The 56,655-nt window shown below is 60.6% G+C and carries 49 protein-coding genes, 1 riboswitch and 1 other annotated feature (1 of these 51 only partly in view); of the genes, 18 read left to right on the top strand and 31 right to left on the bottom strand.

What is annotated here, in order from left to right; all coding sequences use genetic code 11:
• From H7C18_RS21930 to crcB, 3 genes are all read right to left on the bottom strand, one after another.
• Positions 1–211, bottom strand: the 5' portion of a protein-coding gene (locus H7C18_RS21930; protein ID WP_185131249.1) for a GntR family transcriptional regulator. Its footprint begins 215 nt before the window's first position; the window shows 211 of its 426 coding nt (coding positions 1–211); it begins with the start codon at positions 209–211; its stop codon lies beyond the left edge, outside the window.
• Between the two features lie 139 nt (positions 212–350).
• Positions 351–716, bottom strand: coding sequence for a fluoride efflux transporter FluC (locus H7C18_RS21925; RefSeq protein WP_185131248.1), 366 nt, complete (start codon positions 714–716; stop codon positions 351–353).
• A 4-nt stretch (positions 717–720) separates the two neighbouring features.
• The gene (crcB, locus tag H7C18_RS21920) at positions 721–1,158 is read right to left on the bottom strand and encodes a fluoride efflux transporter CrcB (protein WP_238357871.1); all 438 of its coding nucleotides are present in this window, start codon (positions 1,156–1,158) and stop codon (positions 721–723) included.
• A gap of 32 nt (positions 1,159–1,190) precedes the next feature.
• A riboswitch (Fluoride riboswitch) is annotated at positions 1,191–1,250 on the bottom strand.
• Positions 1,251–1,390: 140 nt separating this feature from the next.
• Here crcB and H7C18_RS21915 point away from each other — a divergent pair.
• The 4 genes from H7C18_RS21915 to H7C18_RS21900 all read left to right on the top strand — a co-directional run bounded on the left by H7C18_RS21915 (position 1,391) and on the right by H7C18_RS21900 (position 6,541).
• Entirely contained in the window at positions 1,391–1,936 is a 546-nt protein-coding gene (locus tag H7C18_RS21915) for a phosphatidylglycerophosphatase A family protein (RefSeq protein ID WP_185131247.1), read from the top strand.
• 115 nt (positions 1,937–2,051) lie between these two features.
• Positions 2,052–2,723, top strand: a complete 672-nt coding sequence (locus H7C18_RS21910) for a YitT family protein (RefSeq protein WP_185131246.1) — start codon at positions 2,052–2,054, stop codon at positions 2,721–2,723.
• 106 nt (positions 2,724–2,829) lie between these two features.
• The gene (locus tag H7C18_RS21905; RefSeq protein ID WP_185131245.1) at positions 2,830–6,126 is read left to right on the top strand and encodes a DEAD/DEAH box helicase; all 3,297 of its coding nucleotides are present in this window, start codon (positions 2,830–2,832) and stop codon (positions 6,124–6,126) included.
• Entirely contained in the window at positions 6,035–6,541 is a 507-nt protein-coding gene (locus H7C18_RS21900; protein ID WP_185131244.1) for a substrate-binding domain-containing protein, read from the top strand. The genes H7C18_RS21905 and H7C18_RS21900 overlap by 92 nt, the downstream gene beginning before the upstream one ends.
• Here H7C18_RS21900 and H7C18_RS21895 read toward each other — a convergent pair.
• The 3 genes from H7C18_RS21895 to H7C18_RS21885 form a co-directional block, all read right to left on the bottom strand.
• Positions 6,528–8,051, bottom strand: coding sequence for an outer membrane protein assembly factor BamB family protein (locus H7C18_RS21895; protein WP_185131243.1), 1,524 nt, complete (start codon positions 8,049–8,051; stop codon positions 6,528–6,530). The genes H7C18_RS21900 and H7C18_RS21895 overlap by 14 nt on opposite strands.
• A 171-nt stretch (positions 8,052–8,222) precedes the next feature.
• Positions 8,223–8,693, bottom strand: a complete 471-nt coding sequence (locus tag H7C18_RS21890; RefSeq protein WP_185131242.1) for a glutathione peroxidase — start codon at positions 8,691–8,693, stop codon at positions 8,223–8,225.
• 138 nt (positions 8,694–8,831) lie between these two features.
• Positions 8,832–10,016 (bottom strand): MFS transporter, encoded by a 1,185-nt coding sequence (locus tag H7C18_RS21885; protein WP_185131241.1) that lies wholly within the window; start codon positions 10,014–10,016, stop codon positions 8,832–8,834.
• Between the two features lie 142 nt (positions 10,017–10,158).
• On the opposite strand from H7C18_RS21885, the gene H7C18_RS21880 reads away from it, so the two are divergent.
• Positions 10,159–10,500 (top strand): winged helix-turn-helix transcriptional regulator, encoded by a 342-nt coding sequence (locus H7C18_RS21880; protein WP_185131240.1) that lies wholly within the window; start codon positions 10,159–10,161, stop codon positions 10,498–10,500.
• A 93-nt stretch (positions 10,501–10,593) separates the two neighbouring features.
• Here H7C18_RS21880 and fabF read toward each other — a convergent pair whose 3' ends face one another.
• Positions 10,594–11,832, bottom strand: a complete 1,239-nt coding sequence (gene fabF, locus H7C18_RS21875; protein ID WP_185131239.1) for a beta-ketoacyl-ACP synthase II — start codon at positions 11,830–11,832, stop codon at positions 10,594–10,596.
• Positions 11,833–11,969: 137 nt separating this feature from the next.
• Between fabF and H7C18_RS21870 the strand changes: the two genes are divergently transcribed.
• The 3 genes from H7C18_RS21870 (at position 11,970) to H7C18_RS21860 (ending at position 14,533) form a co-directional block, all read left to right on the top strand.
• Positions 11,970–12,821: a helix-turn-helix transcriptional regulator gene (locus H7C18_RS21870; protein WP_185131238.1), complete on the top strand. Its 852-nt coding sequence runs from the start codon at positions 11,970–11,972 to the stop codon at positions 12,819–12,821.
• Between the two features lie 126 nt (positions 12,822–12,947).
• The gene (locus H7C18_RS21865) at positions 12,948–13,295 is read left to right on the top strand and encodes a YciI family protein (protein WP_185131237.1); all 348 of its coding nucleotides are present in this window, start codon (positions 12,948–12,950) and stop codon (positions 13,293–13,295) included.
• A complete protein-coding gene (locus tag H7C18_RS21860) occupies positions 13,292–14,533 on the top strand; it encodes an RNA polymerase sigma factor (protein WP_202887236.1) in 1,242 nt (413 codons plus the stop codon). The genes H7C18_RS21865 and H7C18_RS21860 overlap by 4 nt, the downstream gene beginning before the upstream one ends.
• A 689-nt stretch (positions 14,534–15,222) precedes the next feature.
• On the opposite strand, the gene H7C18_RS21855 is transcribed toward H7C18_RS21860, so the two are convergent.
• Entirely contained in the window at positions 15,223–16,155 is a 933-nt protein-coding gene (locus H7C18_RS21855; RefSeq protein WP_185131236.1) for a manganese-dependent inorganic pyrophosphatase, read from the bottom strand.
• A gap of 78 nt (positions 16,156–16,233) precedes the next feature.
• Positions 16,234–17,190: a M15 family metallopeptidase gene (locus H7C18_RS21850; protein ID WP_202887234.1), complete on the bottom strand. Its 957-nt coding sequence runs from the start codon at positions 17,188–17,190 to the stop codon at positions 16,234–16,236.
• A gap of 206 nt (positions 17,191–17,396) precedes the next feature.
• Here H7C18_RS21850 and H7C18_RS21845 point away from each other — a divergent pair, with 206 nt between their 5' ends.
• On the top strand, positions 17,397–18,575 hold the full coding sequence (locus H7C18_RS21845) for an MFS transporter (protein ID WP_185131235.1): 1,179 nt from the start codon (positions 17,397–17,399) through the stop codon (positions 18,573–18,575).
• Between the two features lie 112 nt (positions 18,576–18,687).
• On the opposite strand, the gene H7C18_RS21840 is transcribed toward H7C18_RS21845, so the two are convergent.
• Positions 18,688–19,269, bottom strand: coding sequence for a P-loop nucleotide/nucleoside kinase family protein (locus H7C18_RS21840; protein WP_185131234.1), 582 nt, complete (start codon positions 19,267–19,269; stop codon positions 18,688–18,690).
• Between the two features lie 97 nt (positions 19,270–19,366).
• On the opposite strand from H7C18_RS21840, the gene H7C18_RS21835 reads away from it, so the two are divergent.
• The 3 genes from H7C18_RS21835 to H7C18_RS21825 all read left to right on the top strand — a co-directional run bounded on the left by H7C18_RS21835 (position 19,367) and on the right by H7C18_RS21825 (position 20,872).
• On the top strand, positions 19,367–19,741 hold the full coding sequence (locus tag H7C18_RS21835) for a hypothetical protein (protein WP_238357870.1): 375 nt from the start codon (positions 19,367–19,369) through the stop codon (positions 19,739–19,741).
• A 182-nt stretch (positions 19,742–19,923) separates the two neighbouring features.
• On the top strand, positions 19,924–20,310 hold the full coding sequence (locus H7C18_RS21830; RefSeq protein ID WP_185131233.1) for a c-type cytochrome: 387 nt from the start codon (positions 19,924–19,926) through the stop codon (positions 20,308–20,310).
• 154 nt (positions 20,311–20,464) lie between these two features.
• The gene (locus H7C18_RS21825; RefSeq protein WP_185131232.1) at positions 20,465–20,872 is read left to right on the top strand and encodes a FixH family protein; all 408 of its coding nucleotides are present in this window, start codon (positions 20,465–20,467) and stop codon (positions 20,870–20,872) included.
• Between the two features lie 18 nt (positions 20,873–20,890).
• Here the strand turns inward: H7C18_RS21825 and H7C18_RS21820 are convergent, their stop codons facing one another.
• The 5 genes from H7C18_RS21820 to H7C18_RS21800 form a co-directional block, all read right to left on the bottom strand.
• Positions 20,891–21,577, bottom strand: a complete 687-nt coding sequence (locus H7C18_RS21820) for a sulfite exporter TauE/SafE family protein (RefSeq protein ID WP_185131231.1) — start codon at positions 21,575–21,577, stop codon at positions 20,891–20,893.
• Positions 21,561–23,783: a heavy metal translocating P-type ATPase gene (locus tag H7C18_RS21815; protein WP_238357869.1), complete on the bottom strand. Its 2,223-nt coding sequence runs from the start codon at positions 23,781–23,783 to the stop codon at positions 21,561–21,563. Before H7C18_RS21815 ends, H7C18_RS21820 begins: the two co-directional genes overlap by 17 nt.
• 89 nt (positions 23,784–23,872) lie before the next feature.
• The gene (locus H7C18_RS21810; protein WP_185131393.1) at positions 23,873–25,057 is read right to left on the bottom strand and encodes a pyridoxal phosphate-dependent aminotransferase; all 1,185 of its coding nucleotides are present in this window, start codon (positions 25,055–25,057) and stop codon (positions 23,873–23,875) included.
• A gap of 60 nt (positions 25,058–25,117) precedes the next feature.
• Positions 25,118–25,363: a binding site (T-box leader), on the bottom strand.
• 69 nt (positions 25,364–25,432) lie between these two features.
• Entirely contained in the window at positions 25,433–26,236 is an 804-nt protein-coding gene (locus H7C18_RS21805; protein WP_185131230.1) for a polysaccharide deacetylase family protein, read from the bottom strand.
• A 120-nt stretch (positions 26,237–26,356) separates the two neighbouring features.
• The gene (locus H7C18_RS21800) at positions 26,357–27,580 is read right to left on the bottom strand and encodes a D-alanyl-D-alanine carboxypeptidase family protein (RefSeq protein ID WP_185131229.1); all 1,224 of its coding nucleotides are present in this window, start codon (positions 27,578–27,580) and stop codon (positions 26,357–26,359) included.
• Between the two features lie 119 nt (positions 27,581–27,699).
• Here H7C18_RS21800 and H7C18_RS21795 point away from each other — a divergent pair, with 119 nt between their 5' ends.
• Complete coding sequence (locus H7C18_RS21795) at positions 27,700–27,972, top strand: hypothetical protein (RefSeq protein ID WP_185131228.1); 273 nt, start codon at positions 27,700–27,702, stop codon at positions 27,970–27,972.
• A 74-nt stretch (positions 27,973–28,046) separates the two neighbouring features.
• Here H7C18_RS21795 and H7C18_RS21790 read toward each other — a convergent pair whose 3' ends face one another.
• From H7C18_RS21790 to H7C18_RS21775, 4 genes are all read right to left on the bottom strand, one after another.
• Complete coding sequence (locus tag H7C18_RS21790) at positions 28,047–28,874, bottom strand: sugar phosphate isomerase/epimerase family protein (protein WP_185131227.1); 828 nt, start codon at positions 28,872–28,874, stop codon at positions 28,047–28,049.
• Between the two features lie 127 nt (positions 28,875–29,001).
• A complete protein-coding gene (locus H7C18_RS21785; RefSeq protein ID WP_185131226.1) occupies positions 29,002–30,504 on the bottom strand; it encodes an MDR family MFS transporter in 1,503 nt (500 codons plus the stop codon).
• A gap of 124 nt (positions 30,505–30,628) precedes the next feature.
• The gene (locus H7C18_RS21780) at positions 30,629–31,249 is read right to left on the bottom strand and encodes a TetR/AcrR family transcriptional regulator (protein WP_185131225.1); all 621 of its coding nucleotides are present in this window, start codon (positions 31,247–31,249) and stop codon (positions 30,629–30,631) included.
• Between the two features lie 22 nt (positions 31,250–31,271).
• Entirely contained in the window at positions 31,272–31,916 is a 645-nt protein-coding gene (locus H7C18_RS21775) for a hypothetical protein (RefSeq protein ID WP_185131224.1), read from the bottom strand.
• A 210-nt stretch (positions 31,917–32,126) separates the two neighbouring features.
• On the opposite strand from H7C18_RS21775, the gene H7C18_RS21770 reads away from it, so the two are divergent.
• The 4 genes from H7C18_RS21770 (at position 32,127) to H7C18_RS21755 (ending at position 36,265) form a co-directional block, all read left to right on the top strand.
• Positions 32,127–33,659, top strand: coding sequence for a spore germination protein (locus H7C18_RS21770; RefSeq protein WP_185131223.1), 1,533 nt, complete (start codon positions 32,127–32,129; stop codon positions 33,657–33,659).
• The gene (locus H7C18_RS21765; RefSeq protein WP_185131222.1) at positions 33,649–34,833 is read left to right on the top strand and encodes a Ger(x)C family spore germination protein; all 1,185 of its coding nucleotides are present in this window, start codon (positions 33,649–33,651) and stop codon (positions 34,831–34,833) included. The genes H7C18_RS21770 and H7C18_RS21765 overlap by 11 nt, the downstream gene beginning before the upstream one ends.
• A gap of 16 nt (positions 34,834–34,849) precedes the next feature.
• Positions 34,850–35,062: a hypothetical protein gene (locus H7C18_RS21760; protein ID WP_185131221.1), complete on the top strand. Its 213-nt coding sequence runs from the start codon at positions 34,850–34,852 to the stop codon at positions 35,060–35,062.
• A gap of 75 nt (positions 35,063–35,137) precedes the next feature.
• Positions 35,138–36,265, top strand: a complete 1,128-nt coding sequence (locus tag H7C18_RS21755; RefSeq protein WP_185131220.1) for a GerAB/ArcD/ProY family transporter — start codon at positions 35,138–35,140, stop codon at positions 36,263–36,265.
• A gap of 167 nt (positions 36,266–36,432) precedes the next feature.
• Here H7C18_RS21755 and H7C18_RS21750 read toward each other — a convergent pair whose 3' ends face one another.
• Both H7C18_RS21750 and H7C18_RS21745 read right to left on the bottom strand, forming a co-directional pair.
• Positions 36,433–36,819: a helix-turn-helix domain-containing protein gene (locus H7C18_RS21750; RefSeq protein ID WP_185131219.1), complete on the bottom strand. Its 387-nt coding sequence runs from the start codon at positions 36,817–36,819 to the stop codon at positions 36,433–36,435.
• 68 nt (positions 36,820–36,887) lie between these two features.
• Positions 36,888–39,551 carry a hypothetical protein gene (locus H7C18_RS21745; RefSeq protein ID WP_185131218.1) on the bottom strand — a complete coding sequence of 888 codons (2,664 nt, stop codon included), beginning with the start codon at positions 39,549–39,551 and terminating at the stop codon, positions 36,888–36,890.
• A 140-nt stretch (positions 39,552–39,691) separates the two neighbouring features.
• On the opposite strand from H7C18_RS21745, the gene H7C18_RS21740 reads away from it, so the two are divergent.
• Positions 39,692–40,558 carry a helix-turn-helix transcriptional regulator gene (locus tag H7C18_RS21740; protein WP_185131217.1) on the top strand — a complete coding sequence of 289 codons (867 nt, stop codon included), beginning with the start codon at positions 39,692–39,694 and terminating at the stop codon, positions 40,556–40,558.
• A gap of 104 nt (positions 40,559–40,662) precedes the next feature.
• Here the strand turns inward: H7C18_RS21740 and H7C18_RS21735 are convergent, their stop codons facing one another.
• From H7C18_RS21735 to H7C18_RS21690, 10 genes are all read right to left on the bottom strand, one after another.
• Positions 40,663–41,550 (bottom strand): carbohydrate ABC transporter permease, encoded by an 888-nt coding sequence (locus H7C18_RS21735; protein ID WP_185131216.1) that lies wholly within the window; start codon positions 41,548–41,550, stop codon positions 40,663–40,665.
• 18 nt (positions 41,551–41,568) lie between these two features.
• Positions 41,569–42,468, bottom strand: a complete 900-nt coding sequence (locus H7C18_RS21730) for an ABC transporter permease (protein WP_185131215.1) — start codon at positions 42,466–42,468, stop codon at positions 41,569–41,571.
• 74 nt (positions 42,469–42,542) lie between these two features.
• Positions 42,543–44,309 (bottom strand): extracellular solute-binding protein, encoded by a 1,767-nt coding sequence (locus tag H7C18_RS21725; RefSeq protein ID WP_185131214.1) that lies wholly within the window; start codon positions 44,307–44,309, stop codon positions 42,543–42,545.
• Between the two features lie 160 nt (positions 44,310–44,469).
• Positions 44,470–45,840 carry a helix-turn-helix domain-containing protein gene (locus H7C18_RS21720; RefSeq protein ID WP_185131213.1) on the bottom strand — a complete coding sequence of 457 codons (1,371 nt, stop codon included), beginning with the start codon at positions 45,838–45,840 and terminating at the stop codon, positions 44,470–44,472.
• Complete coding sequence (locus tag H7C18_RS21715) at positions 45,837–47,591, bottom strand: cache domain-containing sensor histidine kinase (RefSeq protein WP_185131212.1); 1,755 nt, start codon at positions 47,589–47,591, stop codon at positions 45,837–45,839. The genes H7C18_RS21720 and H7C18_RS21715 overlap by 4 nt, the downstream gene beginning before the upstream one ends.
• Positions 47,592–47,701: 110 nt before the next feature.
• Positions 47,702–48,517 carry a sugar phosphate isomerase/epimerase family protein gene (locus H7C18_RS21710; protein ID WP_185131211.1) on the bottom strand — a complete coding sequence of 272 codons (816 nt, stop codon included), beginning with the start codon at positions 48,515–48,517 and terminating at the stop codon, positions 47,702–47,704.
• Positions 48,514–49,560: a Gfo/Idh/MocA family protein gene (locus tag H7C18_RS21705; protein WP_185131210.1), complete on the bottom strand. Its 1,047-nt coding sequence runs from the start codon at positions 49,558–49,560 to the stop codon at positions 48,514–48,516. The genes H7C18_RS21710 and H7C18_RS21705 overlap by 4 nt, the downstream gene beginning before the upstream one ends.
• A 32-nt stretch (positions 49,561–49,592) precedes the next feature.
• Positions 49,593–50,495 carry a sugar phosphate isomerase/epimerase family protein gene (locus tag H7C18_RS21700; protein ID WP_185131209.1) on the bottom strand — a complete coding sequence of 301 codons (903 nt, stop codon included), beginning with the start codon at positions 50,493–50,495 and terminating at the stop codon, positions 49,593–49,595.
• Between the two features lie 174 nt (positions 50,496–50,669).
• Entirely contained in the window at positions 50,670–55,457 is a 4,788-nt protein-coding gene (locus H7C18_RS21695) for a fibronectin type III domain-containing protein (protein ID WP_185131208.1), read from the bottom strand.
• 18 nt (positions 55,458–55,475) lie between these two features.
• Positions 55,476–56,655 (bottom strand): S-layer homology domain-containing protein (locus tag H7C18_RS21690; RefSeq protein WP_185131207.1); only part of this gene is annotated, 1,180 nt, incomplete at its 5' end.

The following is a 56,655-nucleotide window of genomic DNA, read 5'->3' as shown; positions in this document are numbered from 1 at the left end:
TCAACCGTTGTTCCTCCATTTCTTTATAAGCTCGCTGCGCCGTATTGGGATTGATTTTCAGCGCCGCAGCCGCTTCTCTCCGGGACGGGATCGTTTGTCCCGGCAGCAGCCGGCCGGTCGCAATTCTCTCCTTGAAGTGCCGAATGACCTGCAAATAGACCGGATCGCGGCCGTTGAAGACGATCTCCGTCCATCCGTCGCTCGTTCCCATGGGTTCCGATCGCATCCTTTCCAAGTGTATGTACTAAGTGGTTCATACACCATGAGCGTATTATGCCCTTCACACACTTGATTTGTCAAGACATGGAATACAGACGGAGAGCTCCCGCGCCCCTCTCCGCCTCATCCCCTTACCCTCGCACCAGCGTCCCGATGTAGTCTCCGGCGAAGGCAAGCGCGATCCCCAGCACGTAGCTGGACGTCGCATAGAGGGCGAGCACTCGCCCTTCCCTCTTTTTCATCAGCTGCACGATCTCCACGTTCAGGGTGGAAAAGGTCGTATACGCCCCCATAAAACCGGTCCCCGCGAACAAATAGAACGGTTCGCTCGCGCCTGATCCCAGAAGGATTCCGAGCAGGAAGGAGCCGGACAAGTTGATGAACAGCGTCGCACGCGGAAGCAGCGACGGGAATTTTCGGACGCCCCAGGTACTGAGACCGTAGCGCGCCAACGCGCCGAGAATGCCGCCTAACGCCACCCAGATCCAATGAGCCATGAAGTCAACTCGCCCTCCTTTCCCGCTGCCGGACTTGAGCCTGGTACAGTTCGTAGCCGGCCCATGCGAGCGCGAAGCCGCCGATCACGCTCAGCATCATATAAAGAGCCGCCATCCCCCACAGCCCGTCCCGCACCAATCCGACCGTCTCCACGCTGAATGTGGAGAACGTCGTAAAAGCGCCGATCAGCCCCGTGCCGATTCCCGTCCGCAGCCATGCGGGCAGTCTTTTTTGCGCGGCGGCCCAACTGGAGAACCAGCCGAGCGCCAGACAGCCCGCGAAGTTGATCCCTAACGTGCCCAGCGGAAAAGACGACATCCACCATCCGCCGACATAGCGTCCTATTCCGTAACGAAGCAAGGCGCCGATCGCGCCGAAAAATCCTACGGCAGCCGCGTTCATTCCGATCCCTCCCGACAAGTTGTCCGCCTGCGAGGCCAAAAAAATAGACTCCTACCAACGATAACGCTCATACGCTGGTAGGAGTCATTAGCCCGAAGGCAGTTATGGCGAACTCCATCGCCTATTCGACTTCTGCTATTTTACTCCACGGCGGGACCGGCGTCAATGGCATTCCCGCCGCCTCCGCTGCGGGCAAATTGACAAGGGGGATGGCCATCCCTTATATTTCAGGGGGACTCACGTCCCGTTCGATTCCAAGGAGGTTTGAACCATGGCTCCGTTCGTCTTCAGCTCCGAATTGAAGCAAGCTACCCTGCAAGCCCTGCAAGATCGCGGCGTAACTCTTGAAGATATCGCCCAGTTGACGCTGTTCCTGCAGAAACCTTACGTTCCCAATCTGGATCTGGAACGCTGCGTTCACAACGTGGAGCAAGTTCTCGAGAAGCGGGAAGTGCAGAACGCGATTCTTACGGGAATCGAACTGGACCTGCTTGCGGAGAGAAAGCAGCTCGCATCCCCGCTGCAGCAGATCATCGAGAAAGACGAGAGCCTGTACGGCATCGACGAAATATTGGCGCTGTCGATCCTGAACTTGTACGGAAGCATCAGTTATACGAATTACGGATATATCGACAAGCTCAAGCACGGCATCTTGCAGCACTTGAACGACAAGTCGACCGGAAAAGTCCATACGTTCCTGGACGATCTCGTCGGCGCCGTCGCGGCAGCCGCCGCGGGGCGGATCGCCCACCGGTACCGGAGCGAAGAAGAAGCGCAGCAGTTGAGCGCCGGGGAAACCGGCAGCCAAGCCGATTGACTCGCCGCTAGAGCCCGGGCTTTTTCGGCGGCCATCCATTTTGGACATTCCCGGTCATAACTCCCGCTCCGCCGCATACATTGGATACAAGCCACGGGCGATGGAGTTCGCCTTCATGCCGCAAGGCCGATACTCCCGCCAGCCGACCACGGTTGGCGGGAGTTCGTTTGATCGGGATTTCGAGGTGATGGCCATTTATCGGAAACTCGCCGCCGTTCTGCTCGGGTCCTTATCGCTCGCGATGGGGATTCATCTCTTTCTGGTGCCCAATCGGCTTCTGGACGGCGGTTTCATCGGGATCGCGCTCATTCTGAACTACTTGTGGGGCTGGAAAATCGGCTGGACCGCGTTCGCCCTGAGCATACCGATTTACGTGTATGCGTGGTTTTGCCGGCGGACGTATTTTTTCAACAGCATGCTCGGGATGAGCGTCTCGTTCTTCCTGATCGACTGGATGCACCGGTTCCTGCCGACATACGGAGCGGCTCTGCCGCTTAGCCCGTTAACCGGATCGTTCGTCGGCGGCGCGCTTGTGGGGACCGGCGCGGGAATGATGCTCCGCTATCACGTCAGCGCCGAAGGAACCGACCTGTTCGGCCTGCTCGTGTCCGAGAAGCTGTCGGTCAACGTCGGCGTCGTCATCTACGCGCTCGACCTGCTGATCGTGCTGTCCGGCGCTTTCGTCGTCCGGGACGAGCCCGTGACGCTCTCGCTGATCATGATTTTGGCGGCGGCGACCGTCACGACCCTGTTTACGCTCCGCCGTCCGGATTCGCTTGCGAACTGACGTTCCTTTCGGTTACGATATTCTTGAATGACAAGCATCGGCCAGGCAACGCCGATCCGGGCAAAAAACCGAAATAAACCGAAATGACGCAGGGGAGGCGCGCACGATGCAATGGACGCTGGGTAAGATCAAGACGCTGTGCGGCCGCATCGCTTACGAGCGGGGGCTGGCCTACTACCGGGCGAACAAGGTCGCCTTCACCCGCTATGACAAGGCGTCGTCCGCCTGCGAAGCGATCGTCTCCGGCAAGACCGAGTATCGCGTGACCGTCGCGGCCGCTTCCGGGGACGAGACGAGCGCCTCCTGCTCCTGCCCTTCCCTTCGCTCTTACGATTCCTATTGTTCGCATATCGCAGCCGTATTGCTGAACTTGCTCGATGTCCAGCGGTTCGGCAGCTCGCTGATCCGTTACGCCGACCCGGCTTTGCGGGAGCGGCCCGATGATCGGGATACCGGGGAGCTTGCCATGACCGACGAGCTGCTCGGTTGGTTCGGATCGGCGCCGACGGACGAGCCGCTTCGCTCTCCAGCGCTCTTCGACGCAAGAGAACCGTTGCGCGCGGAATGGCTCTGCCAGGCGGTCGTGTACGGACCGCAGAAATACAAAATGTGCATCGGCGTCAAGCTCGGAACGGAACGGCTCGATTCCGTCCCCCGCATGGCCGAGTGGCTGGAGCGGGCGTCCCGCGGCGAGGCGTATCCCGTATCCGACAGCTTCTCGTACGACCCGCGGCGTCAAGGCCTTCCGCCCGAGGACGAAGCCATCCTGCGGCTGCTGTCGGAGATCGCGCGCAGCGAGCGGATGTTCCGGGAGGCGTCCTCCCTCGTTCCGTCCCCGCGCGATACGGCAGGCAGCGACCGGCTCCTGCTCGTTCCGCCCGACGGCTGGCGGCAGCTGGCTCCGCTGCTGGCCGAGGCTGCCGCCGTCAAGCTTGCCCACGGCGGCCGCGTCTTCGCCGGCTTCCGGCTGTCGGACGAAGCCGTTCCGCTGCACTTCGACCTGGACCGGGACGGGACGGAAGGGTATCGGCTGGACGTTCGCGGACTTTCCGCTTTTACCGTTCTGGAGGAATACGGGGCGGCGCTTTGGGAGGACAAGCTGCTGGAGGTGCCGGAAGCGGCTTCGAAACGGATCGCGGAGCTGAAGCGAAGGCTGCCGCCGGAAGGAGATTCGCATATCCGGCTGTCCGAATGGCAGCTCGTCGCCTTCGCCGAGCAGGCCGTTCCTTCTTTGCGGAAGCTGGGCACGGTCCGCATCGCCGAGTCCGTCGCCGAACGGATGATCAAGACGCCATTGAAGGCCAAGCTTTACTTGGACCGGGTCAAAGACCGGCTGCTCGCGGCGCTCGAGTTCCAATACGGCGACATCTTCGTCAATCCGCTCGAGAGCGCGGACCGCCATCGCGGCGCCGACCGCATCCTGATGCGGGACGGAGAGCGCGAACAGCTCATACTCGAGCTGATGGAACGGGGCCATCCGGGCCGAACCGAGAGCGGCTACTTCTGGCATCACGAGGAGGACGAGTTCGAGTTCCTGCATCGAGTCGTTCCCGAGCTGGAGAAGCTGCTGGAGGTGCACGCCACATCCGCCGTCAAGGAACGGCTCTTCGTCCCGGAGTCGCTCCCTACGATCCGCATCGAGTGGGATCAGCGTACGGACTGGCTTGACTTTCGCTTCGAGCTGATCGGGATTCCGGAGAAGGAGATTCGCGGCATCGTCAAGGCTATCGCGGACAAGCGCAAATATTACAAGCTTCCGCAGGGGGCGCTGATGCCGCTGGACGGCGAAGAGCTCACAGAGCTCGTTCGGCTGACGAACGAGCTGGGGGTGCGCGGGGAAGCCGGACTGCTGACGGCGGGACGCCTTCCGCTGATTCGTGCGCTGCCTCTGCTTGATGAGCAGGAGCGGACGGACATTGTCAAGCTGGGTCCTGCGCTGCGGCAGCTTCTGGACCGGCTGCGCAACCCCGACCGTTCGGACGAACCCGTTCCGGCCGAATGGGACCGTGTGCTGCGCGATTACCAGAAATACGGCTACCGCTGGATGAAGACGCTGGCCCGTTACGGCTTCGGAGGCATTCTGGCGGACGAGATGGGGCTCGGCAAAACGGTGCAGACGATCGCCTTCCTCGTCTCCGTCCTGCCGCAAATCCGCGAGGCTCGGCAGCCGGCGCTAATCGTGGCGCCCGCTTCGCTGCTGTACAACTGGCTCGGCGAACTCCGGCGCTTCGCCCCGCGGCTTCGCGCCGCCGTCATCGCCGGTACCGCGGCGCAGCGCCGGCTGGCGCTGGCCGATGCCGGGTCGCTGGATACCGTCATCGTGTCCTATCCTTCGCTGCGCCAGGACAATGCTCTGTATGCGGAGCGTACGTTCCATACGCTTATTCTCGACGAGGCGCAGACGATCAAGAACTTCGCCACCCGCACCGCCCGCGCGGTCAAGGCGATCCCGGCCCGGCACCGCTTCGCGCTGACCGGCACGCCGATCGAGAACTCGCTGGACGAGCTGCGGTCGATCTTCGAGGCGGTATTCCCGGGACTGCTACCGGGCCGCAGAGCGTTCGCCGAATGGCCGCGCGAGACGGTGGCGAAGCGGATACGCCCGTTCTTGCTGCGACGGCGAAAGGCCGACGTGCTGACGGAGCTGCCGGACAAGATCGAGACCGTGCTGCCGTCCGAGCTTTTTCCGGAACAGAAGAAGCTGTATGCCGCCCATCTGGCGATGCTTCGCCAAGAGACGCTGAAGCATCTGAACGACGAGGACGGCTTGCGCAAGAATCGGCTGCGCATCCTTGCCGGCCTCACCCGGCTGCGCCAGATCTGCTGCCATCCCGGCTTGTTCGTGGAAGGCTACCAAGGCGGCTCGGCCAAGTTCGAGCAGCTCCTGCAGACGGTCGAGGAAGGCCGGAACGCGGGCAGACGCATGCTCGTCTTCTCCCAGTTCACCTCGATGCTGGATCGAATCGGCCGCGAGCTGGGCGTTCGCGGCGTTCCTTTCTTCTACCTGGACGGAAGCACGCCTGCGCTCGAACGGGTGGAGATGAGCGGCCGTTTCAACGACGGAGAGCGGGACGTCTTCCTGATCTCCTTGAAAGCCGGAGGTACGGGCCTCAACCTGACCGGCGCCGACACCGTCATTCTGTACGATCTGTGGTGGAACCCGGCCGTCGAGCGTCAGGCCGCGGACAGGGCCCACCGGATCGGCCAGCGCAACGTCGTGCAGGTCATCCGTCTGGTCGCCCGCGGCACCTTGGAGGAGAAGATGGACGAGCTGCACCGGCGCAAGCTGGACCTGGTCGGCGAGATCGTCGATGCCGGCCACGATGGCCCCGCTTCCTGGACCGAAGCCGACATTCGCGAGCTTCTGTCGCTTCCGGATTACGTCCACGAGCCTCTTCTATAAGTTAAATCGTCTGGCCGAACGCGGGGAGATTCGCGCGGACGATCTTCGTGGACACCGGCTGCTCGTCACTTCGGCGTCTTGCCCTTACCGGCGCAAGCTCGAGCTGGAGCTGCAGGAGTCCGGCGGAAGCGCCGTCTCCATGATGGAGATCGGCAGCATGACCGCCCTCCCTTTGTATGTCGCGGCCGGGCTCGGTGTCGCGCTGGCGCCGCTGGTCGCCCTGGACGCCCTGCCTTCGGGAACGGCGGCCCGGCCGTTTCTCGGAAACGCGTCGTCGATCGCTTGCGGCTTCCTCTACAAGGCGGAAGCCTACCCGCTCGCTTCGGCCGGCGGCAAGCTGCTCGCCTTTTTGCGAAGCCATCTGCTTTCGAATGCTCCGCTGCCGTTCGGCCCGGAGCGGCTCACTCCAGCTTGAAGCCGTACAGATAACCGCCGCGCGAAGCGACCACGATGCGGTTGCCGAACACCGCCGGCGTCGACTCGATGTTCGCTCCGACCGAGACGCTTCCCAGCGTCGTTCCGGTCGCTCCGGACAGAAGCGATACCGTACCCGACGAGTCGGCCTGCACCAGGTAAGCGCGGCCGTCTTTATCGTAGACGTCGACCGGCGACGACCAGGCGTAATGCTTCATCGGCTGCCGCCAGATTTCGTCTCCGGTCCGTTTGTCCAGCGCGATCGTCAATCCGCCGCCGAAGCTGCCGTAGCGGGCGAGCGTAAAGACGACGCGATCGCCGATCGCCCCTTTGCCCAGCACCGGCGTTGCCAGCAGCCCCCCGTTCACCGCATGATCGCCTCGCTGCGTATAGCATAGGTATTTTTTCTCCCATACCGTCCTGCCCGTCGTTCCGTCGATCTTGCGCAGAATCGCAAAGCCTCGATCTCCTTGCTTGTCGACTTCGGTTCCGGTATACAAATACGGCTTGCCGTCTTCCGCGCCGACGACGATCGTCGCGTCCGTATCGTCGGTCGCCGGCAGCGCCCACGCCGGCTTGCCGGTCCGCAAATTCAGCGCCTGCAGGCTCCCCCCGTTATCGGCGAAAAACGCCAGCTCTCCGACCGCCGCCACCGAATTCTCGATTCCTTGATATTTGTTGCCGGAGACGGCGTACTTGTACTTGCTCACTTCCGGGCGAATCGATAGCGTGCCCTTGCTCCGGTCGTACCGGGTGTTCAGCTTGACGTCGTAAAACAACCCGTTCTCGCCGCCGACGATGAGCGAGTCGGTCTCCCGGTTGAACAGCGCCGAGCCGTCGAACGCTCCCCAGCCCCGCTTGGCGTAGGAGTCGAGACCGTTCGCGGAGTAGAGCTTCTTCCCGTCGATCAGGCTGTACAGGCCGAAGCCGATCGTTCCTTTCTCGGGAATGCCCTCGCCTACGTATAACAGCGGATAGCCCCGGGCGTCGACAGACACGCTTCCTTTGATCGGATTGCCGATCCGGATCGGCGGACGGCTCTCTTCTCCCGACTCCAGGTCCATAAAGTAGACGTATCCGTCCAGCGACGCGTAGATGACTTCGGTAAACCCCGGCTCGTTCCGGAATTTCGCCTTTACGTTCATCGTGCGGAGCACGTCGGGCGGCCATTGGACGATCGCCGGCTGTCCCGTCCAGCCCGCTCCTCCGCCCCAGCTGCTGGCTTTCGTCTTGAGGGCCCACGCCTTCGCCGGACGGAACGCTTTCATGGCGACGGTTCCGTAAGCCGGGGAAGCGCGGTCCGCCGAACCCCGGAACGTCAGCACGCCCGGCACCTCGGTATAGACGGCCGGGAACGACTGCGGCGGAGGCTGCCGGTTCCATTTGAACGAGATCAGGTTCTCCGCGTCCGCCGCTCCCGGCAGCCCCGCTTCCCAAGCGACGGCAAGCAGCAGCGCAAGCGGAAGCGCCCGCCCGAATCTTTTGTTGCGGCGATGCTTGTTCTCTCTCATCCCTCTTCCGTTCCTCTCCTTCGTCGGCTGATCGGACCAACGAGTAGATTGTAAGGGGGATTCGCCGCAAAGCCTGTCATTCGGTCGGCGCGATTCCCGGCATCGTTTGTCTAACGCAAACCAAAAACAGCCTCCCGCTCGGGAAGGCTGTCGTACTCTCTCGGCTTATGGTTACAGCAAGGCGGCGATTCGGTCCTCGATCTCGGCCGGCGTTACCTGCGGATCGATCCGCTCCGCTACATTGCCGTTCTTGTCGACGAGAAACTTCGCGAAATTCCATTTGATGTCGTACTGTTCGGACGGCCCCCGGCTCGTCAAATACTGGAACAGCGGATGCGCGTTCTCTCCGATCACTTCCGTCTTCGCGAAGAGCGGGAACGTCACGCCGTAGTTCACTTTGCAAAATTGCTCGATCTCCGCTTCGCTGCCCGGCTCCTGTTCCTTGAACTGGTTGCTCGGAAAGCCGAGGATGACGAAGCCGCGGTCCTTGTAAGTCTCATATAGCTTCTGAAGCCCTTCGTATTGCGGAGTCAGGCCGCATTGGCTCGCCGTGTTGACGATGAGCAGCACTTTCCCGCGGTATTCCTCCAGCGACTTCTCCTCGCCGCGAATCGTATTCGCTTTGTAATCGTAAACGGACATTGTGGCTCCTCCTTCGGCTTGTCCGGCGGGCGTATCGGCATTGGGCGCGTCAGACCGCCGGCAGTTGGATTCGGGGCGATCCGCTGTCATCCGCGAAAATGTCCCCGAATCCAACTTTAGGCAATCTGCGGCGCGCTGTCAAATCGCCTCGCCGGTCCGAGCCGTCCGAAGCCGCATTCTCCTCCCCGCAGCGAAAGATGCGGCGGCGGCGACCAGGCCGGCAAGAGCGATCGCGGCGGCGATCCATGGATGGTAGCGGACGGTGCCGGCGCTTTGCAGAAGCGCTCCGCCCCCGCTCGCCCCGAGCGCGACGCCCAGGTGAAGCATCGACGTGTTGAAGCCGAGCACGATGTTGGCCGATTGCGGCGCCTGCTGGATCAGATACGTCAGCACCGCCGGAATGGTCAGCGACATGACGCCGTTCCAGACGGCAAGCGTCGCCCAGCCGAGAGGCCGGGAGCCGGACAATGCTGGCAGCAGGATCAGCGCCGCCGCGATCGCGGCGAGGCCGAGCACGACGATCCGCTTGCTACCGCTTTTGTCCGTAGCGACACCTCCAAGCCGCGAGCCGATCATTCCGAACAAGCCGAAGACGAGGAGCAAGGCGCTTACGCTGCTCTCGCGGCTGTGAAGCACATCCTGCAAGTAGGGAACCTGATAGGAGTTCATCAACGATGCGCTGGTCGTGAACAGCCCGGACAGCAAGAACCCGGAGACGATGACGGGATTGCGAAGAACGCGGAACTGTTCGGTAAAGCGGACGGGCGCGTCTCCTTTCAGCTTCGGCAGCCAAAGGCGAATGCCCGCCATGATCAGCAGCGTAAGAATGCAGAGCCAGATGAAGATCGTCCGCCAATTGCCCCAATTGGCGAACAGGACGCCGGCCGGAATTCCGAGCACCGTCGCGGCGCTCATGCCGAGCGTCACCATGCCGACCGCACGCCCCCTCTTCTCCGGCGGAACGAGTTCCGCGGCGGCGCCGAAGGCGATTACCGAGAAGATGCCGGAGCTTACGCCGAGCACGACGCGGCCCGCGACGACGATCGCATAATCGTCGGCCGCCACCGATACGGCGCAGCCGAGCGCGAACAGCGCAAGCGATCCGATGAGCAAGGCGTTGCGGCTGAGCCTGGACGTCGCGGCAATGATAACCGGCGTTCCGATTGCATAAGCGAGAGAGTAAGCGGCGATCAGCTGTCCGGCTGCGCCGACCGTCACGTTCAAATCTTCGGCGATACGATCCAGAATGCCGGCAACGACCAATTCCGCCGTCCCGACGACGAATGCGCCCGCCGTAAGCAAATAGAGAATCCCATTTTTCATAACAACAACTTCCCTTCCGTGTCTTGACGCGCGTCTTGATTGCCATTATAGGGACTTCACTTTATAATTGTAAGAAGGCAATTGAGATTGACATTATCCTGATGAATGGACCTACTTACATTTATAAAGTGAGGTGCGCGTTATGAATGAGGCTTATGAGCTGGAAGGAGAAGAGTTTACGGGTTCGCAGCCGCTCATTTGCGAAGGATTGCAGCTGCTCGGGGCAAAATGGTCGATTCTGGTCATCTCGGAGCTGTCCAAAGGACCGAAGCGCTTCAAGCAGCTGCTGCGCGACGTCGCCATCGTGAAGACGCAGTCGCTGACCGACACGCTGCGCCATCTGGAGAAGGCCGGCGTCGTCCGCCGGACGGTATTCCCCACCGTTCCCGTAACGGTCGAATACGCGCTCACGGAGAAAGGCGAAGATTTTCGAACCGTCCTGGACGAGATGGAGAAATGGACGCTTCGCTGGAAACGTTCCTAAATCCAAAGTCTCCCGAGCCGATAAAACAAAAGCCGGCCCCTTTTTGTTAAAGAGGGGACCGGCTATTTCGCTTGGCGCAACCGATTTTTCGAATTAATCGGCCATCCGCCGCAGCACGATGACCGCGTTATGTCCGCCGAAGCCGAACGAGTTGGACATCGCCACCTCCAGCTTGGCCTCGCGCGCCTCGTTCGGCACGTAATCCAGATCGCACTCGGGATCCGGGAACTCCTGATTGATCGTCGGCGGAATGACGCCTTCCCGCAAGCTTTTGACGAGCGCGATCGCCTCCGCGCCGCCGGCCGCGCCCAGCATGTGCCCGGTCATCGATTTGTTCGCCGTCACCGGAACGTTCGCCGCGCTTGGTCCGAACAGCCGCTTGATCGCCAGCGTCTCCGACAAGTCGCCCACGTCCGTTCCCGTCGCATGCGCGCTGATCACGTCCACGTCGCCCGGTTCCAGGTTCGCTTCCCGAAGCGCCGCTCTCATGGCGAGGTAAGCGCCGGTGCCTTCCGGATGAGTCGCCACCATATGATAAGCGTCCGAGCTGGCGCCATAGCCGATCGCTTCCGCGTAGATCCGGGCGTTCCGGCGCCTCGCATGGGAGAGCGACTCCAGCACGACGACGCCGGCTCCTTCGGCCATGACGAAGCCGCTGCGCTGCGCGTCGAACGGCCGGCTCGCCTTCTCCGGCTCGTCATTGCGGTTCGCCAGCGATGTTGCGTTGGCGAAGCTGGCGAGCGAGATTTCCGTGATCGCCGCTTCCGCCCCGCCCGCGATGACGACATCGGCAAGACCGAGGCGAATGAGCCGGCTGGCTTCGCCGATCGACGTGTTGCCGATCGAACAGGCGGTCACCGGCGACATCGTCGGCCCGAGCGCGCCGAACCGGATGCTGATCGTGGCCGAAGCCATGTTGGCGATCATCATCGGCACGAGCGTCGGACTTACCCGGTCCGGTCCGCGCTCCCGTAGCACCCCGTCCTGGTCGAGCAGCGTCTGCAGGCCGCCGATGCCGGAGCCGACGTAGACGCCGAAGCGCTCCTTGTCGAGCTTGTCCGGGCGCAGCCCCGCGTCTTCCATCGCCTGCTCCGCGGCGGCGACCGCAAACTGCGTGAAACGGTCCATCCGGCGCGCGTCCTTGCGGCCGAACCTTCCTTCCGCGTCGAAGTCCCGGACGAGCCCGGCGATCTTCACTTTAAACCTCGATGTATCAAACGTATCGATGAGGGAAACGCCCGATTCTCCGCTTCTCAGCCTCCGCCAAAAAGCTTCGACCTCGTTCCCGAGCGGAGATACGATTCCCATTCCCGTAATGACGGCTCTTTCCATATGCGTTCCTCCTTGCTTTCTTCATAAGATCAAGCTTTGAACACTTGTATCCTGACACGAATCATATCCTATTACAAGTTTTCAATTATCATAGTATAATAAATACCTGAATCCAGATGATCGGAGGAGCATGCTTCATGAACCGCCAAGCGAGACTGCAGGCGCTGTCCGCCTTCCTCAAAAACCAGCGCGCCAAGCTGCGCCCCGCCGATGCCGGTTTGCCGGACGGAGGCCGCCGGCGAACGCCCGGCCTTCGCCGCGAGGAGATCGCGCAGTTGGCCGGCGTCAGCACCACCTGGTACACGTGGCTGGAACAAGGCCGCGACATCCAGGTGTCCGCCTCCGTGCTGGACAGCGTGGCAAGCGCGCTGCGCCTTACCGTCGACGAGCGAAAATATGTATTCTCGCTGGCGATGGATACGGGAAGCGGCGCGGCAATCGCTCGCGAGGAACCGCTTCAGATCAGTCCGTCTCTGCAGTTGATTTTACGGGAATTGCGCTCCTGTCCGACCATCATCTCCGACCGGAGATACCAGATCGTCGGTTGGAACGAAGCGGCGGCGCAGGTGTTCGTCGACTTCGACCGGGTGCCCGCGGAGGAACGGAACATGATTCGGCTGCTGTTCACGCGCAAGGAGCTTCGGCGGCTGGCCGTCAATTGGGAGCATTTCGTCGGCGGGTTTCTGGCCATCTTCCGGGCGTATTATGGCCAGTACGTGGAGGACGAATGGTACGATCGCTTCCTGGACGAGATGCGGGAGCTTCACCCCGACTTCGGGCGTCTTTGGGAGCAGAGCCGCGTCAGTTCGGCGCCCGAGCTTCTTATCGAGTTCCGCCATTCCAAGGCGGGCAAGATGCAGTTTCACCTCGCGTCTCTGCAGGTTCAAGGGGAAAGCGACTTGCGGTGCAGCATTTACACGCCGGCGCCCGATTCGCCCACCGCGGCCAAAGTGCTGCGGCTGGTCGACGCCGGGGACAGAGAATCGTAGCCGCCGGCTTCGATCTCGGTTCCGCGAATTTTTTTGATGCAGCTTGTCGAAATGAATGCGGTAGGAACGTCATGAGGGTAAGCGGAAAAACAACGCCCTCCGCCAAAATCGAGAGGAGATGGCAACATGCACTACACTTTGCTGTTTTATGAAAGCCCGGAGGAGTTTGCCCGACGCACCGATCCCGAGCAACGCGAGGCCTATCTGGCCGGATGGACCCACTATGTGCGCGCCTTGCGCGAAGCCGGCATCGTCGTCGCCAGCGCAGGGCTTTATCCGCCGGAAACGGCCGCGAGCCTGAAACGCGTCAAGGGAGAAACGCTCGTGCAGGATGGACCGATCACTTCGGCGAAAGAGCAGCTTGGCGGGTTGTTCGTCATCGACGTGCCGGATCAGGATACCGCCTTGGAGTGGGCATCGCGCGGACCGACCGACGCGGTGGAGGTTCGGCAGAATCTGCCGCCTACCAAATGATAGACGTTCATCGCGCCATCGAACAGGCGGCTCGGGATAGCTACGGTCGCCTGATCGCTTTTCTGGCCGTTCGCCGGGGCGACGTGGCGGCGTTCGAGGATGCGCTATCCGATGCCTTCGTCTCCGCCCTGGAGACATGGCCTCTCACCGGGGTGCCGAACAAGCCCGAGGCCTGGCTGCTGACGGCGGCCCGCCGGCGGCTCATCGACGGCGACCGCCGGGCGCGGGTGCGCGCCGATGCCGCACCCGCCCTGCTTGCATTGGCGGAGGAGGCGCAACAAGCGGTCTCCTCCGGCTTCGAGTTCCCGGACGAGCGTCTTCAAATGCTGTTCCTGTGCGCCCACCCCTCGATCGACCCGGCCATCCATACGCCGCTGATGCTGCAGACCGTGCTCGGCATCGATGCCGCGCGCATCGCGTCCGCATTCCTCGTCAAGCCTTCCGCGATGGGACAGCGCCTCTCCCGGGCCAAGGCCAAAATCCGCGGCGAACGCCTCACGTTCGAGATGCCAGGCGCCGACGAGCTGCCGCAGCGCCTGGATCCCGTGCTCGAGGCCATCTATGCCGCATACGGCAGCGGCTGGGACGATGCAGCCGGCGCCGACCCTCGCCGCAACGGGTTGACCGAGGAAGCGATCTGCCTGGCCCGGCTGCTCGCGCGGTCGCTGCCCGAAGAACCGGAACCTCACGGATTGCTGGCGCTCCTGCTTCACTGCGAAGCCCGGCGCGCGGCGCGGCGAGACCGGTCGGGCGAATATGTCCCGCTCTCCGAGCAAGATCCCGCTCTCTGGTCGAGACCTCTGATCGAGGAGGCGGAACAACACCTGCGCCTCGCCGCGCAAGCCGGCCGGATCGGGCGCTTTCAGCTCGAAGCGGCCATTCAGTCCGCTCACGCTCAGCGGATTCAAGGCTTTGACACCGAATGGGAAGCGATCGCCCTTCTGTACGAAGGCCTGGTGCATCTTGCGCCGACAATCGGGACGTTGGTCGGCCGCGCCGCAGCCGTCGCCGAAGCCCGCGGCCCCGAGGCGGGTCTCGCTCTGCTCGAAGAGATTCCAACCGATTCCGTTAAAAGCTACCAGCCTTACTGGGCGGTCGCCGCACATTTTCAGAGCCTAGCGAACAGACTTGAAGAAGCCAGAGAGGCATACGGCCTCGCCATCGGACTTTGCGCCGATCCCGCCGTCAAAAAGTTTCTCATCCGGCAATCCCGTCAGCTTGGCGAAGATTGGTTCTGACCTTCAGCAGTTTCTCCATGTCGCCTCTACCGGCGACGCGAACCGGAAAACCTCCCTTCATTCGCCGGAGGTTCCCCCATATTCGTTCACGGGACGGAAAATCTCCCTACAATTCGGCCCTTTGCGTACATTCTCAGCATTCAAAGGCCATGAAAGGGAGATTTTCCGCTCCAATCTTGAAAAGGAGCGTCTAGGAGGCAAATGTAAGGAGATTTCCCCTCTCGTCTCACTTCCGCTATGTCTTATCGGCTTTACGCCGTTATCCCATTTGCTCAGAAGACTCAACTTTCCGCGGCGTCTCAACCATGTATGCGTCACCCTCGTTTGTCACCTATCGCTTCGAAATCCCCTTCGATCAGGAAAAAACCGTGCTCCTCCGACTGAGCGACCACTACAAGATCCCAGAAACTGGCTTCTATGATAAACAACTCTTCTTCCGGCTTAAGGACAAGGAAAAATGCCAACCCAACTGTTAGCGGGTCCTGAACAAGCGGGATTTCGACGGAAACGAAAAAATGCAAGCAACAACGAGACACTGAGCCTGTACGAGCGGGATTTCGACGGAAACGGAAAAATGCAGCTACAACGAAGCACTGAACCTGAGCGAGCGGGATTTCGACGCCAGAAGACGCAAAAAAAGCGAAAGCGCAGGACCCGCCTGGCTTTCGCTTTTTTAGTAGAGAGCGATCTTATTGCTTGTTGAACGTATCGGTCAGAACCGGAACGATCTGCGCCTTGCGGGAGACGACGCCTTTGAGCAGCGCTTTATTGTTCTCCAGCTTGACGTTGTAGGCTTGTTCGACGACGTTTGCGGCCTTGCCAAGGGCAATGCCGACGGAGTCGTTGTTCAGGATGTCCGTCACGACGAACAGGAACAGGTCGAGGCCTTTGGAAGCGACGATGGCGCTCAGCTTGTCTTCCAGCTCGGCTTGGCGGGACAACACGTCGTTTACGTCGACCGCGTTGACTTGGGCGATCTCGACTTTGGCGCTGCCCATCGAGAATTCCTTGGCGTCCAGCTTGATCAGCTCGTCGATCGACTTGTCCAGCAGATTGGCGCCGGCTTTGAGCATGTCCAGACCGTAGCTGTCGGCATCGACGCCGGCGATCTGGGCCAGCTCGCGCGCAGCGGCTACGTCTTCCGGCGTGCAGGTCGGCGATTTGAACAGCAGGGAGTCGGAGATGATGGCGGACAGCATCAGGCCGGCGATCTCCTTGGAAATGTCGACGCCGTTCTCTTTATACAGCTTTTTCAGGATCGTTGCGGTGCAGCCGACCGGCTCCGCGCGATAGTAAAGCGGGCCGCTCGTCTCGAAGTTGGCGATCCGATGGTGGTCGATGACTTCGATGACGCGAACTTGATCGATGTCGCCGGCGCTTTGCTGGCGTTCGTTATGGTCGACGAGAATGACTTCCTTCGCTTCGTTCGCGACCGTCTCGACGAGACGGGGAGCGGCGGCGCCGAACTTGTCGAGCGCGAATTGGGTTTCGGCGTTGACTGCGCCGAGGCGGACGGCTTCGACCTCTTGGCCGAGCTTCGTCTTCAGGTCTGCGTAGGCGATCGCGGAGCAGATCGTATCCGTGTCCGGATTTTTATGGCCGAAAATCAGTACTTTTCCCATGTTCATACTCCTTCTTTTTCATTTGGCGTTAAAATTATACCTTAGCCTTCGGAAGACAAGCAAGCGAAATCGGGCGTTCTATTCAATGTCGAAGTCGAAATAGGTGTCCGGAAAAGGCTCCTTCTTCAGCGTATAATGCCACCATTCCTTATTCAGGGATAGAAATCCGCGCTTCTCCATGGCCGTCTTGAGCCGGTTCCGGTTGGCCGATTGCTCCTTCGTAATCTGTTCCGTGCCGTGGGAAGAGATCGGACTGAACAGGTCGTATGGACTCCCCATGTCCACGTCCTCCCCCGTTGCCTTGTCGACGATCGTCAAATCGACGGTGCTCCCTCGGGAATGGCCGGATTTATGAGCGAGGTAGCCCAGCTTGAACGCATCCTTCTTGTTCACGTCCGGGTAAAAATCCTCTTTCATCTTCGTATCCTTGGCGTCTGCGGCCCAAGCGACAAATTCGGCGACCGCTTTTCGCGGCCGGTACGCGTCATAAATTTTGAGCGCATATCCGTCCTTCCCCAAGTCCTCGTTCACTTGCTTCAAGGCTTCCGCCGCCTCCTTCGTCAGAATGGCCAGCGGGGCCAAATAGCCGTCGATCGGCTTGCCGACGAAATTGTAGTCGGTCGAATAGCGAATATCGAGCTTCAAGCCGGGGATCGCTTCATCCGCATACACGAACCCTTTGGGCAGCCCGTTCCGCCTGTGGGCGGGAATCGGCGTCTCCCGGCGCGGATCCGTCGCGTTCGAACCCGATATATCGGCGTAAACGCCCGTTGGCTCCGGCGATTCCGTTGCGTCCTCGGACGCGCCCTCTGCCGACGGTCTCGGCGAATGGATCGAAGGACCTCCGCTCTCGAAGCTTCCGGAAGCCGTCGGCCGGGCCGCTGCGCTTGGTGCCGGGATTGCTTCGGCCGAAGAGCCTGCTTCGTTCCCGTTCTCCCGGCCGGACGCGGCGGAACAGGCGCTCGATACAATTAATGTCATTAACAATCCGACAATACCCGCGTACTTTCGCCGCTTTTTCGCCTTTTTCTCCATTCCGCGTCCCCCATTGCGCGCCGATGCGTACGGCCTTCGGTTCTCCCTATTCTTTTTTCGCCGTTTCTCGACATTCCCCTTCTCTTGCGTGACTCCGAATGTTTTTTGAGCGCCTGTCGAAACGAGGGCGTCTCGCGCGTCATAGGGACAGAAGGGGCCGAAAGCGCCTTTTCCAAAATCCGTGTTCGAAGGAGATCGTTCACCCTATGCAAAAAGTTGTCGCGCTTCTGTTTCTGATCATGTTCGCCATTGGAACGGACGCCTTTCTCATCTCGCCGCTGCTGCCGACGCTCCAAAGCTTATTCGGCGTCCCGACCCGATTCTCAGGCTGGATGATGGGTTCCTATGCATTGGGCTACGCCCTCTTCGCTTTGGTTGCGGGACCGCTGTCGGACGGACGGGACCGGAAGCGGGTGATGCTGGCCGGGATGCTCGGCTTCTCCGTCGCTACGTTCGCCTGCGGGTTTGCCTCCGGCTTCTGGTCCATGTTCCTCTTTCGCTTCCTGGCCGGCGTCTGCGCTTCGTTTACCGCTCCTCAGGTGTGGGCCGCCATCCCGACGCTTTTTCCCGGACCGAGGGCGGCCCGGGCGCTTGGCATCGCGTTTGCGGGGCTCGCCGCCGCCCAAGTGCTGGGCGTGCCGATCGGCAGCCGTCTCGCCACCGGCCATTGGTCCCATTCCTTCTTTGCAGTCGGCGGATTCTCGCTCGTTCTCGCCCTCTCGATTCCTCTGATCCTGCCGGCGATGAAGCCTCGCGCACCGCAGCCGGCTTCGTCTTCCGTTTGGAGACGGTACGGCCCGCTCATCCGCAGCGGGAGCGCGAGAGCCGCCTATCTCGCCTATTTCTTGCTGCAAGTCGGTAACTTCGCTTCGTTTTCCTTCGTCGGGAAGTGGCTGACCGAACGCTTCTCGCTCTCGCTCGATCAAGTCGGCAACCTGATGATCTTCCTCGGAATCGGGACGCTCGTCGGAAGCCTGAGCAGCGCTTCCGTCTTTTGCGCCTTTCCCCGCGTCCGAACGTTGACGTTTGGCGGTTTGCTGCTCGCCTTTCTTTTTGTCTTGCTGCCGAGCCTTCCTTCCGTGACGGCCATCGCGCTCGTTTATTTGCTGATCTCCTTCCTGTTCTATCTGATCGCGCCGCCGATCATGGAGTCGCTCATCTCGCTCCATCCGGACATTCGCGGCACCATCACCAGCTCGGCGCAGGCGACGATGTACGCGGCCATCACGCTCGGCTCCTGGGCAGCAGGCCTGCTGTTCGCCCATTTCCGCGGCTTCGGCGCCGTCGCCTTGCTGTCGGCGGGATGCTTAGCCGCGTCGCTCGCCATCTTTATCGCAAGCGGCGTTGTCGCTCCGAAGAGGAGTGCCGAGAAGAAATCGGCTTAATCGAGCGAACGCCACGGTTTCCCGCAATAAAAACGGAATCCGGTCAACGCGCCCGTCCTCTCGCGAACCCGGATTCCACCTATTTAATGCCATGAATTAATGGCATTAACCTTTAATCGATCCACCGTATAACTTCATTCAATCGTTGTTCGGTTAGTGGAAGCGAGTTGTCGAAATCGAGGATGTTCCCGTCCGGGAGCGGCCAGGCGATGGGCGTCGGCGCGAGCCCTTTCCGGAACGTCTCCCAGTGATCCAGCTTCCAACGGTCGAGACCGGATCCTCTCTGCTCGATCCGCGCGCGGTACAGCGTCTCGTCCGCCAAATAGACGCGAATCGCCTTTACGTTCTCTTGTCCGATCGCGTTGCCGCCCCGCCCCAGCTCCCCGGCTATCCAATCCGGGTCGGCGATCTCGCGGGTGAACGGACCGACGATGCAGACGTCCGTGCCCAGCGATACGTTCTCCAGCGCCGCATCCATTGTGATCCGGTAGCCGAGATCCCGGCACAGCCGTTTGTAGTCGGCGGAATCGCGGTCGAGCGGGTCGAGCCCGGCTGCGCGCATAAGCGCTTCCGCCGCCGGCCGAAGCAGCGTGTCCATGTCGAGGAACGCCGCACTGCGCCGCGCGGCAATTTGTTTGGCCAGCGTCGTTTTGCCCGCTCCCGCGCCGCCTACGAAAAAAATCATCTTCCCCATTCGAACGCCCCCGTCTTTTTCCCGAATGATCGCATCTATCCTAGAAATCCGCTACAATAGAGCCATTCTCAACAATCGATAAAGGAAGTCGGAACGAATGGCCTTCGGCATTACAAGAAAAGAACTCGAACGCTGGAAACGATCGGTCGCGAACGGCCGATTGAGCTATCTGACTCACTATTGGCTCGACCCTCGCTTTCCCGGCATGACGACGGTGACCAAGGTCGGCTGCGCCGACTTGAACCGGCTTGTCCGCTGGTGCCGGAAGCACGGCTTGAACCCGGACTATATCCATCGCCGCGGCGAATTTCCCCATTTCGACTTGATCGGGGAGAAGCAGCGAAGCATTCTGCTGGACGAAGGACAATACGACCAACTCCGGCGTTTCCGTCTGCTGGATGGGGAAGACGCCGCGAATCTCTCCTCTTTTATGCTATCCCAATCTGCGTCCGCTTGCCAGATTCCGGAATGACACGAATCGGCCCAATTGATGGCAATTCGGTGAACACGCTTCCTTGGAGTGCCCCGGATTCCCCTTTCGGATCATGACGGGCGGCCGAATCTCATGTTAAAATGAGGAAATGCGAAAGAAATAGAAAAATGGGAAATGCTATGGGGAAGGACCCCGCCCGAGCCGAAGGAGGAAATTCGTCTATGCGCAAATGGTTGCTGCCCGTCCTTATTACCGCTTGCTGCGCGTATGCCGCCGTCATGATGATGGTGTCGCTTCAGCAGGATGAAAGTCCGGCCGAGCCGCCCCCGTCGAGTTCGTCGGCATCCGCTTCTCCTTCCGCCGCGCCCGCGACGACGGTGGACGAAGCGGCCGCGACGGCCATTTACAAGAGCAGCTGCCTGTCCTGCCACGGGGATCAGCTGCAGGGGCAGATCGGTCCGAATCTGACCAAGGTCGGATCGGCCATGACCGCGGACCAGATTCGCACGCAGATCGAGAACGGCGGAGGCGGCATGCCCGGCTTCAAGGGCACGCTGACGGACGACCAGGTCAATACGCTCACCGCTTGGCTTTCCGCCAAGAAGTAACGAAATCCCGCCCATTGCCGCTTCCGCGGTCCGTTCGGACCCGGAGCGGCTTTTCTTTTTCGGGCTCGAAGCCGCCGCGCGATTCGTCATGAGATACAAGGGTTTCCGAATAGGCTGATGATGGAGGCACATCTAGGGAGAGAAGGTGCGGCGCATGAAAAAACGGCTGGCCTGGATCGGAGCGGCGCTGGCCCTGTTCGCGATCGTACTCTGGCTGTTCAATCGGCCGCAAGCCGCTTACGGCATGACGGCGTTCGAGGGAGACGGCCTTCGCGTCCAGATCGCGGATTCTTCCGACGCGGCCAAAGTCATGGAAGAGACGTCGTTCACGGTGTCGGTGAACGACAAAGCCGGCAAGCCGGTATCCGGCGCCAAAATGAACATCATTCTGTCGATGCCGAACATGTTCTGCGGCGAATATGAGGCGACGATCACGGAAACCTCGCCCGGCGTATATCGGGCAGTGGGCGTTCCGACCATGCGGGGCAAGTGGCAGGCGAAGCTGACGCTTTCGGAGAACGGACACAAAAGCGTCGTCGCTCACCTGTTCAAAGTCGTTTGATGCGTAGACTTTACCGCTTCACCAGAGCCATGGGTGAATCGACGGGACGATGCCGTTGGCGCTCAATCCTTTCATGATCGACAGCACCCCCATCGTCACCGCAAGGACGAAGCTGGCGCGGCGCAGTCCGCGCCGCCAGCTTTTGCCGAGCCGTCCGGCGAACACCCCGACGAGTATGAGGGCGGGCACCGTACAGATACCGAACACAAGCAGCAGCAAAAAACCGCTCAGCCACGAACCGCTGGAGGCTGCCTGCATCTGCATGGCGTACGTCAGGCCGCACGGAATGAAGCCGAGCGCCAGTCCCGTCGCGAACATCGCCGTCCGCTCGTGGCGCCGGCGCAAGCCGGACAAGCGCTTCTCCACCCAGGGGATGCGCAGCGGGCTCAAGCGCTGGGTCGGCAGCGTATATTTCCCCAGCGCCCACATCAGCAGGAACATCCCGCCGACGAAGCAGGCGATGCCCTGCAACCCGACCAGTCCGCCCGCATAGTTGAGGAATGAGCCGACGCCGCCCATGAAGCCGCCGACCAGCGCGTACGTGACGTTCTTGCCGGCGGTATAGGCAAGCACCGGCTTGTGCGGCGCCGCCGGTTCCTGCAGCGCGAACGACGACACGATGCCGCCGCACATGACGATGCAGTGAGGAGCGCCGGCGAGCCCGGCCAACGCCGCCAACAGGAGCGAGTCAGGAGACAGCGTCATCGGACGGCTCCTTCCTTCCGCCGAGTTGGCCCATAAGCCGCAGCGAATTGCCGACGACGAGCAGCGAGCTGAGCGCCATGAGCAGACAGGCGGCCTTCGGGTCAAGCAGCCCGGCTGCGGCGAGCGGGATCGAGACGGCGTTGTAGAGGAACGAGAACCCGAGATTCTGGCGGATGTTGCGCATCGTCGCGCGGCTGAGCGCAACGGCTTCGGCCGCGCGCGTCAAACGCCCGTCCGTCAGAATGACGTCGCCCGCCTGCATCGCCGCGTCCGTCCCCGAATCCATCACGAGCCCGACGTCCGCCGCGGCCAGCGCGGCGGCGTCGTTGACTCCGTCGCCGATCATCGCCACCTTGCGCCCTTCCGCCTGAAGGCTGCGCACAAGCTCCAGCTTCTGCTCGGGCATCAGGTTCGCCCGTACGATCCCGATGCCGGCCGCCGCCGCCGTTCGGGCGGCCGCTCCCCCTTCGTCCCCGGTAACCATCATCACGTCCCCGTATGTCCGAAGCCGTCCGACCGCGCGCGCCGATTCGGGCTTCAGCCGATCTTCCAATACAAGCTCGCCGATCCAGAAGCCGTCCCGCGCCAACTGCAGGCGCGTACGGCCGTCCGCGGTCTCCGCTCGCCGCTCCCAGGGACCCGGCCGCACACCGGCCGACCGAAGCCAAGCCGCGCTGCCGAGGGCGATCCGCCTTCCTTCCACCGTTCCCGCGACTCCCTGCCCGATTCGCTCGACGGTATCCGCCGCTTCGGGCACGATCAGCCCCCGCTTCCCGGCGGCGGCGACGATCGCTTTGGCGAGCGGATGCTCGGACTTCTTTTCCAGCGCGGCGGCCCAGCGGAGCGCGTAATTTTCCGGCAGACCGGCCGTCTCGATCGCCTGCAAGCTCGGCTTGCCCTCGGTCAGCGTCCCGGTTTTGTCGAGCAGAAAGCGGTCGATCCGAGGAAGCCCTTCGATAAACCGGCCTTCCTTGAACAGAATGCCTCGGCGCGCGGAGACGGCCGACGCGATCAGAATCGAGATCGGCGCAGCAAGCCCGAGCGCGCACGGGCAGGAGACAAGCAGCACCGCCATGGCATAGCGCGTCGCCTGGCCGTAATCGCCCGGCGCGAATCGCCACGCCCAAAGCGCGTATGTAGCCGCCGCGCAGCCGATCATCAGCGGCACGAGCAGCGCCGAGATCCGGTCCACGCGGCGCTGGATCGCCGGCTTGGCGTGCTGCGCCTGCTCGACCAGCCGGATCATCCCGGCCAGACGAGAGTCGGCCGCCTTCGCCGTTACGCGTACCCGGATGGAGCCGCCGAGATTGTAGGAGCCGCCGTATACGCGGTCTCCCTTCGCACGCGCCGCGAGACGCCCTTCGCCGGTCAGGAATGATTCGTCGACTTCCGTTCGTCCGTCCAGAACCACGCCGTCGGCGGACACCCGTTCCTTCGGCAGCACGACCGCCGTATCGCCGACCCTTAATTCCTCGAGCGGAATCCACGTTTCCTCCCCGCCGCGCCATACGCGAATCATGCGGGGCTGAAGACGCTGCAGCCCGGACATGGCCGCCAGCGCCCTGCCCTTCGCCATGGTTTCGAGCCATTTGCCGAGCAGGACGGCGGTCAGAATCATCCCGATCGTATCGAAATAAAGATGGACGTGCGACTCGTGACCGGAATGGCCGAGCGACGCGAAAAGCAGATGATGGCTGTAAAAATAGGCGAGCGACGTGCTGAGCGCGACCAGAACGTCCATATTGGCCGCTCCGGACTTGACCGCATGGTAGGCGCCCCGGTAAAACGGATAACCGACATAGAATTGGAGCACGGTGGCGGCCGCCAATTGCAGCCAGGGCGAATGAATCCAGTCCGGCGCCGGAACGCCCCACCCATAGGGAAGATGAGTAAGCATCGCCCAGAACAGCGGCAGCGAGAGCAGCGCGGACAGCACGAAACGGCTGAAATAGCCGCGGCTCTCGCGGCGATTGAACGAAGCCGCGTCTTCCGGCTCGTCCTTGGCTCCGTAGCCGATATCGCGGATGCGGCCGATCACCTGCCGGGTCTGGACGATCCGCGGATCGAGCTCCACCTGTGCCTGCGCGTACGGCAGGCTGACCGTCACCCTCGCCACGCCGGGCAGCTTGGCTACGGTGCGTTCGATGCGCGCGGAGCAAGCCGCGCAAGTCATGCCGGTAATTTGCAGCCGAACGGTTTCCATCATGGCTCCAGGCTCCTCGCGATCGTTATCCCTACAGTATATGAGCGCGAGAAGCCGGCATGTCTACCGCCGCATACGCGGCGGGACCGGGGTCAAATACGGCTCAGGAACTTGCCGATGCGATCCAGCGCCTCCTGCAGCCGGTCCGGCGACGTGGCGTAGCAGCAGCGGATATGGCCTTCCCCGCTGCTTCCGAACGCGTTGCCGGGAACGGCGACGACGCCGGCTTCGTTTAACAGGCGGGCGGCGAACGTCTCCGAGTCCAGGCCGGTATCCGCGATACGAGGAAAAACGTAGAAGGAGCCGAGCGGCTCCCGGCAAGGAAGCCCCATGGCGCGGAACGCTTCGATCGTCAGCTTGCGGCGCCGGTCGTAGGAGGCGATCATCTCGTCCTTCTCGTCCATCGCGTGCCGCAGCGACTCGATCGCCGCGATCTGCCCGATGGTCGGCGCGCACATGATCGTGTACTGATGGATTTTGAGCAGCGCGGCGATAAGAGCGCCCTGCCCGCACGCATAACCGACCCGCCAGCCGGTCATGGCGAACGCCTTGGAGAAGCCGCTCACAAGCAGCGTCCGCTCCTTCATGCCCGGCAGCGCGGCAATGCTGTCGTGGCGACTGCCGTACGTCATCTCCGCATAAATCTCGTCGGAGATGACGATCAGGTTGCGATCTATCGCGATGCGGGCGATCGGCAGCCAGTCTTCCCTCGTCATAATGGCGCCGGTCGGATTGTTCGGATAACAGAGTACAAGCACCTTCGACCGGGGCGTAAGTTTTCTCTCCAAAGCTTCCGCCGTCAGCTTGAAGCCGTCTTCCGCCCGAGTCTCGACCTCGACCGGCTTGCCGCCGCCGAGCGAAGCGATCGGCGAATACGAAATGTAGCTTGGGGACGGCACGAGGATCTCGTCGCCTTCTTCGACCAGCGCCCGCAGCGCCAGATCGATCCCCTCGCTGCTGCCGGTCGTGACGAGCACCTCGCCGGCGGGATCGTAGCGAACGCCGAAGCTTCGCTCCAGGTAGCCCGCAATCTCCTCTCGCAGCTCAGGCATGCCGGCGTTGGACGTATACGACGTCCGGCCGGCCTCCAGCGCGCGAACGCAAGCGTCCCGCACCCGGCTCGGCGTCGCGAAATCCGGCTCTCCTACGCCCAGCGAGATGACGTCTTTTTTCCCGCTTGCCAGATCGAAAAACTTGCGGATGCCCGAAGGCCGCATCTCCCGCACCGCTCTCGACAGCCTCTTTTCTACCTCGTTCGTCATGCTCACCATGTCCATCGTCACTTGCGATCCTCTCCTTCGAATCGGCGGCCACGAACGCAAAAAAGACCCGTCCCCTAAAGGGACGAGTCTTGATACCCGTGTTACCACCCTAGTTCCGTCTTCGCTGCGGAAGACGGCTCTCATACACGTATCCAACAATACGCGTTCCCGTTAACGCTGGAAATGCGGCGGGGCTTACTGAATTTCGGCCCGCTTCTCGGAGGGGGCTTTCGGCTGCCGTGCCGTTCGTCGGTTCTCAGCTACCCCGACTCTCTGGCGGAACGCACGGACAGCGTACTTCATCCTCGTCATGGAATTTGTCGTACGCATATGAAATTAATTGGATTATAAACCTCCCCCGGCGATCGCGCAAGGGGCAATTCGGCTGCTTCAAGGCTGGATGCCCGCGTTTCCTTGTTCGACGGGCACCCGTTCGGGGGTCGGGGCCAGCTTGACCGAATGGGACTTCTTGTGCTGGATCAACTCCGATACCGTCACCATTCGATACCCGCGCCGGCTAAGCTCCGGCAGGATTTGCGCCAGCGCCCGCACGGTTTGGGTCGAGCCTTCGACATGATCGTGGAGCAGGACGATGTCGCCGTTGCGCGCGTTCGTCAGCACCTTGCGGACGATCTTCGCGACGCCCGGGGAGATCCAGTCCCGCGTATCCTGGTGCCAGGACCAGAGCACGACGGTGTAGCCCTTTTCTTTCGCGATGCGAACGACCGATTCATTGTAGAACCCGCCCGGCGGCCGGAACCAGAGGCAGTGCTGTCCCGTAAGCCCCGACAGAACCTGGTCGGTCTGATCCAGCTCCCGGACGATCTCGGCAGAGCGGACATGGTTGCGTAAATACATATGGCTGTATGTATGATTGGCGATCTCATGCCCTTCTTCAGCCTCGCGTTTCACCACATCCGGGAACCGCTCGGCCCGCCTTCCCACCACAAAAAACGTAGCCTTCGCATGATACTGTGCCAGCAAATCCAAGATTTGCGCCGTCGTCTTCGCGTCCGGCCCGTCGTCGAACGTCAGCGCGATCAGCTTTTCGTCCATCGGCACTTCCCATACGATCTCTCCGCGCGATTCGTAATACTCTCTGGTATGAACCGGCTGCTTCGGAGCGAAGCCGCTCTCGGTCAGCAGACAGAGCAGGCTCATTGCCGCCAGCCCAAGCCGTTTCCCCTTGCCCATCGGCCGCGCCTCCTTCCTGTAATCTGGAAGTAGTATGGTTCACATCGATCCGGTTTAAGCGGAATTTCGCGAAAAAGCGCTCCAACGGCCGAGAAATCAACCGTTGGAGCGCTTTGCCTGTCAATATCTGCGGCGCCGCTTGAGCTTCAGCCGGAACCACAAGGCGAACAGAAGCAGTTGGAACAGCCAGACGTACCAAACGACCTTCTGCATGGTCGAGCCGCCGCTGTCCGAGGTCGAATCCAGTTGCGACCCGACGGATGACGCGTGAACATCCTTCGCCGTCTTCTGTTCGACCTTCGCGGTCAATCGGCCGATCGGCTGATCGCCGAACTTCGTCCGCAGCGTCACCTGTCCGTCCGGGCGGACCGTCGCCTCGGGCGTTTCATCCTTGCGGACGACAGCGGTCAGCGCCTGATCGGCCTGCCACTGCACGGGTTCCGCTCCATCCTGCACCTCGAACGTCTGGCCGGCAGAGATGACCGTCTGCTTCGCGAACGCCGCGAATCCGTAATCGAGCAGCTTTCTCGTATCGTCGTAAGCCTGCTGATTGCCGGGCGCCTGAAGCACGACGACGATCAGTTCCATTCCGTCGCGAACGGCCGACGTCACCAGCGTGTTGCCCGCCTCGGTCGTGTACCCGTTCTTCACCCCGTTGGCGCCTTCGTAATCCCACAGCATCCGATTGTGGTTGACCAGCTCGGACTTCCACACCTGGCCGTCCCATGGCATCGTCTTCGTCGAGACGATCTTGCGGAACGTCTCGTTCTTCATCGCGTAGCTGGCAATCTTCGCCATGTCCGCCGCGGTCGTGACCTGCGCCGGATCCGGCAGGCCCGACGGATTCACGAAGTGGGTCGAGGTCGTGCCGATCTTGTCCTGCACGAACTGGTTCATCCGCTCGGCGAACTTCTCTTTGCTGCCGTCGATATGCTCCGCGACGGCGGTCGCCGCATCGTTGCCGGAGTTCATCAGCATGCCGTACAGCAGCTTGCCCATCGGCAATTGCTCGCCTTCCTCCAAGTAAATTCGCGTGCCGTCCTCGTTTCTCGCTTCTTTGGAGACGGTTACGATTTCGTCCGGCTTCGTATTCTCCAGCGCGATGATGCCGGTAACGATCTTCGTGATGCTGGCCGGATAAAGCTGCTCGTCCGCATTTTTGGCATAGAGTACCGTCCCGGTCTCCGAGTCGATCAGCGTCGCCGCTTCGGAGACGACTTCGGGCTCTTCTACGGCCGGCGGCGTCCCGGCCGGCTCCGTCGTCTCGGCATCCGCTCGAGGCAGGAAGCCGCCCAGAAGCAGGCCGGCGGCGAGGGCGAGTAGGCCCCAGCTTTTTTTTCTCATATTTCACCGTCCGATTCTCGCATGTTGCGCTTGCTCCCACATGTATTATAGTATAAATCGAACGGCCATGAACGCTGAAAAAAGTTAAAAATCATAAAGGAAAGGGGAAGGTCCCCGTCTTGAAAGCTTCCTCGTTCGTCCGCAAATGGGAGAAACGGCGGACTATCGGCAAGAAATCTTATATGATGCGCTACGGCCTGCTTCTCATCGGAGTCGGCCTTACGCTGCTGTTCACCGTGCTCGATGTCGTGTCCAACGGCACCGTATCCTATACTTATCTGCTTGCCCGCCTCGTCTTCTTCCCGACGATCGGCGCCATGTTCACCGGCATGATGTGGGAAGTCCGCGAGCAAAAGTATCAGCGGCTGACCTCGGGCTCCGATCGGGCCTAATGCAAAGAGGGAGACGTTCAGCCTTCAGGCCGACCGTCTCCCTGCTCTCTCGCGGTCTCGTTCCGCTTGCGGCGCTATAAACTCGGCTCGACCAGCGCTTTGACCCGGTCCAGCCCTTCCCACATGTCGCCCGGCCCGTCGTAAATGAGCACGACCGCGCCGTCGTAGCCCGCCGCCTCGACGCAGTTCAGACATCGCCGCAGCTCCTCGGCGTCCGGAATGCCGCCCTCGTCGTAGAAAGGCTTGGCGTGAACGGATAGGCTGCGCGGCAGGATCAGGCCGAACTCGTCATACTTGGCCGGAGGCTTGAAATTGCCGAAGTCGGTAATCATGCCGATGCGGTCGTCCAGCCGTTCCAGCAGCCGGGAACAGCTCGCGCCTGTCGACGTCAGGCTCTTGAAATTCTCGGTGACGATGCGGACGCCCCGCTCCTCGGCATACCGCCCGAGCTCGTTCAGCAGCCGGGCGGACAGCCCGATCGCGTCTTCGTCGCCGGGCTCGGCTTCGCCCGCCACGATGCGCACGCGATCCGCTCCGGCGGTCGCCGCCGCGTCGATCCACCGCTTCATCAGCGCCAAATCGGCCTCTCTCCGGGCAGAGTCCGGCGACGTCAAATCCCCGTAATCGAGCAGCAGCGTGTCGAACGATACGCCCGCTTTCGCGCAGGCATCCTTGAGCTGCAGCAAATAAGCTTCATCCACGGACGGGAAATGGAAATGGCAAATTTCGAGCGCCCGGTACCCTCTCTTCGCCGCTTCCGCCGGCAGCTCCAGCAGCGTCAGCAGCTGCGGCTGCGGCACTTCGCGAACCCGGTGCGTCCGCTCGTTCCCGTCCCATTCCGTCAGGCGCATCGGCCCCAAATGCCGGTGCAAGCTCCACGTGCTTACGGACAAATACGACATCTTATCCCTCTCTCTCGGAACCGAATATGATCGCGCTTTCCAACCTATTATAACGAAGCGAAACGTCTCTGAAAACCGGAAGAAGCGCCTTCCCCGTTCCGGGAAGACGCTTCTGTCAGCAATCCGGTCAGTGTCCCGCCATCATGGCGGGATCGGGCTTCGGTTCCGCGGCGGCGTCGGGCTCGCCGGATACCGGACGTGCCTTCGGCTTCCGCAGCGCGAGGCTGAGCAGCAGGCCGGCAACGGCGATGCAGGCGGCGAGGAAGAACGTATCGCCGAATCCGGCCGTGCTGGCGGCTGCGGACGGACCTTGCGCGCCCAGCTTCGCGGCATGGTCTTGAATGCGCGAGGTCAGGTAGCCGGTCAAGCCGGCGACCGCGAACGAGACGACCACTTGCTGGGCCGCCGTCGTCAGCGGCGTGACGCGGGTAACCCATTGGCGCGGCGCGGAATTCAAGACATGAGTGTTGAGCGGCATCATCGTCAGGCCCATGCCGAAGCCCATCATGACGAGCGCCGTGATGATCGTGCCGAGCCCGGTGTCCTGCGTGATCTGCGAGAGCACGAACAGCGCGGCCGAGATCAGAGCGAGTCCGGCCATCGCCAGCGGGCGGGCGCCGAACTTGTCGAACAGCCGGCCGCTGAGCGGCATGCCGACCGCGGAGGCGAGCGCCTGCGGCAGCAGGATCAAGCCCGTCTTCAGCGGCGTGTAGCCCATGACGTTCTGCAGATACAACGGGATGAGCAGAATCGCGCCGAACAAGGCGATGACGGCGATCCAGGCCAGCAAGATGCCGCGCGTGAAGTCCGAGGAGCGAAATACCCTAAGCTCCAGCAGAGGTTGCTTCTGCAGCAGTTCCACGAAGATGAACAAGATCAAGGCGCCGCCGCCGACGCACAAACCGGTCAGCGTCTCGGCGGAAGTCCAGCTCGTACCCCCTTCGCTCACGCCGTAGGCGAGCATGGCGAATGCGATCGGCGCGAGAATCATGCCGATGTAGTCCAGATGGGTGGACGGCTGGCGTTCCGAGCGGGGCAGGAACCGGAAGCCCAGCAGCAGAGCGATGATTCCGATCGGAAGATTGATCAGAAAGATCCAGTGCCAGGACACGTATTCGACGAGCCAGCCGGAGAGCACCGGCCCGAGCGCCGGCGCCAGCAGCATCGGCACGCCGAGCATGCCCATGATCGAGCCGCGCTTGTTAGGCGGCGCCAGCTTGAACACCATCGCGAAGCCGATCGGCGACACCATGCCGCCGCCGAGACCCTGGATGACCCGGAACAGGATGAGCTGCTCCGGCGTCTGCGCGAACGAGCAAAGAACCGAGCCGATCGTAAATAGCGCGATGGTGATAAGGAAAATTTGCTTCGAGCCGAATCGGTCGGTCATCCAGCCGGCGAGCGGAATGACGGCGGACAGAGCCAGCGTGTAGCCGGTCACCGTCCACTGCACGGTCTTCAGGTCGGTATGGAAATAATCGACCAGCTTCGGGATCGCGACATTGACGACGGTGCTGTCGAGAATGACCATGATCATGCCGACGATGACGGCGAGCAGCGGAGCGATTATGCTCCGGATCGAGAACGCGTCCGCCGCTCCCGATTGCGGTGCGGTTGGGGATTGAGACATGCCAGCACTCCGTTTCTTTGAGTCGCCTCATAAGATTAAACAACGTTTAAAACATTGTTTAACGAAAGAATAAAACAGGACCGCTGTCCTGTCAACGCCCATTTTTCGAGGGAAAGGGCGACCGTCAGCGGTCCTGCGTCGGCGATTGCTTATAGCGGCTGAAATAATGGTCGAACAGCAGGTCGATCTGTCGTTCGATCGGCAGCGATTGCTGCTCTCCGAAAATGAACTTGCGATGTCTCATCAGGAAGGTCGGAAAAAAACAGGCGGCGTGGATCTGCATCATCATCGACGCCAGCACTTCCGAATCTTCCTCCCCGGTAATTTCGCGAAGAACCGAAATGATCTTGCTCGCCCCGAGCTTTTTGAGATAGCCGACGTATTCATGGGCCGTATCGAACTTGATATTGCCGTTGCCGAGCATCTGCCGAAGAAGGTCGGGCTGCTCCTGCAGCATTTTGGCGCAATGCAGCATGTATCGGCGATAACGGGTGATCGGATCCACGGAGCGGTCGTCCAGGATGTCCAGCGCGAGCACCTTCGAGTCGAACATCAATTTCAGCGCTTCGCTGATCAAATTGTCCTTCGAGCCGAAATAATAATTGACCAAAGCCAAATTAACGTTTGCCGAAGAAGCGATTTTGCGCAGCGTCACGCTCTCCAGACCTTCCTGCTGAATGATCCGCAACGCGGTGTTCAAGATAATCTCTTTGGTCGAGAGCTCCTTGTCATCGTGATCGGTCATTCGCCCATCCCCCAGCAATGAATCAACCTTCCGGCTGCGATGCTTCTTGCCCGCTCTTGCCGTTCTGCTCGTCGAGAATGCGATACAGCCCTTGGATCAACAGATCCGCCGGGTCCCGGTTCAGAAGATAGTGGGCCAGCAGCAGGTGCAGCGGCATCGCGCAGACATTGTTCCCGTCCTTGTACTTCGGGAACCCGGCTTCCAGCACGGGGCCGTGCTCCTGGTGCAAATCCAGGCCCGCGTACACTTCCTCCGGCGCGAACTCTTCCTTGACCGCCGAGATACAGTGCGGGATCACCTTGCCGTCCATGATCGCTTTGGCTTCGTCCTCGGATTGGGGCGGCTTGGGCAGCAGCGCCCCTCCCGGCGTCTTCATCAGATCGACGAAGAAGGAGGACAGCCACAGCGCCGGATTTTTGTTCTGCTGGAAGCCTTGCAGCAATTCGCGCAGGAAGAATCCGCAGGCGTACCCTTCTCCTTCCTTGTTCTTCACCCGGAACGTGAACAGGGGCCCGTACACTTCGTGATTGGCGACCTGGCCGTCCACTTCCTCTTCTTCGAATACGGCGTTCAGCAGTTGAAGGCTATGTTGATAGATCTGTCGGACCAATTCCAGCAATTTTTGATCGTTCTCGCGGTTCGTCTCGTTTTCTTGCGTCGTCGTCATGTATGGCACCATCCTTTCATCCATCATACCATTAGCGGCACCGACTACGAAAGCGGCAACATTCGATTTTGCGGCCGGGCGCCCGCAATGTCCGCGGTATCGGGCCGTCAGGACGAAGGTTGGAGCCCTCCCCTCTGCAATGCCAATCGCTGGATATCGAGTGAACGGTTGGGCACAATAGCGTCATCCGTTCTCAGAGGGGGGCGCCGCATGTTCAAAAAATGGTTTCATCCCAAACCGTCGCGCGGTTCGGCGCACTCCGGCGGCCGCGGCGGTCCGCCGTCGAAACCGTCCGGATCCCCCGTGGAGCAAATCCGGCAGCGGCTTCACTCGTGCGATGACGTCAACGTGCAGCGAATCGCGCTGGAATCGGGCGTCGTCTGCCATCTGATCTTCATCGAGTCGATTACGGACACGAAGCGGATTCAAGACTTCATCGTTCGGCCGCTGCTCGAGGATTGTCTCCGCGACGGGGAAAGAGAACTGATCCGCCGCATCGCCGACGGAGCCGTCATTCCGATCCAGGCGACGGCGGCTTCCGGTCCGGAGGAAGCGGTACGGCTCGTGCTGGACGGCAACGCCGCCCTCGTCGTCGACGACCGGTGGCCGGCGTTCCTGTTCCCGATCACCAGCTACAAGGGACGCTCCGTTCCCGAAGCGACGAACGAAATGGTGATCATCGGTCCCCAAGAAGCGTTCGTCGAGAACATTCAGACGAATTTATCCCTCATCCGGCACAAGCTCAAGCATCCCGACTTCAAAACGCTGAAGTTCGAAATCGGGGAATATACGCAAACGTCCATTTATGTCGTGTACATCCATAGGCTTGTCGACACGGAAGTGCTGGACACTGTCATGAGGGAGCTTGATTCGATCCGGACGGACAGCGTGATCGGCGTCAGCTATATTGCCGAGCTGATGAACGGGCAGCCTTTCTCCCCTTTTCCGACCATCCAGTACACCGAACGGCCGGACACGCTGGCGGCTTCGATCCTGGAAGGACGAATCGGCATCATGGTCGACGGAACGCCCCAAGCGCTTCTCGCGCCGGTCACGTTTTTCAGCCAGATGCAATCTCCGGAAGACTATTTCCAGAACTATATTTCCGCCACATGGATTCGCTGGGTCCGGTACTTCTTCGCCATCGCTTCGTTCCTGGTCCCTTCCTTCTATCTGGCGATCACGACGTTCCACCCGGAGATGATCCCCGCCACCCTGCTCGTAACGATCAGCGCCGCCCGGGAGAACGTTCCGTTTCCTCTGATGGTGGAGGTGCTGATCATGGAGATGACGTTCGAGGCGCTGCGCGAGGCCGGCATCCGCATTCCGCGGCCGCTCGGTCAGACGGTATCGATCATCGGGGCGATCGTCATCGGTCAGGCGACGGTCCAGGCGGGCATCGTCTCGGCGCCGACGGTCATTGTCGTCTCCATCACCGGGATCGCTTCGTTCGTCATTCCCCACTTCGAGCTGGGGCTGGCGTTCCGGCTGCTCCGCTTCCCGCTGCTCCTGCTGGGCGGAACTTTCGGCCTGTTCGGCATCATCCTCGGCCTGTTCGTCATGTTCTGGCACATGACGATGCTGAAGTCGTTCGGCGTTCCGTTCATGCATCCGATCGCACCTTTCGTGCTCAAGGACTGGAAGGACGTGCTGATCCGCACCCGCTGGTCGCTCATGAACCGCCGGCCGGACTCGTACGGGAGCGAAGCAAAGCGAAGGCAAGAGGTTTCCGATGATCCGTGATCGGCTGCGCAGGACAGGCTTCGCTTTGCTGATTGTCGCGATGCTGCCGCTCTTGTCCGGATGCTGGTCGAAAATGGAGATCAACAACCGGAGCTTTATTACGGGCGTCTTCATCGATGCGGACGGAGCGGGCGGCGTCGAGATGACCGTTCTGGCGCCTCTTCCCAACAGGCTGGGAGTGACGGGAGGACCGACCCAGAACGCCGCCTCCAAGGGGCAGCCGTTCGCTGCGGTGACCAAGTCCGCGCAGACGCTGCAGGAAGCGTTCAAGAGGATTCAAACCGACTTGTCCCGCAAAATGACCTTCGGACAGACGAGGGTTGTCGTCGTCGGGCGGAAATACGCGGAGAGCGGCATTCGGGAGCTGCTCGAATGGGGAACCCGATTTCCCAGTTTCCCGCTCAAGTGCTTCGTGTTCGTCGCTCCCGGCGAAGCCAAGGATATCATCAAGCTGACGCCCGTCTTCGAGCAGGTTCCTTCCGAAGTGTTGCGGGAGTTCGCCAACCGGCACACTTTGTTCAATACCCGGTTCAAGGATGTCCTCGTCGCCGCGACGGCCAAGCAAGGCTCGGTCGCCACCATGCTTACCGTCGGGCAAGCCCCGATGGTAAGCGAGAACAACCGCATGAGCACCTGGATCGGCACGGACGGCGCCGCGCTTTTTCAAGGCCACCGGCTCGTCGGGGAGCTGAACCGGCGGGAAGCGATGGCGATTGCCTGGGTGAAAGGTTCGCTTCAATCGCCGAGCTACGTCGTGTCGTCAGGCGAGAAAGGAAACGTAGCCGTCACCTTGCGGCACCTGAAATCGAGAATCCGGCCGTTCGTCCGCGGCGGCGACGTCGTCATGCGCGTCAGCCTAAGCGCGAAAGCCAGCCTGGATGAGGTCAACGGCACGCAGGAACTGGACATGCCGTCCGACTATCACTTGTTGGAGAGAAGGCTCGCGGAAGAAGTCGAGTCCGATCTTCGATCGGCGCTTCGCAAGTCGCAATCGGTCCGGGCGGATGTCCTGCAGACGGGTTCCAGGCTGGAATGGCGCTATCCGCGGATTTGGAACCGTCTCGAAGGCCGTTGGCCGGACGCCTATCGGGACGATATCCGGTTCGAGATCGCGGCGAACATTCAAATCATGAAGTACAACGACGAGACGAAACCGTTGTTCGAAGACAAATAAGCGGAGGCGGAGCCTCGTGATCCTCTTGCTAGGATTGGCCGCCATTGCGGCCAGCGAATGGATCGGCCGGTCCCGGCAGGAGCGGCGGTCCGGCAGAGCGCCGTTCATCTTTGTGGCGGCGGGCGTCGCAATTTACGAATGGGTGCTGATGCGGTACGACTGGCTGCCGTTCCTGTATTACCCGTTCGTCTGGCTGAAGCATACGGTCGGCGGCCTATTCTCGCATTAAAGGGCCGGCCGTTCACAGCGTCTAGAACGAAGCCTTTCCGAAAATCGCGCCGGATTCTCCGTTTAAGGAGCCGTTATGGACAAACATTCAAGCGGTCAGCTTATTCGCCTTATGATTATCTATCAGATCGCGGCCCCGCTCGCGTTCATGATGAACCCGCTCATCCGGCTCGGCAAATATCAAGGCTGGATGGGCCTCGTCCTATCGGTAGGAATCAGCGTCGGTCTGTGCTGGTTCGCCGTCCGGCTGTCGGCCGCATTTCCGGGCGTTCCGTGGACCCGCTACGGGAAGCTCATTCTCGGCTCTGTCCCGCATAAGGCCGTTCAGGTCGTTCTGCTGCTTCACTGCATGACGATGTGCACGTTAAACATCGCCAATTATACCGACTTATTCGTCTCCGTCTACTTGCCGGATACGCCGGACAGCGTCATGCTCGCCATGCTTCTGATCTGCATCTGCCTGGTCGCCCAATCGCCTTTCCGATCGGTCGTCTATTTGGCGGACGGCTTGTTCCCGATTATCTTCGGCGCGACCTTGCTCATCCTCCCTTTCATTTTCCATGACTTGAACATGAATATGTGCCTCGCGATGGTCACCCACTGGAATCCGTGGTTTACCGCCAAATCCACATTGTTCGTCGAAGGCTGGTTCGGCGAAATTACCGTTTATCTGCTCTTCGCCCACTACTTCAAAGAAGCGCCGTCTTTGATCCGCTCTTTTTTCATCGCTCAGATTTTCTCGTTTGCGGTTATCTTTCTTTACTGGCTGATCACCCTGCTGCTGTTCGGCCCGGCGTTCGCCTCGCATCTCCGGTTCCCGATCGTCGACGTAATCCGCTTCGTCTCGGTCGGCGATATCGTCGAGAATTTGGACCCGTTCCTGATCGGTATCTGGTCGGCTTCGCTTCTGATCAAGACGTCGCTTCTGCTGTTCGTGGCGTCGAAGCTGCTCTCGTCCCTGATCGGCTACCGGAATCGCCGTTCCATCGTCATCTTGCTCGCGACGGCCATCTACACGTTTTCCATGCAATTCCTGCGCCATCCTTCCGAATTCCAGCAATTCCTCTTCTCTACCGGAATGGTCGTCTTCATCCTTGGCGTACAGCTGGTTCCCGCGTTATACTATGCGGTGGCCAAGCTTCGGGACGTTTCCTCGCGGAACGAGGGCATGTCGGCCGGCAACCCTAACGGACGGTTCCGATAGGAAAATACGCACGGGGAAGATTCTTTGACGGATCAGGGCATGATGCCGGAAATAAAGAACCGCTGCAGGAACGGAACATGATCATGATCGGAATCCGCGCTCAGCGTTTTGTCGGTCAGGTTCCGCTCGAATTTCGCTCGGTCGAAACCCCGCATTCGCTTATCTTTTCACAGCATCACTTGCGTAACGGTTCCGGTAATGCTGAGGCGACAGCCCGTTTGTTTTTTGAAAAAACGCGAAAAATCGTCGAGATCCTTATATCCGACCAGCCCCCCGACTTCCCCGACGGTGCGGCTGCCGGCTTTGAGAAGCTTCTTCGCCTTGTCTAGCGCCAACCGTTTTTGCAGCTGAATCGACGTGATGTCGAACGTCTTTTTGAATCGGTTGCTGATATAGGTCGGATGCATGTGAAAGAGCTCGCCAAGTTGTTCCAGGCTGACATGGCGGGAGGAATCGGCCAATATTCCCGACAGCAGCCGCCGCATCTCGGCGATCAAGCCGGCCGCCGCATCAAGATGCGGCGGCCGGCTGCGGTCAAAGACCGTTTTCGCCAATCAAACGAACGAAATTCGCTCTCTCGAATGCCAGGTTTCGCGGTATGCTGTGGGCAAGGCTCCGCGGGTTATTGAAGTTGAACGCTGTTTACGGTGAGCGAGCCGGACTTGATGGCAACGCGGACGGAGTGAAGGCCCGCATCCAGCGAGATTCCAGGCGAGGTGAAAGTCGAACTGCCCGCGCCGGCCGAGATCGTCCCCGCTTCTTTGCCGTCAATAAATACCGTGGCTACCGCCGCCGCGGACGCCGAATAAGCAACGACCGCCGAATGCGTACCGGAAGTTCCCGAATGATAGTTGTAGCTCGCCCATCTCAGATCGGTACCGTTCATGAAAAGTGATCCGGTTCCGGGAGTTCCCCAACCGCGATTGATCGCGCTCCAGGCATTACCATCCACGGAGGTTCCGACAGCAGCGCCGATCGTCGCGCTTTCTTTGCTCCCGCCGTTCAACGTGCCGATTCCTTGCAATTTTGGAGACGTTGTGACCGGATTGTTCATGTCCTTGACGAATTCCCATTGATAATAGCCCGAATGGTTGGAGCCGGTAAACGTGAAATACATCAGCACGTCGCCTCCGTACTGCTCCCAAAACTGCTGATGGCTTACGACGTTCGACGCCATCCGGGAGTCGTTCCACGCGCTTTCTTTGACCGCTTCGCTATGCCCGGTGTTGTCCATGGACGGGCCTCCCTCGTATGCCGTTCGTTTCAGTCCGAAAGCGGCGGCGTACGACGCGTCGGTCGACTGCGGACCGGCCCAATTGGGCGTGCTGTATGTCTGGGAGGTCCAGATGTTCGATAGCGAGAGCGAATCGCTGGAGTTGTCCGGATTATAGTAAGCCGATCCGCTTCCGCCCCAAATATAGTAGTTGACCGGATGCGGGCCGGAGACGTGGTTGCCGTCGCGGTTGCCGAACCAATTATCGATGAAGTTCAGCATAATGCCGGCCGTATTCTGTCCGTTGCCCTGTTGCCATTCCAGCACGGGACGAATGCGCGTCATCATCGCGCCGTCGCCGAAAACCGAGCGGAAGGCGTTGCTGATCTCCACCGTCCGTCGCGCTTGCCTTCTCCAGCCCCAAGTCCATTGGTTCGTCTCGCCGTCGTAATTCAAGCTGGATCCTCCCGCATTCACTTCGGCTACCGCACGGTCCAGGTTCCAACCGGATTGGCCGAAAGCGCCGGCGAAATTCCACAGTTCGTTGGCGTATTCGACGTAGACGTTCAGGTTGGCGTTCAGCGGCGGATAGACCGGATTCGCTTGCGGGCTCGTATACGGATTCGTGCCGTCCGAGCCGTATTTGATGAGCTGCGCCAATTTCGTCAAGTAATCGTCCGTCGCGGCAACGGGAATGTCGATCCACATGTCCGTATTCGTCTCGTTCGCGAGCATGACCGCGTACTCCCAGGAGCCGCCCTTGCCCTGCCAGCCGTAGCCCGTTCCGCCGGGCAGCGACTGAACGTTGGCCGGAACGACCCGATCGGACCAATTCGCTTCGGCCGTCTTGCCGTTCGTGGCCGTGAAGTCCATATAGCGAATCGCCTTCGCATGGAAATCGTTCGTAATGATGTCTTTAAACGGCGTCGTGAACACGGTTGAAGTCGAATAGGAGGTGGTCGATCCCGGAGAGACGGGTCTCATGATCTTGACGTTCGCAACGCCGGAACCGGCCGGGCTGCCGGCCGTCCGCTTCGTATTGACGAAGCGAAGCTCCACCGTGCTGTTCGTATTTACCGTCATGCTCCCCGTGCTCGTATTCGTTGCGGAGTTGTAAGCGACGGGCGTCGTCATCGTCGCATCGCCCATAAGAACCGAGACATCGGCGGAGCCGGTGAACTGTATCGCATACGTGCCTTGCGTGTCGTTGATGAATCCGCCGGCGTCCCACATGAACAAACCGAAATCTCCGGTCGGATTGCCGGCCGAATCGATCGGATAACTGCCGTCCGTCGGGTTATTCGGACTGCCGATCCGAGTGGTCTTGTAGGCATTGGCAAAAATCTTCAAATTGCTGGAATCGCCTGGATTTTCGATGTTAATGCCCATTGTCCGCGGAAGAGCCGAACCGCCGCCGCTGCCCCCGCTTGCGTTCGATACGTCGGTAAACGTCGCTTGCGACAAGGAGCTGCCGTTATGGGACGTGACGGCCAAGCCGGCATACACGCTGCTGGCCATCGATACGGTGACCGTGGCGAATGCGGTTCCCCAATTGACGCCGTCGCTCGAAGAATAGGCCGAGAACGAACTGCCGGCGCGAACGAGCTTGAGCCAGACCGGCGCCGCCGAAGCGGGTCCGGCCGCATCGGAACCGTTGCCTCCCGTCGCCGTCCGGTATTGCGCGTGCACTCCGTTGGACGGCGTCGCTTCGGCGGCGACGAACTTGGCATCGGCGCCGAGCGATTCGCGAATCATGACGCCGGCTTTCGCCCAGCCGTCCGTATTTTGCTGCGAGACGACTCTGGCCACGATCGTTCCGTCTCCGTTAAGCGGATAATACGCAAACTGGAATTGGTCGGAAGCGCCCCAGATATCCCACCCGGAGCCGCTTACCGTGAAGGTTCCGCCGGAGAAAGACGAACTCCCCGCCAGACCCGGACTTCCGATGTCCTGGTAGTTCCAGCCCGTCGGAACCGAGGCGTACGATACCTTCGCCGCCGGGACCGCGCAAGCGAACAGGAGCGCGGCGAGAAAAAGGATGAATGAACCTTTCCTTACGGACGGCACGTTCATGATATTTCCTCCTTTAAGTTTAATGGGCCTTTCCTCTTTACTATAAACGGCGCACAAATCGTTCTCTATGGAGGGATCTACCCTAACGATGGAGTTTTCGGTCTCATTCGACAGTTTGATTTCAAAGGAGGGATATGACGATGGGTACGCCGACCTATTCGGTTAACCTGAATTCCGGAGGCGGGGAACTGACCGTTCGAACCGCCGGGTTTCAAAGCGTTCTTCCCGGAGGCATGCTCGGCACTTACCCGGGCCCGAATTACAGGTTGAACTTTATTGAAAGCGGACAAGCGGAATACGGAGGGGAGTGGGGCAAGATCGGACTTGGCGAAGGAGATTGTTTTATCGTGCCGCCGAGTCGATATATCGTGGCGAGAACGACGGCACCGACCTTTTTTCGGTTCGTCACGTTCGAAGGCCGCGCCGCGGAAGCGGAATTAAGCCGTATCGGATTCTCCTCCGCCCTTCCCGTCTTCCGTGCGATGGACCGGACGGAGACGGCGATGCGGTTCGAAAAGATCCATTTGCTGCTTCAAGACAAAACGGCGCATTATGACTTTATAGCGGAGGCTTATTTACGGTTGCTGCTTGTGGGACTGGCAGGGCGAAATGATCCGCCGGAGAAGTTGGCGATGCCCCTTGCCCCCCTGTCCTCCAACATGGTCAACAGGCATATTCGGGCAGTCGTCGAATGGATGTCTGCCTGCTTTGATCTGCCCCTGACGGTTCGCGAGCTGGCCCAAAAAGCAGGTTACAGCGAACGTTATTTCCGCAAGGCGTTCCGGAGGGCGACTGGCCTCAGCCCGACCGAGTTATTGACGCGAATCCGAATGGACCGGGCCATGCTGCTGCTGCTTCAGCCTCTGTCGGTGAAGCAGATCGCCTTGACCGTCGGATATCGGGACCCGCTCTACTTCTCGAAGCTGTTCCGGCAGCGAACCGGCCTCTCCCCCAGCGATTATCGCGAACATTCGAAGGAACGTTCGGCGGCGGAAGCGGCGCCGTAATTTGCGGCGAGAAGCCTCCGGCTCCGTAACCTGCGCAAAAAAGCCTTCGGCGCCGCGGGAAGCGCGGTCCGAAGGCTTGCTTTTCTCGTCGTGCCGGGTCGTTCTTATTCTTTCACCGAGCCGAGCGTGATGCCGTGTATGAAAAATCGCTGCAGGAACGGATAAATGAACAGAACCGGCAGCATCGTCAGGGCGATCTTCGCCGCGTCAAGCGTCTGATTGGACACTTCGGACAGCGATCCTCCTTTGCCGATCTCCTCCGGCCGGGTCGGGTCGATCGTGACGACGATCTGCTGCAAATAGGTCTGAAGCGGCAAAAGATGCGGGTTGTTGATGAACACGATCGCCTGGAAGTACTCATTCCAAGTATTGACGATCGTGAACAGCGATATCGTCGCGAGCACCGGAAGCGACAGCGGAAAGTAAAGCGTGATCAGTTTGACCCACGGCCCGGCGCCGTCGATGTTGGCGCAGTCGTCCAGTTCTTTCGGCAGGTTGCGCCAGAAGTTGAAGACTAGCAGGATATTGCCGAAGTTGAACAGATACGGCAGCACAAGAATCCAGAAGTTGTCGAACAACCCGAGGTTTTTGGCGTTCATGTAATTCGGAATGATGCCGCCGTTGAAGCTGCCGACGATAAGCAGAATCCATAAATAGATATTCCGCATGCGGAAGTCCCGGGTTTCGCGCGAGAACGGAAACGCCGCGAGATACGTGACGGCCGTTCCGAGCACGAGCGTGATGACGATCCGTTCCACCGATACCCAGAGGGAAGTGAAGAACTGCTTGTCGTCCATGACGCGCGAATAGGCGTTCCACGACCATCCTTTGGGCCAGACGGTGATCGTCCCGGAGCTGGCAATCGCCGGGTTGCTGAACGACACGGCGACGGTATGCAGGATCGGGAACAGCGTGGCCAGCGAGACGGCCAGCAGAACGACGATAATCACCGTATCGAACGCCCGCGATCCGAACGTTTTGGAAGTAATCATGGCCTGTTCTCCTTCGGGCTAGAAGATGCGGTAATTGGCGAAGCGATAAGCCAGCGTATACGTGAGCGCGACGAGCAGCAAACCGATGACGCTGTTGACGAGCCCGACCGCGGTTCCGAGCTCGTACTGCGCTCCGACCAACCCGTTGCGGAACACCCACGTTTCGATGACGTCGCCCGTATCGTAGACAATCACGTTGTAAAGATTGTAAATCTGGTCGAAGCCTGCATACAGAATGCCGTTCAGGCTTAAAGTCGCCAGCAGGGCGATCACCATGGCGATTCCGGGAATCGAGACGTGCCGGATCTTCTGAAGTCGGGAGGCGCCGTCGATCTCGGCCGCTTCATACAGGGTGGAATTGATGCTCGTCAGGGCTGCCAGATAGATGACGGTGGAGAAGCCCATCTCCTTCCACATGTTGGACAATATGATAATCGGCCGGAACCAGATATTGCTCCCAAGATACATGATCGGGTTCATGCCGAAGATCGTCTCCATCAGATGATTGATAATCCCGTGGGTCGACAAAATGTCGCGGAAAATGCCCGCCAGAATGACCCAGGACAAAAAGTGCGGCAAGTAAGTAATCGTCTGCACGGAACGCTTGAACCATTTGACCCGCAGCTCGTTAAGCATCAGAGCCAGCACAATCGGCACGATAAGGAGCGTGATCAGCTTGCCGACCGAAATGATCAGCGTATTGCGCAGAACGCGCCAGATTTCCGGATTTTGCATAAGGAATTTGTACTGCTCCAGTCCCGCCCAAGGGGATCCCAGAACGCCCTTGGTCGGAATGAAATGCTTAAAGGCCAACGTCACGCCGTAGATCGGAAAAATCTGAAAAAGAATAAACAGCACGAATACAGGCAACAGCATGATATGGTAATGAAATTGATCGTTCCTCAGCCATTTTGTCATACGCGCACGCTCCCGCCATACCGGCCGGAACTTACCCGATTCAAGGGCTTCTTCCGGCCGGACGGTCAATGGTTTCAGTTGCCGCCTTCCTTGGCGATCTCGTCATTCACTTCTTGCGTGATCTGGTCTCCGCCTTGCGCTTTCCACTCCTTGACGAACGTATCGAAGTAGTCGATCGGTTCCTTGTTCATGATGATCTTGGTAAAGGCTTGAAGCTGCTTATCCGTCAGCGAGCCCATCTTGGCGTCGTATGTCGGCGTCGAGCCGTTGAACGCGTTCCACTGAATATCCAGATCGGAATGCGCGATCGCCGAAAGCGCCGACATCCAGTCGATGTAATCCTTGTACTTGCCGGCGTCCTTCCGCGGGTTATCGTGATTCGGCTTCAGCGAGTTGTCGAAAATTTGCTTCTCTCCGACTGTCAGCTCATCCTCTGTCGCCTTACCGGCGAAGATGTCCTCGAACTTCTTGACGCTTTGCAGCGTCGTATCCAGGTAACCGATGCCGAAGTTCGGAATGATCGTGGGCGCGTCGTTTTTGTCGGTACCGTATTTCTCGTTCAGCTCGTTGCGCCGATCGACCGTCTCCTGGTAGCCGGAATGGCTGATCTTCGTCGAGACATTCAGGATTTTCACTGCCGCTTCCGGGTTTGCGAACCCTTTCTTCACGACCAGGAACTGGTTCGTCGGGAAGTCCATGACGGCATGGACTTTGTTGTCCGTCGAGAACGTATACGCGCGCCAATCGGCCTTCGGGTCGCTGTCGATGTTGAACGTCAGCGGGTAGCCGCCGTTCCACCAGGAGCCGATCTCCATGCCCGCTTGGCCTGACGTGATCATTTCCGTCACTTTGTTGCCGTCCTTGAGCGCGAACTCGGAGTCGAGCAATCCTTCTTTATACATCGTGGCGAGCATTTGCAGCGCCTGCTTGTTCTCCGGCTGAATGCCGCCCCAGACAACCTGGCCGCCGCTGTCCTTGATCCAGCTTTTCGGGAATGCGTTGAAAGCGTTGAAGATCGAAACGGCGTCGACAAAGGACGGATCCATGAACTGGTTCTGCAGGGCGAGTCCGATCGTATCCGCCTTCCCGTCTCCGTCCGGGTCCTGACTCTTGAACGCCCGGGCCACGTTCAGCAGATCGTCGACCGTCTTCGGCGGCTGCAGACCGAGCTTGTCGAGCCAGTCCTGGCGGACCCACAGGATTTGCACGTTGGCGTACGTATCGCCCTGGGCGGGCAGACCGTACATCTTGCCGTCGAACGACGCGTAATCGAGCGCTTTGTTATCGAACGACTGATAGTAATCCTTGACTTCGTCCGAGGCGTACTGATTGTATACGCCGGTCAGGTCTTCGACCATGTCGGCGTCGACAAGCTTCTTCAGCATGCTGCGGGCGGATTGCCGGCCGTCGGTCGACTTGAGGATAAAAATATCGGGCAGATCGTTGCTGGCGAACATGAGGTTGTACTTCTGGTTGTATTGGTCCCCGGACGGAGCGCTCCACTTGACGACCGGTTTGATATTCAATGTGTTCAGCCAGAAATCGTTGTTCCAGTTCGTCTCGTACGAACTGTCCGGAATGAACTGCTTCTCCGATTCCGAGTTGCGGTCGTAGATGACCTGAATCTTCAACGGATCGGGATACTTGCCGAACGGATCAGCCTTCTCCGCCGTTTGGCTCGCGCTGGCGGAAGTGCTCGGTTCAGCGCTTCCCGTACCGGAGGGACTCGTGCTTGCGGACGATGATGCCTGGTTGCCGCCCCCGTCGTTCGAATTGGAACAAGCCGTCAGGACGAGCATCGCCGCTGCGGCCATTGCCAGCCCCGCGCGTCTTTTTCTCATAGCTACCCCTTCTTCCCAGTCGGATTGACTTACTGTCTTCAGCTTACTATGAATACGCTATCATCGAGAGTGAAGCCCGTCTGATCGAACGTCGAAAACCGTTCTGGCCCCCCGCTTCCGCAAACCGTTTTCACACGTTCTTCGGACCGGATTCCGACTTCTAGACCTGATGGGTGCCACGATGCCGGTACTCGGAAGGAAGCAAGCCCGTGCTTTCCCGAAACACCCGGCTGAAATATCGCTCGTCCTGAAAGCCCGACTGCTCCGCGATCCAATAGATAGGATAGGAGCTTCGGATGAGCAGCTTTCTGGCGTTGCGGATGCTGTACGCCCGGACGTATTCATTGAACGACATGCCGAAGGTTTCCTTGAACACCTGGCTGAAGTAGCTGCGGCTCAGTCCGACAACCCTGGCCACGTCGATCTGATTCAAACCGTTCTTCAATTCCGCGCGGATGACGTCCAGCGAACGAAGCACGCTTCGGTAAACTTCCCGCGAATGGTTCAGGGAATCGAACCGCCGCCGCAGACAAACCCGCGCTTCCGTCAGCAGATCAATCCACTGCTCCCATAGAAAATCCTGCGGTTCTCGGAACTCAAGCCCCGCAGCTCTCAAGCCTTCGCTCATTACCCACCCGTGCACGGTCTCCTCCAGCAACGCGCTTAGCTTGTCGGTCGGCGGCTCGCACTCCTGCACATGCGCCAGCCATCCCTCGAACTCCTCATCTTCGAATACCCAGCCGTAGCTTCGCCATACCCTTAAGAGCTCGGTCATGTTATCCGTATTCTTTCCCTTCGATACCGCTCGCCGCTTCAAATCCGCAAGCGACAGCGTCAGTGCGCAGCCGGACAGCGACCATCGATACGGCAGCGAATGTACGGAAAATTCCGAGAGCAGCTCCTGAACGGTTCGGCTGTCTTCCTGCAAGTGCTCCGTCACCCGTACCGCCGCCCACCCGGCATCCGCCGCCTCCGCGGCCAGCTGATCCCCATTCTCCAAGACGGAAAGCTCCGGAATCAACCACCCGCCCGCCGGGAGCCTGTTCATTGGAAGACCGCTCGCGCCGCGCTTTCGCTCCGGCCATTCGGCATCCGCTTCGCTGAACGGAACAAGCAGCAGACCCGCCGCTGAACGGCTTGAATCCGCCGGTCTCTCCGCTAGGCGCTCGCGGATCCGTTTCAAAGACTGCTCGATTTCCTGCGAGTCCAGTTTTGTTTTGACGATGTAATCGATAGCCCCGAGCCGCAGCGCCTCCTGCACGAAGTCGAAATCCCGATGGCAAGTCAAAACGACGGCGGGGAGCGACGGATACAGCATTTTGGTCTCATGCAGCAGTTCGAGGCCCGATTTGATCGGCATCGTCAGATCGGTAATAAGCAGATCGACCTCATGATCCCGCAAGAAATCGAGCGCGGCATCCCCGTTGTCAGCCTCGCCGATGATGCGCATGCCGTAACTCGACCATGGCAGCGAATGAACGAATCCTTGCCGCACAAAGAATTCGTCCTCGACCAGCAGCGTCTTAATCATCTCAAGTCTCCCTCCATCTGTGCGGGAATCCGGATGGTGATCGTCGTGCCCGCCCCCGGCTCGCTGGCCGCTTCAAGCCGGAATCGATTGCCGTAAAAGGAGTGAAGCGTCTTGTGAACATAAGACAGTCCGACGCCGAGCCCTGCTTTCTTCGTACCCTCGGGCGGCTTCTCGAACAGCTTCCCGAGCTGCTCCGGCGGCATCCCTTCTCCGTTGTCCGCGAGGCGAACGAGGATACCTCCGTTCTCGTCCAACGCCATTCGAACCGTGACGCAACCGTCTTTGTTCTTGAATCCGTGATATAGCGCATTCTCCACCAATGGCTGCAGAAGAAATCTCGGGAACGGCATGTCCTTCACCCGCTCATCGATGTCATATTCCACATGGAAGGCGTGCTGATATCGGATTCGCTGAAGACGGACGTAATCGTCCACCGCCTTAAGTTCCTGCCGGACCTTCACGACCTTGCCTTCCTTGCCGAGATTGTAATCGAGCACTTCGATAAAGTAGGATACCAGTTCGAAAATGTCTTGCTGCCCGTTCATCTTCGCCAGCCACTGCACCGTGTTGAGCGTATTGTGGATGAAATGCGGATTGATCTGGTAAAGCAGCTTCTCCACTTCCAGCTCGCGCTTGTTCCTCTCCTTCGCCTCGACTTCCGCCAGCAGGTTGACGATCTCGCCCTTCATGAATCCGAACGTTCCGAGCAGCTCGTCGAATTCGGTGACGCCGGTTCGGCGAATCGGCTCGTTGAAGCGCGTGGCGGCGATATGCTGCAGATGGCGGTTAACGCGAACGAGCGGCCGGTAGATCGTTCGCCAGATCAGCCAGGCGAGCACGAGACTGACGGCCACCGACAACAGCCCGATCAAGGCAAAGCGCGCAATCCAATCGTTGCGTTCGCGGAAAAACTCGGTCTCCGGAATGGCCGTCAGCAGCGTCCAGCCTACCGCCCCCTTCGAGGCGAACATCACATAATCGCCCTGACGGAAGTACGAACGGCCTTTTACTTTCTCCATGGCAACCGGCTGCCCAAGCGGAAAAACGCCGGCGTTCTCGCTATAGATCGTCTGGCCGTCCGAGCTCATCAGGATGTGGGTGATCGGCATGCCGTACGGAATGCTCGTAAGCCGGTCCTGGAATACTTTGAAGTTCGTCTCGATATAGACGGCGATTCGCTTCTCGTCCGTACCGCCCGCAACGGTGCGCAGCACGGACAGCACGGTGTTGTCGCTATACGGATAAAGCGTCGGGTGGGGACCGAGAAATTCAAGACCTGCATACGGCGTGGCGATTTTCGAAAATTGGCTGATAGGCAAGTTGGGGTTGACGTTCATGTTGGAGAAAAGGTAGGTGTCGTCATCCGGAAGATAGTACGACATGAGTCCAAGATCGGGGTTGGTGTAGTTGACGATCGTCGTATACTTGTAGACATCCTTCTCGATGTCCGCCTTTTCCAGAGGATCTTTTCGACTGATATATTCGTTGTAGTGATTGCGGATATCGCCGAATAAGGCCAACTGCTGGGAGGCGTAGTCCAAGTTGCTCAGTGTCGCGTCGAGACTCTGCTTCTCCTGGTCGAGCGTGTTTTGGATGCCTTTCTCCAGCTTTCCCGCTTGGAGACGGATAATCGTATAATAGGAGATTCCGCCGATCAGAGAGACCGGAATTACCGCGGCCAGCAGCAGTACGACAATCAGGCGGGATTTGAGAGAATGCGTAAGCGGTATTCCGGATCGGCTGCGCAACATGATGTCTACCTCCCTCGGCGGCAAGGATGTAAGCGCTTTGATTCATGTAGACGTTGGAGAGCCGGCACGGAACGCTTCGGCCACGCTTCGCTAATGTCGCGATTCCCGCTTCAATCGGGGAATTCATTTGCGATAAGGGCGAATAGCTTTGCGGCGTCCTCGATAACATCATAATGGGCCGTGTCCAAATATTCAATCGAAAATGCGCCCCGGTAGCCGCGGGACCGCAGTTCGCCAAGCACAAGGCCGAAATCGACCTCTCCCGTTCCGAAACGCGTCTGCATTCGCCCCTTAGCCGCATCTCTCAGGTGAACGTGAACCGAGCGATCCATCAGCGAGAAGGTCTCCCCAAGCGGTACCCCTTGCATGACGAAATGCGTCGGGTCGTAGACGATCGGCATGTTCGGCATCCGTTCCAGGAAAGCCAAACATTGCTCCATCGTCTCGAATGGACTGTTCACATGAAATTCGAGCGCCATCGTTACACCCTCCGCTCGGGCGATCTCAACCTGCTCCTTAAGGGAAGCGACGCAATCGGACATCACTTCTTGCCAAGGGCGAGACGGATCCGGCTGTCTCGGCTGGATAGCGCAAAAGCCAATGCCGAGTTCCTTCATCCAATGAACAAGTCCTTCCGTCTCTGCCCGCCGCCGCGCGATCGCGCCCGAAGAACGGTCATGCAGCTGCGGGCTGACGCCGCTGTTCGCCGCAATCGGCTGAAGCTCGTATCTCTCCAGCAGCTCGCTCGTCCGGGCAATCTGCTCTCTTAGGGAAGCTTTCCCCGTAAGCGCGCTCGGATGGACATGCGCCCAGCCGTCGATGGCCAGCACATCGACATAGCGGAATCCGGCGGCTGATAGGGCGGCAAGCGCTTCCTCTAGACCGGAACCGGAGCGTACGGATGTGGAACAGGCAATTCGCGTCATTCCTCCGCCTCCTTAACGGATGGCATCAAGTCGAGCGGAAATCGGTCCTGGCGCAGCGGCAGCTCGATCCGTTCGCCCAGGCGCGCCGATTCGTACGCCGCCATGACCACTTCCATCGTTCGCATCGCGACGCTCGCGTCCAAAGGATGCGGCTCGCCGGTTCGCAGCGAATGGGCGAAGCTTCGAAATACGCCGGGCAATCCGTCGTTTGAGCCGTCGGGCGGATCCAGCTCCGGAACGCGGAGGCCCCCCGCCTCTTCGTTCTGAACGAGCACCGCGCTTTGCGCCGCGTCGCCCGCACGCCAGAGACGCCCCTTCTCGCCGAATACCTCGATATCCTGGTAGCCTCGGCCGGGCATTCGCACTTCTCCCGTCAACAGTTCGGCGCGCAGGCCGCTCTCGAATTCGATTGTCGCCATCATCCCGCTCTCCACCGCGTGCCCGTAACGACGAGCGGCGGGCACCAGTGCATTGGGGCGGCGAAACATCGCTGCCAGCACCCATCTCACCTTCTCATCGCCGGCCAGGTACAGCAGCGAATCGACGCTATGCGTCCCGTCGCTCAGGAAATCGCCCGCGCAGCTTGCACGGAGCAGGTAGGGAGCGCCGATCGCGCCCGACCGAAGCAACCGGCGCATCGTCTTGTAAGGCGCAGACATGCGCCGCTGGTGTCCGACGACGAGCCGAGCTCCGCTTGCGGCGCAAGCTTTTGCCATCAAACGGGCATCGCCCATGTGAACAGCCATCGGTTTCTCGCAATAGATGCCTCGTACTCCGGCTTCGGCGGCGCGGATCGTCAGCCGCGAGTGCGAATCGGTCGGCGTCGCAATCACAACTACATCCGGGTTCAACTCCTTCAGCATCCTGTCAAAATCGGCATAAACGGCCGGTCCTCCCGTCCGCTCGGCGACCTCTCGAGCCGTTTCCGCGTTCAGATCGCATACCCCCGCCAGTGTAAAGTCAGGAAGCGAAGCAAGCGTCAGCGCGTGATTCCTGCCCATTCGGCAGCCGACGACGGCAGCGGCGAAGCGCCCCTCTCTCATCTTCCGGTCCCTCCCTTTTCTCTTAGGGTAGACTAGACTGCCTCCGAACCGAGCGATCGCACGAACCGAAGAGAACGCTCAAGGCATTGCTCCGGTTCCATGTCGTCGGGACAGATCATCTCGAGCTCCAGAACCAGCTTATCCGGAAGCGGAGCATGCCGTATCAGGAGCTCGTAACATTCCCGCAGCGGCACGTCGCCGTCGCCGAGCGCCGCACCGCCGATCTCAAAGTGGAGCGGACGGGCATCCGGACGAGGTGCGACCCGATGGTCTTTGAAGTGCGAACCGATCGTAAATGGCGCAGCCAGTTCGAATGCGGGCAGCGGCCGTTCTCCGATTAAATACGTATTGCCGGTATCGAGGTAGAGATATAGAGCTTCCGTCTGTTGGCACAGCCGGACGAGATCGGCGACATAATAATCGCCATGGTTCTCCACGCAGAGCGGCGCGCCCAGCTCCCGGCAGACGGCGGCGAGCGGAGCCAGCGCGCGCTGCAGACGTTCCAGCTTGTCCTCAAGCGGCATGACGCGATCGAACCGGTGGCCGGCGTTCATCGAGGTTGTGACGATCTCCCCGCGAGTCAACGGCAGCCAACGGCGAAGCTGCTCGGCGATCCGCTCCGTCTCCCGCTCGCGAGTCGCGCGGTCCGCATGAAGGTAATCGAATCCGATCCGCGGCGTCAGCCGAAGGCCCTGCTTGGCGAGTACGTCGCCGATCCGTTCCCGGCGCGCGTCGTCCATCTCCGTAATCTCGGTCAGGCCGACCCCGGTCGAGACGAGCCCGTGCCGCTTGAGGAAGTCGAGCTTGCCGAACAGCGGATCCGCTTCGTTGCGAATAAAACCGTGGTACCAGACCAGTGCATAGCCCCATGTGGGCGCAAGGACGCGCGAATTGCCGGGCTCCCGCTCCATTGCGTTTGCCTTTTCCAGTCTCATCCGAGCTTCCATTCCCTTCCGCTTAGGCTGTCGTTCCTGTTTGAGCGACGAATCCCCTCCATTATATCTCCGGCAGTCGAACGGTTTGGTCAGAATTTGGTGCGATCGGTGTGTGAAAAACGCACGGAGAGAGGCCCGAAGGCCCCTCCCGTTGATACAGTACCATTCGTCCGGTTACGGCGCCGAATTCCAGCCGAACAAGGCGCTTGCGACGAAGTCGATGTCGACGATGTCGACCTTGCCGTCTCGGTTCGCGTCCAACTGCGCGCGGTAAGCCTCCGGCTTGCCGAACGCCGTCGCGACCGCGGTCAAGTCTCCGATGTTCACCAGGCCGTCGCCGGTAACGTCCGGGCTCGGCTGCTCCGGCGGGACGTCGGCGGCCGGGGTCACGCCGGCGAAGTCGGAGCCGATCCGCACTTCGTCGACCGAGGCGACGCCCGGCTGATTGCCGGCGATGAAGCTGAGCTGGCGGAACGTCAGGCTCGCGGACATCGTTGCGCGGGCGTCCGGCTCGGACGGCTCGGCGCCGCCGAGGGTCGGCGGGTCGACATAGAGGCTGGCTTCGGTCGCGCCGTCTCCGAAGGTTACTTTGACGACTAAGAGGGCGGCTTCGCCGACCGTGACCGGATGATTCGTCCGCACCGTTTGGTCGCCCAGCTTCAGCGACCAGTAAGCGGTGCCGTCCGCCTGCGACGCAGCGCCGTAAGAACCGGCGGACACGACCGGCGACACGAAGCTGCCGAGACCGACGTCCACATCGTCCGTCGTATCCTGATCGACCCGCACCAGCGCGCTGTAATACAGCGTCGTACCCGGCTTCCCGATCCGGTCGTCCTCCGTCGTATAATCCCGGAACGCCGTCTGGCGGTCCGGCGTGCGGTATGCGGTCAAGTAGCTGCTGCCTCCGCTGGCATAGCCGCCGTTATGGCTGAGCGGCGGATAAGCCAGCGGGCTGTCGTGCTCGACGGCGTAGCCGGGCAGGGTGGTGTCCCCGTTCTGAACCGTCCACGGCTCCGCCCACCCGCTCCCGTCGTCCAGCCCGTTCAGCACGCCGTCCGTCCCGTCGAACGGAGAGTAGGCCAGCGCACCGCCGCCTTCCGCCGGCGGCCCGGCTGCCGTCGTCACCGTCTGCGGCTGACCGGCCGCCGATTCGTTGCCGGCCGCATCCACCGCCTTGACGGCAAACGTGTAGGCCGTCGATGCGGCGAGACCCGTCGCCTGCCAGGTCGTTCCGGCGATCGGGGCGCCGTTCGCTTTTTGCGTTCCGATATAGACGTTGTAGCCCGTCACGCCGACATTGTCGGTCGATGCCGACCATTGCAGCGTCACCGTGCCGTCCGGGTTGGCCGTCGCCGTCAGACCGGCGGGCGCTGCCGGCGGCTCCGAATCGCCGGAAGGCGGCGGAAGCTCTTGCCCGCTGTACAGCGTCAGTACGCTGCCTGCCGGAAGCAGAACGGTGCCGTCCGTCACGTCGGCCAGACGCTGGAAGGAACGTCCGCGCGACGACAAGTAAGCTTCATAAGAAGACGGCAGGTCCGTTCCTTTCAGACTGACGAAGCGGTCCTCGGTTCCCGAATTGATCAGCACGGTCGTAAACCGATGCTTCTCGGCGTCCTCGAACGCCAGGGACAACACGTCGCTCGCTTGCGATTCCGCCGAGATGCGGACCGCCCCCGGCTGAATGTACTTGTAGAACTGCTCGGAGACGGCGAAGAGCGAGTTCCGCTTGCCTTCGGTGTTGAAGTTGTCGTTCATGTCCCAGAACACCCAGGCGCTTGCGTTGCCGTAATAGAGAGATTGGTAGATATTCGCCGCGAGCGTCATCGCGCCGGTCCAATCGCCGGCCATGCCGGACGTCTCCGACATCCATACTTTTTTGACGGGAGATTGCCGGGACAGCTGATAAATGCTCTTCCAGCCGTCGGCGCCCGGGCCGCCGACATGGATGCCGTCGGTGTCGTAGTTGTGAATGGCCAGAATGTCGGCGTACGGGGCGGCAGCCGGGTCCGAATTGACCGCCTGCACGTAATCGGCGATATGCCCTTGCGCCGGCAGCGCCTCCGGCATGAAGATTTTCGTCTGCAGGCCTTCGGCCTCGAACCGGGGACCGACCGCCTTGAGCAGGTCGCGATATTCCGCCGGCGACACCTGCGCCGATGCGTACGGCTCGTTGAATTCCGGCTCGTTCTGAAGGCTGATCGCGTACAAGTCGATGCCGGTCTTCTCCTTGATCGTTTTGACGATGGCGACCAGTTCCTCCGCATATTCGTCGTAATAGGCCGGATCGATCCGGTTGTCCTGGGCCCAGTCCTGCGCGTTGACCCACTTGTTCGTCTTGAGCCACCAAGCGGGCGACCACATCGTCAGAATAAACTTGTCGACGCCGGTCCGCTCCTTGTAGGCGAGCATCGTCCGCCAGGGAATCGCGTCCGTGTTGAACGCGCCATAGTTGGCGGAGTTCGGGTCGCTATTGTCGTTCACCGGCTCGAAGTCGTTGTCGATGACGCCGAAGCGGGCAATCGACACGCCCAGATCGTTCGCCAGGTTCACGAGCGTATCGATCTTGCTCTCCTGGTCCCCGGAGGAGACGAAGCCCCCCATCCCGTCCATCGTCTGATACGTCTGGCCGCGGTCGATGTCGACCTGTACCGGAGTCGAACCGCTCGGATCGAGGACGGTAACCTTGAATGTCTTAGCCGTACTGGCCGTTCCTACGGCGGACGCGGTAACGGTGATGTCCGCGCTGCCGGTCTGCCCGGTCGCCGGCGTAAAGCGAAGCGTCGCGGTGCCGTCCGATGACGGCTCGCCCGCCGTTGGATCCGGTACGAGCGTCGCGTTGGAGCTGACCGCCGTCAGCGTGACACCGTTCGTATGCCCCGTCCCGTCTCCGATGCCGGTCAGGCCGATCGTTTGCTCTCCAGCCCCAAGGGAGAGAGTCACGTCCGGAATGTCGTCGATCGCGGCAGAGATCGGCGGCATGTCGGCCTCATCGCCCACCTGCAGGTCGTCGAAATAAAACGTCCCCTTCCAGTTGGACTCCGCCGGGGCGAACGTCCACATGAGCGCCGTGATGCGGGTCGGATCGACCTTGCTGCCGTCGGCGGAATTGAAATGATCGTGGAAGTCGTATTCGTACTGCGTCATATCGCCGGTCACGGTCTTCGTAATGGCGCCGGGCGTACCGGTCGTGTATTTTCCGTTCGCATCCCACAGGAACAGCGTGACGTCCTTCGTCGGCTGGTCCATTTTCATCTTGATGCTGAAGTACGGATTTTCCGACAGGTCCATCTCCTTCGGCAAGCTGTACCAAAGGCCCGCCCAAGGATAGTTGCCCTTGTCGACAGCGATGCGGAGCACCCCGTCCTGAACGCTGAGCGTATGCACGCCGTCGTTGCCGTTGTTGCCCCATCGGTCGGAAAAAGTACCGTCGTCGAAGTTTTCCGTCAGGCCGAGCAGCGGAGGCGTGCGAACCTTCACTTGGAATGTCGTTTGGGCCGACAGATTCCCGTTGTTGTGCCCGTTCGCTCCGTTATCCGTTACGGTTACGGTGACGTCCGCTTCGCCGGTTGCGCCGGCTGCCGGCGCAAGCGTCAGCGCGGCCGCGGCGTCGCCCGGCGCATATTGCACGTTCGGATTCGGCAGGACGGACGGGTTCGAGCTGACTGCGGTTACCGTAAGCTGCTGCGTCCCGCCGTCGCCGTCCGCGAGTCCCGTCACGGGAACCGATACCGTTCCGTCCTCATCGATGACAACGTCCTGGATGGTACCGATCGTCGGCGGCCGGTTCAAGGAGTCGAACACGCGAACGTGGAACGTCCGGCTGACCGTATCCGCTCCGCCCGCCGCCGTTCCGCCGTCATCCTGAACGGTGACGGTAATATCGGCTTCGCCGGATGCGCCGGCCGGGGGCGACAGGGTCAACGTTCCGTACCGGTCGTCCGAACGGTAGTCGATCGCCGGATCCGGAACGACCGAAGGAGCGGAGCTGACCGCCGTCAGCGTCAGCTGCTGCCGGGCGCCGGAATTGCCGTCGTCGATGCCCGTCAAGGGAACGGAGTACGGCTGCCCGGCCTTGAGATCCTGGACTCCGATCGCCGTCATCGACGGCGCTTCGTTCCGCTGAATGTCGACGTCGAAGCGAAAGTCGCGGCTACCGCTCCCGGAGGCGGCCGTTATCGTAACAATGGCGGTGCCGTACCGGTCCGGAGACGGCGCATAATGAAGCGTCGCCGTCCCGCCACCGCCGTTGTCGATCGTCGGATCGGGAACGAGCGTCGGATCCGAGCTTGCGGCCGTTAGGCTGATCGGCTCGCTTCCTCCCAACGCGTTGCGGATGCCCCGAAGCTTCACGGTCTGCTCCGGCGCATTGATGGGTGCGCTTTGCGGCTCCACGTTGGTCATGTTCGGAGCGACGACAGCTTGATCGCCGAGTTTCAGGTCGTCGATCCAGAACGTTCCCTGGAAGCCGGTCGCCGGATTGACGATGAGTGCAATGGTCGTAATGCTGCTTAAATCAAGCGCCTGCCCCGTAAAATCGAACGTCATTTCCGTAAACCGGCCGGAATGCACGACTTCGATCGGCGTCACCTTCGGGTAACTGTACTGCTGGGCCGCATCCCATAAATAAAGACTGAAATTAAGGTCCCGCTCGGCCTTGACTTTTACGCTGACATAAGGATGCTGCGAAATATCCAACGCGGACGAAAATTGGTAATTGAACGCAGCCCAGATGTCGTTCTTGTTGCCCTGCACCTTAAGCGCGCCGTCATCGGCCGCAAGCTGATACTGATTGTCGGCCTGCCATCCGTTCGTCGCGGTGGCCGCGTCCTGAAAATCGATGGCTGCGCCGGTCGGATTCATCTCATCGGCCGCTGCGAATCCGGCAGGCAGCAGCCAAGTCGCCGACAGCAGCGCGACCAGCAGCAGGATGCCGATCCGTCCTCTCGATCTTTTGCTGGACATGATCTTCACTCTCCTTCTTTATCTAGATTGCGACTCGCCTGCGCTCTCCGCCGCCTGAAGCAAACGGTAGATGGCCGTCGCCGCCTGCGCTCTCGTCAAGATGAGCTTCGGCTCGAAGCGGTTGCCGTCCGCGCCGTTCATCAAGCCGAGGGTCTGCGCCAGGTCGACCGACTCCTTCGCCCATCCCGATACGTTCGCTTCGTCGGAGAAAGGTGCCGCTTGCCGGGCAGCCGCAAGAGGAAGCCGCTTCGCCGCTCCCGCGAGCGCAACCGCCATCTGTTCGCGCGTCATCGGGAGGTCCGGCGCAAAGCGGCCGGCTCCTGTGCCTGCCATGATTCCGGCGGCGCTTACGGCCGATACCGCCTCGGCGTACCAGGCATTCGGCGCCACGTCCGTGAACGTTGCCGTTCGAGACGGCAGGTTCAGCGCCCGTCCGAGCAAGGCGGCGAACTGCGCCCGCGTGACCGGATCGTTCGGCCCGAAGTGAGTCGCATCGATGCCTTGGGCCACATGCTTCGCAGACAGAACGGCGACGGCCCGCTCATACCATTGCTCTTTCACGACGTCGGCGAACGATTTCTCATAGGCGAATACCGCATATTCGCTGAAATGCGGGAGCTCCGCGGTCCAGGTTCCGCCCGATCCGTCCCCCGTCTCGGCTTTGCCGCCTTCGATGTACGTCCATTGTCCGGAAGCGCTGTCGTACGTATACAATCCTAGCAGCTCCTTATCGGCCGAGCCGTCGATCGGCAAGGTCAGCGAGACCGGCCAGTCGAAAGCCGGCAGGCGGCGCTCCACGCCGGCGGCGGTTAGGAGAATGAGATCCAGTTCGTAAGGCAGGCTCGCGATCTTCAGCGGCGAACCGTCGGCTTCCGCGGACGCTTGATGCGGCTCGTCTGCGGGCAGCGGTCGCAGCTCGATCGCGACAGAAGCGCCTGCCGCATCGCCGTTGCCGAGCATAGCGAGCAGCGCCTGCAGATTGCGGCCGTCGATCGCGAGCGACGCTTCGCCGCTCTTGACGGTCAAGGTCCCCTTCGCCAGCGCTTGCGCGGCTTCCAGCGTCAACACCGCACGCGTCTTCCCTGAGGGCAGTTCGAGTTCGGCGCTGCCTGCCTGAATCGTCAAGTCGGAGAGGTCCGCCCGGTAGACCGTGTTTTCATCGTTCTCCCCTTGCGCACCGGTTCCTCCCCCCGGATTC

The organism is Cohnella zeiphila (genome assembly GCF_014212055.1).
In the GTDB taxonomy this organism is placed as follows: Bacteria; Bacillota; Bacilli; order Paenibacillales; family Paenibacillaceae; genus Cohnella; species Cohnella zeiphila.
Note: the sequence above shows the minus strand (reverse complement) of the source record. Positions and strands in the feature narration are given on the sequence as shown.

What these genes read in the sequence shown, in the direction of transcription:
- H7C18_RS21725 (WP_185131214.1), bottom strand. Translation starts at nt 44,309, where the DNA reads ATGAGAAAAAGACGCGCGGGGCTGGCAATGGCCGCAGCGGCGATGCTC.
- H7C18_RS21915 (WP_185131247.1), top strand. Translation starts at nt 1,391, where the DNA reads ATGGCTCCGTTCGTCTTCAGCTCCGAATTGAAGCAAGCTACCCTGCAA.
- H7C18_RS21885 (WP_185131241.1), bottom strand. Translation starts at nt 10,016, where the DNA reads ATGAAAAATGGGATTCTCTATTTGCTTACGGCGGGCGCATTCGTCGTC.
- H7C18_RS21785 (WP_185131226.1), bottom strand. Translation starts at nt 30,504, where the DNA reads ATGTCTCAATCCCCAACCGCACCGCAATCGGGAGCGGCGGACGCGTTC.
- H7C18_RS21905 (WP_185131245.1), top strand. Translation starts at nt 2,830, where the DNA reads ATGCAATGGACGCTGGGTAAGATCAAGACGCTGTGCGGCCGCATCGCT.
- H7C18_RS21740 (WP_185131217.1), top strand. Translation starts at nt 39,692, where the DNA reads ATGGGTACGCCGACCTATTCGGTTAACCTGAATTCCGGAGGCGGGGAA.
- H7C18_RS21845 (WP_185131235.1), top strand. Translation starts at nt 17,397, where the DNA reads ATGCAAAAAGTTGTCGCGCTTCTGTTTCTGATCATGTTCGCCATTGGA.
- fabF (WP_185131239.1), bottom strand. Translation starts at nt 11,832, where the DNA reads ATGGAAAGAGCCGTCATTACGGGAATGGGAATCGTATCTCCGCTCGGG.
- H7C18_RS21860 (WP_202887236.1), top strand. Translation starts at nt 13,292, where the DNA reads ATGATAGACGTTCATCGCGCCATCGAACAGGCGGCTCGGGATAGCTAC.
- H7C18_RS21910 (WP_185131246.1), top strand. Translation starts at nt 2,052, where the DNA reads ATGCCGCAAGGCCGATACTCCCGCCAGCCGACCACGGTTGGCGGGAGT.
- H7C18_RS21800 (WP_185131229.1), bottom strand. Translation starts at nt 27,580, where the DNA reads ATGAGAAAAAAAAGCTGGGGCCTACTCGCCCTCGCCGCCGGCCTGCTT.
- H7C18_RS21745 (WP_185131218.1), bottom strand. Translation starts at nt 39,551, where the DNA reads ATGAACGTGCCGTCCGTAAGGAAAGGTTCATTCATCCTTTTTCTCGCC.
- H7C18_RS21810 (WP_185131393.1), bottom strand. Translation starts at nt 25,057, where the DNA reads ATGGACATGGTGAGCATGACGAACGAGGTAGAAAAGAGGCTGTCGAGA.
- H7C18_RS21695 (WP_185131208.1), bottom strand. Translation starts at nt 55,457, where the DNA reads ATGTCCAGCAAAAGATCGAGAGGACGGATCGGCATCCTGCTGCTGGTC.
- H7C18_RS21850 (WP_202887234.1), bottom strand. Translation starts at nt 17,190, where the DNA reads ATGGAGAAAAAGGCGAAAAAGCGGCGAAAGTACGCGGGTATTGTCGGA.
- H7C18_RS21705 (WP_185131210.1), bottom strand. Translation starts at nt 49,560, where the DNA reads ATGAGAGAGGGGCGCTTCGCCGCTGCCGTCGTCGGCTGCCGAATGGGC.
- H7C18_RS21715 (WP_185131212.1), bottom strand. Translation starts at nt 47,591, where the DNA reads ATGTTGCGCAGCCGATCCGGAATACCGCTTACGCATTCTCTCAAATCC.
- H7C18_RS21775 (WP_185131224.1), bottom strand. Translation starts at nt 31,916, where the DNA reads ATGACGACGACGCAAGAAAACGAGACGAACCGCGAGAACGATCAAAAA.
- H7C18_RS21880 (WP_185131240.1), top strand. Translation starts at nt 10,159, where the DNA reads ATGAATGAGGCTTATGAGCTGGAAGGAGAAGAGTTTACGGGTTCGCAG.
- H7C18_RS21830 (WP_185131233.1), top strand. Translation starts at nt 19,924, where the DNA reads ATGCGCAAATGGTTGCTGCCCGTCCTTATTACCGCTTGCTGCGCGTAT.
- H7C18_RS21790 (WP_185131227.1), bottom strand. Translation starts at nt 28,874, where the DNA reads ATGTCGTATTTGTCCGTAAGCACGTGGAGCTTGCACCGGCATTTGGGG.
- H7C18_RS21735 (WP_185131216.1), bottom strand. Translation starts at nt 41,550, where the DNA reads ATGATTACTTCCAAAACGTTCGGATCGCGGGCGTTCGATACGGTGATT.
- H7C18_RS21720 (WP_185131213.1), bottom strand. Translation starts at nt 45,840, where the DNA reads ATGATTAAGACGCTGCTGGTCGAGGACGAATTCTTTGTGCGGCAAGGA.
- H7C18_RS21780 (WP_185131225.1), bottom strand. Translation starts at nt 31,249, where the DNA reads ATGACCGATCACGATGACAAGGAGCTCTCGACCAAAGAGATTATCTTG.
- H7C18_RS21825 (WP_185131232.1), top strand. Translation starts at nt 20,465, where the DNA reads ATGAAAAAACGGCTGGCCTGGATCGGAGCGGCGCTGGCCCTGTTCGCG.
- H7C18_RS21815 (WP_238357869.1), bottom strand. Translation starts at nt 23,783, where the DNA reads ATGATGGAAACCGTTCGGCTGCAAATTACCGGCATGACTTGCGCGGCT.
- H7C18_RS21900 (WP_185131244.1), top strand. Translation starts at nt 6,035, where the DNA reads ATGCCGGCCACGATGGCCCCGCTTCCTGGACCGAAGCCGACATTCGCG.
- H7C18_RS21755 (WP_185131220.1), top strand. Translation starts at nt 35,138, where the DNA reads ATGGACAAACATTCAAGCGGTCAGCTTATTCGCCTTATGATTATCTAT.
- H7C18_RS21805 (WP_185131230.1), bottom strand. Translation starts at nt 26,236, where the DNA reads ATGGGCAAGGGGAAACGGCTTGGGCTGGCGGCAATGAGCCTGCTCTGT.
- H7C18_RS21895 (WP_185131243.1), bottom strand. Translation starts at nt 8,051, where the DNA reads ATGAGAGAGAACAAGCATCGCCGCAACAAAAGATTCGGGCGGGCGCTT.
- H7C18_RS21770 (WP_185131223.1), top strand. Translation starts at nt 32,127, where the DNA reads ATGTTCAAAAAATGGTTTCATCCCAAACCGTCGCGCGGTTCGGCGCAC.
- H7C18_RS21840 (WP_185131234.1), bottom strand. Translation starts at nt 19,269, where the DNA reads ATGGGGAAGATGATTTTTTTCGTAGGCGGCGCGGGAGCGGGCAAAACG.
- H7C18_RS21730 (WP_185131215.1), bottom strand. Translation starts at nt 42,468, where the DNA reads ATGACAAAATGGCTGAGGAACGATCAATTTCATTACCATATCATGCTG.
- H7C18_RS21765 (WP_185131222.1), top strand. Translation starts at nt 33,649, where the DNA reads ATGATCCGTGATCGGCTGCGCAGGACAGGCTTCGCTTTGCTGATTGTC.
- H7C18_RS21865 (WP_185131237.1), top strand. Translation starts at nt 12,948, where the DNA reads ATGCACTACACTTTGCTGTTTTATGAAAGCCCGGAGGAGTTTGCCCGA.
- H7C18_RS21710 (WP_185131211.1), bottom strand. Translation starts at nt 48,517, where the DNA reads ATGACGCGAATTGCCTGTTCCACATCCGTACGCTCCGGTTCCGGTCTA.
- H7C18_RS21890 (WP_185131242.1), bottom strand. Translation starts at nt 8,693, where the DNA reads ATGTCCGTTTACGATTACAAAGCGAATACGATTCGCGGCGAGGAGAAG.
- H7C18_RS21925 (WP_185131248.1), bottom strand. Translation starts at nt 716, where the DNA reads ATGGCTCATTGGATCTGGGTGGCGTTAGGCGGCATTCTCGGCGCGTTG.
- H7C18_RS21835 (WP_238357870.1), top strand. Translation starts at nt 19,367, where the DNA reads ATGGCCTTCGGCATTACAAGAAAAGAACTCGAACGCTGGAAACGATCG.
- H7C18_RS21820 (WP_185131231.1), bottom strand. Translation starts at nt 21,577, where the DNA reads ATGACGCTGTCTCCTGACTCGCTCCTGTTGGCGGCGTTGGCCGGGCTC.
- H7C18_RS21700 (WP_185131209.1), bottom strand. Translation starts at nt 50,495, where the DNA reads ATGAGACTGGAAAAGGCAAACGCAATGGAGCGGGAGCCCGGCAATTCG.
- H7C18_RS21870 (WP_185131238.1), top strand. Translation starts at nt 11,970, where the DNA reads ATGAACCGCCAAGCGAGACTGCAGGCGCTGTCCGCCTTCCTCAAAAAC.
- H7C18_RS21855 (WP_185131236.1), bottom strand. Translation starts at nt 16,155, where the DNA reads ATGGGAAAAGTACTGATTTTCGGCCATAAAAATCCGGACACGGATACG.